Annotated in this window: 54 protein-coding genes and 2 pseudogenes (2 of these 56 running past the window's edge); 36 read left to right on the top strand and 20 right to left on the bottom strand. The window is 66.9% G+C overall.

The features are described from left to right. Both epmA and dacB read left to right on the top strand, forming a co-directional pair. Positions 1–131 carry the final stretch of an EF-P lysine aminoacylase EpmA gene (gene epmA / locus G332_RS0104145; protein WP_026340583.1) on the top strand. 838 nt of this gene lie to the left of the window's left edge, so only the last 131 of its 969 coding nucleotides appear in the window; the start codon falls outside the window, past its left edge; the stop codon is at positions 129–131. A 158-nt stretch (positions 132–289) separates the two neighbouring features. After that, the gene (dacB, locus tag G332_RS0104140; protein ID WP_369699371.1) at positions 290–1,774 is read left to right on the top strand and encodes a D-alanyl-D-alanine carboxypeptidase/D-alanyl-D-alanine-endopeptidase; all 1,485 of its coding nucleotides are present in this window, start codon (positions 290–292) and stop codon (positions 1,772–1,774) included. Between the two features lie 237 nt (positions 1,775–2,011). Here the strand turns inward: dacB and G332_RS0104135 are convergent, their stop codons facing one another. Both G332_RS0104135 and G332_RS0104130 read right to left on the bottom strand, forming a co-directional pair. Further along, positions 2,012–2,641, bottom strand: coding sequence for a hypothetical protein (locus G332_RS0104135; protein WP_019625731.1), 630 nt, complete (start codon positions 2,639–2,641; stop codon positions 2,012–2,014). Positions 2,642–2,648: 7 nt separating this feature from the next. Next, positions 2,649–3,200: a hypothetical protein gene (locus tag G332_RS0104130; RefSeq protein ID WP_019625730.1), complete on the bottom strand. Its 552-nt coding sequence runs from the start codon at positions 3,198–3,200 to the stop codon at positions 2,649–2,651. Between the two features lie 312 nt (positions 3,201–3,512). Between G332_RS0104130 and G332_RS0104125 the strand changes: the two genes are divergently transcribed. Next, the gene (locus G332_RS0104125) at positions 3,513–3,989 is read left to right on the top strand and encodes a YhcB family protein (protein WP_026340580.1); all 477 of its coding nucleotides are present in this window, start codon (positions 3,513–3,515) and stop codon (positions 3,987–3,989) included. Positions 3,990–4,172: 183 nt separating this feature from the next. Here the strand turns inward: G332_RS0104125 and G332_RS0104120 are convergent, their stop codons facing one another. The 4 genes and pseudogenes from G332_RS0104120 to G332_RS0104110 all read right to left on the bottom strand — a co-directional run bounded on the left by G332_RS0104120 (position 4,173) and on the right by G332_RS0104110 (position 9,328). Further along, complete coding sequence (locus G332_RS0104120; RefSeq protein WP_019625728.1) at positions 4,173–4,568, bottom strand: hypothetical protein; 396 nt, start codon at positions 4,566–4,568, stop codon at positions 4,173–4,175. A gap of 200 nt (positions 4,569–4,768) precedes the next feature. Continuing rightward, on the bottom strand, positions 4,769–7,546 hold the full coding sequence (locus G332_RS0104115; protein WP_019625727.1) for a valine--tRNA ligase: 2,778 nt from the start codon (positions 7,544–7,546) through the stop codon (positions 4,769–4,771). 323 nt (positions 7,547–7,869) lie between these two features. Beyond that, positions 7,870–8,075: pseudogene (locus tag G332_RS13840) on the bottom strand (hypothetical protein). A gap of 407 nt (positions 8,076–8,482) precedes the next feature. Continuing rightward, the gene (locus G332_RS0104110; RefSeq protein ID WP_019625726.1) at positions 8,483–9,328 is read right to left on the bottom strand and encodes an SDR family oxidoreductase; all 846 of its coding nucleotides are present in this window, start codon (positions 9,326–9,328) and stop codon (positions 8,483–8,485) included. A 154-nt stretch (positions 9,329–9,482) separates the two neighbouring features. On the opposite strand from G332_RS0104110, the gene G332_RS12635 reads away from it, so the two are divergent. Further along, positions 9,483–9,890, top strand: a complete 408-nt coding sequence (locus G332_RS12635; protein WP_038059497.1) for a YchJ family protein — start codon at positions 9,483–9,485, stop codon at positions 9,888–9,890. Positions 9,891–10,049: 159 nt separating this feature from the next. Here the strand turns inward: G332_RS12635 and G332_RS0104100 are convergent, their stop codons facing one another. Beyond that, entirely contained in the window at positions 10,050–10,841 is a 792-nt protein-coding gene (locus G332_RS0104100; protein WP_019625724.1) for a ferredoxin--NADP reductase, read from the bottom strand. A 325-nt stretch (positions 10,842–11,166) separates the two neighbouring features. Next, a complete protein-coding gene (queG, locus tag G332_RS0104095; protein ID WP_026340578.1) occupies positions 11,167–12,360 on the bottom strand; it encodes a tRNA epoxyqueuosine(34) reductase QueG in 1,194 nt (397 codons plus the stop codon). An 18-nt stretch (positions 12,361–12,378) separates the two neighbouring features. On the opposite strand from queG, the gene G332_RS0104090 reads away from it, so the two are divergent. The 7 genes from G332_RS0104090 to hflX all read left to right on the top strand — a co-directional run bounded on the left by G332_RS0104090 (position 12,379) and on the right by hflX (position 21,088). After that, a complete protein-coding gene (locus G332_RS0104090; protein ID WP_026340577.1) occupies positions 12,379–13,863 on the top strand; it encodes an NAD(P)H-hydrate dehydratase in 1,485 nt (494 codons plus the stop codon). After that, positions 13,860–14,357 carry a tRNA (adenosine(37)-N6)-threonylcarbamoyltransferase complex ATPase subunit type 1 TsaE gene (gene tsaE / locus G332_RS0104085; RefSeq protein ID WP_019625721.1) on the top strand — a complete coding sequence of 166 codons (498 nt, stop codon included), beginning with the start codon at positions 13,860–13,862 and terminating at the stop codon, positions 14,355–14,357. The genes G332_RS0104090 and tsaE overlap by 4 nt, the downstream gene beginning before the upstream one ends. Positions 14,358–14,693: 336 nt before the next feature. Then, positions 14,694–15,998 (top strand): N-acetylmuramoyl-L-alanine amidase, encoded by a 1,305-nt coding sequence (locus G332_RS0104080; RefSeq protein WP_051080527.1) that lies wholly within the window; start codon positions 14,694–14,696, stop codon positions 15,996–15,998. Between the two features lie 60 nt (positions 15,999–16,058). Then, entirely contained in the window at positions 16,059–17,957 is a 1,899-nt protein-coding gene (gene mutL, locus G332_RS0104075) for a DNA mismatch repair endonuclease MutL (RefSeq protein WP_019625719.1), read from the top strand. A gap of 70 nt (positions 17,958–18,027) precedes the next feature. Beyond that, complete coding sequence (miaA, locus tag G332_RS0104070; RefSeq protein ID WP_019625718.1) at positions 18,028–19,047, top strand: tRNA (adenosine(37)-N6)-dimethylallyltransferase MiaA; 1,020 nt, start codon at positions 18,028–18,030, stop codon at positions 19,045–19,047. Positions 19,048–19,465: 418 nt separating this feature from the next. Beyond that, positions 19,466–19,720, top strand: a complete 255-nt coding sequence (gene hfq, locus G332_RS0104065) for an RNA chaperone Hfq (RefSeq protein ID WP_019625717.1) — start codon at positions 19,466–19,468, stop codon at positions 19,718–19,720. 24 nt (positions 19,721–19,744) lie between these two features. Beyond that, positions 19,745–21,088: a ribosome rescue GTPase HflX gene (gene hflX / locus G332_RS0104060; protein WP_019625716.1), complete on the top strand. Its 1,344-nt coding sequence runs from the start codon at positions 19,745–19,747 to the stop codon at positions 21,086–21,088. Positions 21,089–21,433: 345 nt separating this feature from the next. Here hflX and G332_RS0104055 read toward each other — a convergent pair whose 3' ends face one another. Beyond that, the gene (locus tag G332_RS0104055) at positions 21,434–23,002 is read right to left on the bottom strand and encodes a LysM peptidoglycan-binding domain-containing protein (protein ID WP_019625715.1); all 1,569 of its coding nucleotides are present in this window, start codon (positions 23,000–23,002) and stop codon (positions 21,434–21,436) included. Here G332_RS0104055 and G332_RS0104050 point away from each other — a divergent pair. Genes G332_RS0104050 through dnaQ form a run of 3 tightly spaced genes read left to right on the top strand, consistent with a single transcriptional unit; the run spans position 23,001 to position 24,937 of the window. Continuing rightward, positions 23,001–23,762, top strand: coding sequence for a hypothetical protein (locus tag G332_RS0104050; protein ID WP_026340576.1), 762 nt, complete (start codon positions 23,001–23,003; stop codon positions 23,760–23,762). The genes G332_RS0104055 and G332_RS0104050 overlap by 2 nt on opposite strands. Next, a complete protein-coding gene (rnhA, locus tag G332_RS0104045) occupies positions 23,755–24,216 on the top strand; it encodes a ribonuclease HI (RefSeq protein ID WP_019625713.1) in 462 nt (153 codons plus the stop codon). The genes G332_RS0104050 and rnhA overlap by 8 nt, the downstream gene beginning before the upstream one ends. A 10-nt stretch (positions 24,217–24,226) precedes the next feature. Then, positions 24,227–24,937 carry a DNA polymerase III subunit epsilon gene (dnaQ, locus tag G332_RS0104040; RefSeq protein WP_019625712.1) on the top strand — a complete coding sequence of 237 codons (711 nt, stop codon included), beginning with the start codon at positions 24,227–24,229 and terminating at the stop codon, positions 24,935–24,937. 287 nt (positions 24,938–25,224) lie between these two features. Here dnaQ and smpB read toward each other — a convergent pair whose 3' ends face one another. Beyond that, complete coding sequence (smpB, locus tag G332_RS0104035; RefSeq protein ID WP_019625711.1) at positions 25,225–25,704, bottom strand: SsrA-binding protein SmpB; 480 nt, start codon at positions 25,702–25,704, stop codon at positions 25,225–25,227. 197 nt (positions 25,705–25,901) lie between these two features. Here smpB and G332_RS0104030 point away from each other — a divergent pair, with 197 nt between their 5' ends. The 3 genes from G332_RS0104030 to G332_RS0104020 are packed head-to-tail and all read left to right on the top strand — an operon-like array spanning position 25,902 to position 28,070. Further along, entirely contained in the window at positions 25,902–27,260 is a 1,359-nt protein-coding gene (locus tag G332_RS0104030; protein WP_019625710.1) for a sodium-dependent transporter, read from the top strand. Further along, positions 27,260–27,700, top strand: a complete 441-nt coding sequence (locus G332_RS0104025) for a type II toxin-antitoxin system RatA family toxin (protein ID WP_019625709.1) — start codon at positions 27,260–27,262, stop codon at positions 27,698–27,700. The genes G332_RS0104030 and G332_RS0104025 overlap by 1 nt, the downstream gene beginning before the upstream one ends. 28 nt (positions 27,701–27,728) lie before the next feature. Beyond that, on the top strand, positions 27,729–28,070 hold the full coding sequence (locus G332_RS0104020) for an RnfH family protein (protein WP_019625708.1): 342 nt from the start codon (positions 27,729–27,731) through the stop codon (positions 28,068–28,070). Positions 28,071–28,099: 29 nt separating this feature from the next. Here G332_RS0104020 and G332_RS0104015 read toward each other — a convergent pair whose 3' ends face one another. Further along, positions 28,100–28,462, bottom strand: a complete 363-nt coding sequence (locus G332_RS0104015; RefSeq protein WP_019625707.1) for an outer membrane protein assembly factor BamE — start codon at positions 28,460–28,462, stop codon at positions 28,100–28,102. A 97-nt stretch (positions 28,463–28,559) separates the two neighbouring features. Here G332_RS0104015 and fur point away from each other — a divergent pair, with 97 nt between their 5' ends. Beyond that, positions 28,560–28,985 carry a ferric iron uptake transcriptional regulator gene (fur, locus tag G332_RS0104010; protein ID WP_019625706.1) on the top strand — a complete coding sequence of 142 codons (426 nt, stop codon included), beginning with the start codon at positions 28,560–28,562 and terminating at the stop codon, positions 28,983–28,985. A gap of 298 nt (positions 28,986–29,283) precedes the next feature. On the opposite strand, the pseudogene G332_RS13855 reads toward fur, so the two are convergent. Next, a pseudogene (locus G332_RS13855) lies at positions 29,284–29,489 on the bottom strand (hypothetical protein). Positions 29,490–29,897: 408 nt separating this feature from the next. Next, positions 29,898–30,587 carry a glutathione S-transferase family protein gene (locus G332_RS0104000; RefSeq protein WP_019625704.1) on the bottom strand — a complete coding sequence of 230 codons (690 nt, stop codon included), beginning with the start codon at positions 30,585–30,587 and terminating at the stop codon, positions 29,898–29,900. A 115-nt stretch (positions 30,588–30,702) separates the two neighbouring features. Here G332_RS0104000 and G332_RS0103995 point away from each other — a divergent pair, with 115 nt between their 5' ends. The 12 genes from G332_RS0103995 (at position 30,703) to G332_RS0103940 (ending at position 41,558) form a co-directional block, all read left to right on the top strand. Next, positions 30,703–31,143: an RNA-binding S4 domain-containing protein gene (locus G332_RS0103995; RefSeq protein ID WP_019625703.1), complete on the top strand. Its 441-nt coding sequence runs from the start codon at positions 30,703–30,705 to the stop codon at positions 31,141–31,143. Further along, the gene (locus G332_RS0103990; protein WP_019625702.1) at positions 31,140–31,598 is read left to right on the top strand and encodes an NUDIX hydrolase; all 459 of its coding nucleotides are present in this window, start codon (positions 31,140–31,142) and stop codon (positions 31,596–31,598) included. The genes G332_RS0103995 and G332_RS0103990 overlap by 4 nt, the downstream gene beginning before the upstream one ends. A 64-nt stretch (positions 31,599–31,662) precedes the next feature. Further along, on the top strand, positions 31,663–33,090 hold the full coding sequence (gene pcnB / locus G332_RS0103985; protein ID WP_026340574.1) for a polynucleotide adenylyltransferase PcnB: 1,428 nt from the start codon (positions 31,663–31,665) through the stop codon (positions 33,088–33,090). Next, the gene (gene folK / locus G332_RS0103980; protein WP_019625700.1) at positions 33,087–33,629 is read left to right on the top strand and encodes a 2-amino-4-hydroxy-6-hydroxymethyldihydropteridine diphosphokinase; all 543 of its coding nucleotides are present in this window, start codon (positions 33,087–33,089) and stop codon (positions 33,627–33,629) included. The genes pcnB and folK overlap by 4 nt, the downstream gene beginning before the upstream one ends. Continuing rightward, positions 33,626–34,276: a deoxynucleoside kinase gene (locus tag G332_RS0103975; RefSeq protein ID WP_019625699.1), complete on the top strand. Its 651-nt coding sequence runs from the start codon at positions 33,626–33,628 to the stop codon at positions 34,274–34,276. Before folK ends, G332_RS0103975 begins: the two co-directional genes overlap by 4 nt. A 195-nt stretch (positions 34,277–34,471) precedes the next feature. After that, positions 34,472–35,266 carry a 3-methyl-2-oxobutanoate hydroxymethyltransferase gene (panB, locus tag G332_RS0103970; RefSeq protein WP_019625698.1) on the top strand — a complete coding sequence of 265 codons (795 nt, stop codon included), beginning with the start codon at positions 34,472–34,474 and terminating at the stop codon, positions 35,264–35,266. 63 nt (positions 35,267–35,329) lie between these two features. Then, entirely contained in the window at positions 35,330–36,208 is an 879-nt protein-coding gene (gene panC / locus G332_RS0103965; RefSeq protein WP_026340573.1) for a pantoate--beta-alanine ligase, read from the top strand. A gap of 644 nt (positions 36,209–36,852) precedes the next feature. Next, a complete protein-coding gene (panD, locus tag G332_RS0103960; RefSeq protein WP_019625696.1) occupies positions 36,853–37,233 on the top strand; it encodes an aspartate 1-decarboxylase in 381 nt (126 codons plus the stop codon). Between the two features lie 66 nt (positions 37,234–37,299). Continuing rightward, positions 37,300–38,460: an ADP-forming succinate--CoA ligase subunit beta gene (gene sucC, locus G332_RS0103955; RefSeq protein ID WP_019625695.1), complete on the top strand. Its 1,161-nt coding sequence runs from the start codon at positions 37,300–37,302 to the stop codon at positions 38,458–38,460. Next, positions 38,457–39,332 carry a succinate--CoA ligase subunit alpha gene (gene sucD, locus G332_RS0103950; RefSeq protein WP_019625694.1) on the top strand — a complete coding sequence of 292 codons (876 nt, stop codon included), beginning with the start codon at positions 38,457–38,459 and terminating at the stop codon, positions 39,330–39,332. Before sucC ends, sucD begins: the two co-directional genes overlap by 4 nt. Positions 39,333–39,341: 9 nt before the next feature. After that, entirely contained in the window at positions 39,342–41,036 is a 1,695-nt protein-coding gene (locus G332_RS0103945; RefSeq protein WP_019625693.1) for an NAD+ synthase, read from the top strand. A 183-nt stretch (positions 41,037–41,219) separates the two neighbouring features. Continuing rightward, positions 41,220–41,558, top strand: coding sequence for a P-II family nitrogen regulator (locus tag G332_RS0103940; protein ID WP_019625692.1), 339 nt, complete (start codon positions 41,220–41,222; stop codon positions 41,556–41,558). Between the two features lie 236 nt (positions 41,559–41,794). Here G332_RS0103940 and G332_RS0103935 read toward each other — a convergent pair whose 3' ends face one another. Continuing rightward, entirely contained in the window at positions 41,795–42,640 is an 846-nt protein-coding gene (locus G332_RS0103935) for an outer membrane protein assembly factor BamD (RefSeq protein WP_026340572.1), read from the bottom strand. A 77-nt stretch (positions 42,641–42,717) separates the two neighbouring features. Here G332_RS0103935 and rluD point away from each other — a divergent pair, with 77 nt between their 5' ends. The 6 genes from rluD to G332_RS0103905 all read left to right on the top strand — a co-directional run bounded on the left by rluD (position 42,718) and on the right by G332_RS0103905 (position 51,461). Then, positions 42,718–43,677: a 23S rRNA pseudouridine(1911/1915/1917) synthase RluD gene (rluD, locus tag G332_RS0103930; RefSeq protein WP_019625690.1), complete on the top strand. Its 960-nt coding sequence runs from the start codon at positions 42,718–42,720 to the stop codon at positions 43,675–43,677. Further along, a complete protein-coding gene (gene pgeF, locus G332_RS0103925) occupies positions 43,670–44,458 on the top strand; it encodes a peptidoglycan editing factor PgeF (RefSeq protein WP_026340571.1) in 789 nt (262 codons plus the stop codon). Before rluD ends, pgeF begins: the two co-directional genes overlap by 8 nt. Positions 44,459–44,979: 521 nt before the next feature. Next, on the top strand, positions 44,980–47,562 hold the full coding sequence (clpB, locus tag G332_RS0103920; protein ID WP_019625688.1) for an ATP-dependent chaperone ClpB: 2,583 nt from the start codon (positions 44,980–44,982) through the stop codon (positions 47,560–47,562). Positions 47,563–47,838: 276 nt separating this feature from the next. Further along, on the top strand, positions 47,839–49,005 hold the full coding sequence (locus G332_RS0103915) for a putative zinc-binding metallopeptidase (protein WP_019625687.1): 1,167 nt from the start codon (positions 47,839–47,841) through the stop codon (positions 49,003–49,005). Between the two features lie 221 nt (positions 49,006–49,226). Beyond that, the gene (locus G332_RS0103910; RefSeq protein WP_019625686.1) at positions 49,227–50,885 is read left to right on the top strand and encodes a BCCT family transporter; all 1,659 of its coding nucleotides are present in this window, start codon (positions 49,227–49,229) and stop codon (positions 50,883–50,885) included. A gap of 291 nt (positions 50,886–51,176) precedes the next feature. Next, positions 51,177–51,461: a hypothetical protein gene (locus G332_RS0103905; RefSeq protein WP_019625685.1), complete on the top strand. Its 285-nt coding sequence runs from the start codon at positions 51,177–51,179 to the stop codon at positions 51,459–51,461. A 37-nt stretch (positions 51,462–51,498) separates the two neighbouring features. Here G332_RS0103905 and G332_RS0103900 read toward each other — a convergent pair whose 3' ends face one another. From G332_RS0103900 to G332_RS0103875, 6 genes are all read right to left on the bottom strand, one after another. Further along, the gene (locus G332_RS0103900; RefSeq protein WP_019625684.1) at positions 51,499–52,077 is read right to left on the bottom strand and encodes a hypothetical protein; all 579 of its coding nucleotides are present in this window, start codon (positions 52,075–52,077) and stop codon (positions 51,499–51,501) included. A 255-nt stretch (positions 52,078–52,332) separates the two neighbouring features. Next, positions 52,333–53,325 (bottom strand): NAD(P)H-dependent glycerol-3-phosphate dehydrogenase, encoded by a 993-nt coding sequence (locus G332_RS0103895; protein ID WP_019625683.1) that lies wholly within the window; start codon positions 53,323–53,325, stop codon positions 52,333–52,335. 194 nt (positions 53,326–53,519) lie between these two features. Next, on the bottom strand, positions 53,520–54,044 hold the full coding sequence (secB, locus tag G332_RS0103890) for a protein-export chaperone SecB (protein ID WP_019625682.1): 525 nt from the start codon (positions 54,042–54,044) through the stop codon (positions 53,520–53,522). 98 nt (positions 54,045–54,142) lie between these two features. Next, complete coding sequence (gene grxC, locus G332_RS0103885) at positions 54,143–54,433, bottom strand: glutaredoxin 3 (RefSeq protein ID WP_019625681.1); 291 nt, start codon at positions 54,431–54,433, stop codon at positions 54,143–54,145. Then, a complete protein-coding gene (locus tag G332_RS0103880) occupies positions 54,433–54,861 on the bottom strand; it encodes a rhodanese-like domain-containing protein (protein ID WP_019625680.1) in 429 nt (142 codons plus the stop codon). Before G332_RS0103880 ends, grxC begins: the two co-directional genes overlap by 1 nt. Before the next feature lie 28 nt (positions 54,862–54,889). Then, on the bottom strand, positions 54,890–54,971 hold the final stretch of the coding sequence (locus G332_RS0103875; RefSeq protein WP_019625679.1) for a helix-turn-helix transcriptional regulator. The gene runs 254 nt beyond the window's last position; the window shows 82 of its 336 coding nt (coding positions 255–336); the start codon falls outside the window, past its right edge — the gene reads right to left on this strand; the stop codon is at positions 54,890–54,892.

The following is a 54,971-nucleotide window of genomic DNA, read 5'->3' as shown; positions in this document are numbered from 1 at the left end:
TGGAGGCGGCCCTGGATGCCGGGCTGCCCGACTGCGCGGGCGTGGCTCTCGGGGTGGATCGTCTGCTGATGCAATTGCTGGGGCGCGCGCATATCGTGGACGTGCTCGATTTTCCCTGGCCCCGAGCATGAATCCGGTCGCTGGAAGGGCCAGTCGGGTTGGGACGGTTGTCGCGATCAGGGGCAGCAGAGCAGCCCCGAATCCGACAGACTCCCGGGGCTTGTTCCGTCGCGGGCAGCGGCACACTATAAGGTTCCTCATGATGGTCTCGCGCAGGGTGGTTGGGCGTATGTCTCGGTGTTGCATTTTCTCCCGCGTCCGGGCGCGCGTGCGGCGCGGGTTCGTGGGTGTGGTGGCGGGGCTGGCCCTGGTGGCAGCGCTGGTGCCGGCGGCCGTCCAGGCGCAGTTCGAACACCTGCCGGATGTCCTGCAACGGGCGATCGAGAGTCAACGCCTGCCGCCGGACAACGTGGGTCTGTGGGTGCAGCGGATGTCGGATGGCGAGGTGCTCGCACGCCTGAATGTCGACCAGCAGTACAACCCGGCCTCCACCATGAAGCTGGCGACCTCGCTGGCGGCACTGCACGCGCTGGGGCCGGATTACACATGGACCACCGAGATCTGGGCGACGCGTCCCGTGCGTGACGGTGTCCTGCGTGGAGATCTGGTGATACGGGGGACCGGCGACCCCGGCATGGTCAGCGAGGAACACTGGCGCATGCTGGGACAGCTGCGCCAGACCGGGCTCAAGCGTATCGAGGGCAACGTGATCCTGGATGCCTCGCATTTCGAGCGGACCGCGGGCGACCCGTCCGATTTCAATGGCCAGCCGCTGCGTGCCTACAATCAGCTGCCCTATGCCCTGCATGTGAATGCCAATGCCGTGCGTTTCCGCGTGCGTCCGGAGCGCGGCGGTGACGGGGTCAATGTGACCGTGGACCCGCCGTTGCCGGGGCTGGAGGTGGTGAACCGCCTGCAGCCCGTGCATGGCAGTTGCGGGGCCTGGCAGCGCGGCATCCGTTTCCACGCCAATTCCGAGGCGGAGCGCGTGACGCTGGTGGGTGATTATCCCGTCAACTGCGGGGATTACGAGCTGCTGCGTTCGGTCCTTGACCCGGAGGCCAACCACGCCGAGCTGTTCCGCCTGCACTGGGCGCAGTGGGGTGGGGAGCTGACCGGCGAGATTCGCCCCGGTGTGTTGCCGGTACTGTACGACGAGCCCATCCTGCGACATACCTCGCGCCCGCTGTCGGATCTGATCCGGGTCTCCAATAAATGGAGTTCCAACGTGATGACGCGGCACCTGCTCCTGACCCTGGGGGCGCGGCATTCTACGCCGCCGGCGACCGTGGAAAAGGGACGCGAGGCACTGGTGGAGACACTGCGCGAGCTCGGCGTTGAAGTCGGCGGTATGGTGATCGACAACGGCTCCGGATTGAGTCGCGATGTGCGCATGAGTGCGGCGCAACTGGGGGCGATCCTGCAGGCCGGCTGGGAGCATCCGCAGCGCCCCGAGTTCCAGTCCTCGCTGGCGCTGGCCGGGCTGGACGGGACGCTGCGCAATCGCTTCCGCAACAGCAGCCAGCGTGAACTGCGCGGACGGATGCACCTGAAGACGGGGCACCTGAACGAGGTGTCTGCGGTGGCCGGTTATGTGCGGACTCGGGGCGGGGAGGATCTGGCCGTTGTGGTGCTGGTGAACGACTCCAGGGCCCACCGCGGCATGGGGCAGAACCTGCAGGATGCGGTACTCGAGTGGGCCCACGGTCTCTGACCGGCGCGCGCTTGCGTTCCCCCGAAGGACGCCTGCAACGCGCGAGCAGGCAGCCGGGAGGCTCTTGAAAGGCCGGGGCCGTCGCGTGCGGGATTTGGGGGGCGTTGCGCGCGCGTGCTGGCCGGGGTGGGCGACAGGGCTCCGGCCGGTCCGGCCAGAGGAACATCCCATTCCTTCCGGCTTTCGCATCTTCCCGTGCTGGTTTGGCGGGTTTTTCTGGTCGCGGCGTGCCTGCGCTCAGCGGGATTCGATCTGCCAGTTCGACAGGACCGGGGTGCGCGAGACCTCGACATCCAGTCGCCTCAGCCAGCGTGCGACCATGCGGTTGGAGTTGTTGCGCAAGGTATAGGCCTCCGGGTGTTCGACGAAGGCCATGCCCCACTCGGCCGACACCCGGCGATCTTCATGTCCGTCCAGCCAGATGGCCTCCAGTTCCTCGCGCAGGGCAGTTGCCCGGTCGCGATTCACGATCAGCAGGTACGAGGCCTCCAGGGGGACTCGCAGCTGTGAGCGGATGGCGTCCGGCAGGTCCGAGCCCCCCAGGATCTGTCGGCCGAGCCCGGCCCGGGTGGGCAGGATCAGACTGGTCAAGCCCGCGGAGAGGTTCGTGCGCCGCTCGACGTAGTATGTCCAGTCGCCGTAGGAGTATCGCACCCAGGTGTCGGGTATCGCGGCCGGAAGGATCAGGCTGGAGTGCCGGCCATGATCCAGAACGGCAACGGTGACCGGGTCATCTGGAACCGGCGGGGGGGTCAGGGTGACTGCGGCACAGCCTTGCAGCAGCCACAGCGCGAGTGCGATCAGGATCAGTCGGGGCGGCGTCAGCCCCGGGCAGCATCGGCGCGAGCGCGGGGCGGCGAGCTGCATGACGACCTCAGTGGCGCTCCAGCTTGCCCAGCTCCGAGAGGATCGACAGCACCAGCGATTCTCCCTGTGCGCCCATGCCCCGGCACAGCACGTCCGGATCGCGTTCGCCATCCACCAGGCGCTTGGTGATGCCGCCCAGCCGTGCCATGTCGCCCCCGGCCCGGCTCATCTGTTCGGCCATCTGGGACAGCCAGTGCAGCGATTGGGCATCGCCCCGTGCGGCGCCATGAATCATCTGCGCCAGCCCCGGTGCCGCCTGGGCCGGATCCCCGCTCTGTTCCGGGTCGGGCAGGGTGGAGGGGTCCTGCAGGCCGGACAGGATCGCGGACAGGATGACCGTGTCTTCGTCGTCCAGCCCGTGCAGCAGGGATGCATCGCGCTCGCCCTCGAGGACACGGCGGATGCGCTTGATCAGTTCACCCCAGCCGGCCTCGTGGGCCTGGTTCAGCACCGGCTCCAGCTCGCGCCGGGTCTCCGGGTTCTGAGTGGCTTGCACCACGAGATTGATCAGCCCGGCCTGGGCCTGACGGATCTGTTGTGCATGTTGTGGATCGATCATGGTGTTACGTGCTCTTTCGGTGCGTGTTGGAACGTAATGGTTTCGGACTGTGCCGAGCGTAGCATGGCCGGGGCCGGTCGAAGCAGGGCCATCGGTGCCGGCAGGGTTGCCGGCTACGTCCATTCATCAGCCGCTCGAGATCCATGGCAATCCGATGCGGCGGGGCAAGCGGTGCATTCCCGCACCGATCCCGGGCTTCGGTTCCCGGCAGAGGGCGGATGCGAACCGGAGCATCCCTCCGCCTGGCCCTGGCAGTGCGTTCGGCGTGGGCCTGCGGCACAATAGCGGCTCCATTTGCAGAGAGATATCGTGGTGGAAGAGCAGACAGCAACAGGGCTGTGGATCGCCCTCGGGATTCTGGCCATTGTGGTGGCGGCGCTGGTGGGCTTCTGGGTGGGGCGTACAACCGGCGACGAACGCAAACTCATCCGTGAGCTCGAAGAGGAACTGGACCGGCGCATGCAGGAACTGACGCGCTATCGAGGCCAGGTCAATGATCACTTTGATCGCACGGCCACGTTGTTCGCGAGCATGGCGGGAACCTACCGCGATCTCTATCACCACCTGGCGCAAAGCGCCGAGGACCTGGCCGACAAGCCGACGCGTGAGCGTCTGGAGGACCGTGCCGGACAACTGCTCTCGCACATGGCGCAGCGTGACTATGGTGCGAACCCGGGCGAGGCGGCAGGGGGTGCGAACGAGTCGGATGCCCAGGACGACGAACCGGACAGCAAGGGTTCGGAAGGCGATCAACGCAACAAGCCGGATGAGCGCCCGCGCCCCGACTGAACGCCGCTGGCCGTAACCACGCCGCCGGCTGCTTGCCACCCTGAAGGTGCGAACGGCAGGGGCCGCGGGTGGCGTTTTTGCCCCCCGTCTGCCGCCTGCCCTTGGTGGTTCATGTCCTCTCTGAAACGGGGCGGCCTTCGCGATCGTACAGGTTGATCACCCGCACGCCGGGGGGCGGCGCGGTCAGAGGGCCGACAGACGCGCCCGAATCTGATCGTCCAGGCTCTTGATCCAGTGATTATAGTCGCGGGCGATCTTACCGTCCGCGTAGTTCAGGTTGCTGCTGTTCTTGTAGCGGATGCTGTACTGTCCCGTGGCGTACGGAATCTCGACTACCGCAACGGATTCGCGCTGTTCGAGACGCGCCTCGATCAGGCCCGGTTCGATTTCTTCCATTTGCCACCCCAGCGTGATGCCTGCAGTGCGGATGGCGCGTTCCATTTGTTCGGCGCCGGGGCGTTCGCCATCGACACTCCGGACCGTGGTGTCGCTGATATCGTGCACCGGTGCCGTAGTGCTGCAGCCGGTCAGGGTGAGCAGCATGGTCAACAGGATGACCAGCAACATCTTGGTCTTCATGGTGTTTTCTCCTCTCGGGTGCCGCGCGAGTGTGTATATTGATCAGCGCTTTCGTGCATTCCCGTATCCCGGACGGCCGCGACATGCGATGCCACCGACAGGCTCCTGGTGGTGGAGCCTCTCGAGCCCTTCCTGCGGCGCTGCCTTGGACTCGGGGGTTCCTGTTGTCTCCCGGGTAGACGCTATGGCGAGCAGTCGTCCTACATCGCGCGGATGCGCTCGCGCTGGGCGGCGAGCTGTTCGCGCGAGGCCTGCATCTCGGCGACGCGGTCGCGTTCCTTCTGCACCACCTCGGCCGGGGCGCGGTCGACGAAGCTTGCGTTGGACAGGCGCTTCTCGCTTTGCTCGAGGTTCTTGTCGAGCTTGCCGATCTCCTTGTCCAGGCGTGCCAGCTCGGCATCCTTGTCGATCAGCCCGGCCAGCGGGATCAGCAACTGCATGTCGTCGACCAGGGCCATCGCCGATTCCGGGGCCTCGTCAGCGGCGTCCAGCCAGGTGACGCTCTCGGGCTTGGCGAGGAACTCCAGCAGGCCGCGGTGGCGGGTGTAGCGCTCCTGGTCGGCGTCACTCCAGTTCTTCACCAGCACCGGCAGCGGCTTGCCCGGGGCGATGTCCATCTCCGCGCGGATGCGGCGCAGCCCGGTGATGAAGTCCTTGACCCAGTCGAGCTCGGCGGTGGCGGTGGCATCACGCGGGAAGCCGTCCTGCGCCGGCCAGGGGCGCTGCACCAGGAACTCGATGTCATCACCGATCCCCGCATGCGGCTTTACACTGGTCCAGATTGCCTCGGTGATGAACGGCATCACCGGGTGCAGTAGGCGCAGCAGGGCCTCGAGCACGGTGACCAGCGTATTGCGCGTGGCGCGCTTGACCGCGTCCGGGGTGGCCGCGTCGTTCAGGACCGGCTTGGTCAGCTCCAGGTACCAGTCGCAGTAGTCGTGCCAGGTGAACTCGTACAGCGTCTGCGCGGCGAGGTCGAAGCGGTAGGCATTGAGCTGCTGCGTGGTGGTCGCGGCGGTTTCGGCCAGGCGGTCGAGGATCCAGCGATCGGCCAGGGTGCGGTGTTCGGCCGTGTCGTCAGCGGCCGAGCAGTCGTGGCCTTCGACGTTCATCAGCACGAAGCGCGAGGCATTCCACAGCTTGTTGCAGAAGTTGCGGTAGCCCTCGATGCGGCCGAGATCGAACTTGATGTCGCGCCCGGTGGTGGCCAGCGCCGCCAGGGTGAAGCGCAGGGCATCGGTGCCGAACGCGGGGAAGCCGTCGGGGAAGGCCTTGCGCGTGGTCTTCTCGATCTTCGCGGCCATCTGCGGCTGCATCAGGCCCCGGGTGCGCTTGGCCACCAGGTCGTCGGCGCTGATGCCGTCGATCAGGTCAATCGGGTCGATCACGTTGCCCTTGGACTTGGACATCTTCTGGCCTTCCGAGTCGCGGATCAGGCCGGTGACGTAGACCTCGCGGAAGGGCACGTCGCCCATGAAGTGCTCGCCCATCATGATCATGCGGGCGACCCAGAAGAAGATGATGTCGAAGCCGGTGACCAGCACGCTGGTCGGGTAGAAGTCCCGGAGCTCCGGCGTCTGCTCCGGCCAGCCGAGGGTGGAGAACGGCCACAGGGCCGAGCTGAACCAGGTGTCGAGCACGTCCTCGTCCTGTTCCAGCGCCACCTCGGCACCCAGGCCGTGCTTCTCGCGTACCTCGTCCTCGGAACGCCCGACATACACGTTGCCGTCCGGGTCGTACCAGGCCGGGATGCGGTGGCCCCACCAGATCTGGCGCGAGATGCACCAGTCCTCGATGTTGCGCATCCATTCGAAGTAGGTCTTCGACCAGTTTTCCGGCACGAAGTGGATGCGGCCGTCCTCCACCGCCTTGATCGCCGGTTCGGCCAGCGGACCGGCCTTCACGTACCACTGGTCGGTCAGGTAGGGCTCGACCACGGTGCCGGAGCGGTCGCCGCGCGGGACCATCAGCTTGTGGTCGTCGATCTTCTCCAGCAGCCCCAGCGCGTCCAGGTCGTCGACGACCTTCTGCCGCGCCTCGTAGCGGTCCAGGCCGCGATAGGCCCTGGGCACGTTGTCGTTCAGGCAGGCGTCGATGGTCAGGATGTTGACGACCGGCAGGTCATGGCGCTGCCCCATCGCGTAGTCGTTGAAGTCGTGCGCCGGGGTGATCTTCACGCAGCCCGAGCCGAACTCGGCCTCGACATAGTCGTCGGCGATGATCGGGATCTCGCGCCCGACCAGCGGCAGGCGGATCGTCTGGCCGATCAGGTGCCGGTAGCGCTCGTCCTCCGGGTGCACCGCGACGGCGGTATCGCCCAGCATGGTCTCCGGGCGCGTGGTCGCGACGGTCAGGTGGCCGGAGCCGTCGGCCAGCGGGTAGCGGAAGTGCCACAGGTGGCCGTTTTCCTCCTCCGACAGCACCTCCAGATCGGACAGCGCGGTGTGCAGCACCGGGTCCCAGTTGACCAGGCGCTTGCCGCGGTAGATCAGGCCCTCTTCATGCAGGCGCACGAAGACCTCGCGCACCGCGGCGGACAGGCCCTCGTCCATGGTGAAGCGCTCGCGCGACCAGTCCACCGAGTCGCCGAGGCGACGCATCTGCCGGGTGATGGTGCCGCCGGACTGGCCCTTCCAGTCCCAGACGGCCTCGAGGAACTTCTCGCGGCCGAGGTCGTGGCGGCCCTTGCCGTCGGCGGCGAGCTGGCGCTCGACCACCATCTGGGTGGCGATCCCGGCGTGGTCGGTGCCGCCCTGCCACAGGGTGCGGTCGCCGTGCATGCGCCGGTAGCGGATCAGGGTATCCATCAGCGTGTGCTGGAAGGCGTGCCCCATATGCAGGGTGCCGGTCACGTTCGGCGGCGGCAGCAGGATGCAGTAGCTGGCCTCGCCCGATTCCGGCGGCGCGAAGATGTTCGCGGCCTCCCAGCGTTCGTACTGGGTCTGCTCGATGCTCTTGGGGTCGAAGCTCTTGTCCATGATCGCGGGCGCGCTCGGGTCGGAATGTGGGGAAAGCCGCGCATTATAACGGCGCGACGCGCTCATCGCCCGCTGTCCGCTATCGTGTTTACGTTGGTTATGTCTGGCCGCCTGCCTGGTAGTGGCTGGCCCTGGTTCGTCGCCTGGTGTTTACGGTGCCTCCGGTCCACAACCTGCCAGGCGCTGACTCGCCAGCGCGCCGCGAGGTACTTTCTTGCTTGCCCAAGAAAGTACCCAAAGAAGGGCACCCGGATTCCGCCCGGGAACCTTGCTCCAGGGCCCTCGGGCCGGCGGCGCTGAACTCGCTGCGCCTTCGGCTCCGCTCAGACATCCAGCGCCTTCTCCCGGCCCGAGAACCCTTCCGCAAGGGGCTCCATACGGGAGGCGAAGGTCAAAACAGCAGGTATTCAAACACCACGACACCACAACGCGCACTGCCGTCGGAAAGCCCCCGGCGCCCGCTCGCGGGCGCGGCACGCGATGGCCGCAGGCCGAGCGTGCCCAAGATGTCCGAAGACCTAGCCTTCATCCATTGGCACAAGTGTCGGGACCGCCGTTGTTTTGACCTGCCTCCCCGTTGTCGTCGCGCCGAGTGGAGAGGGTTTTCGCGGGATCAGAGGCGCTGGATGTCTGAGCGGAGCCGAAGGCGTAGCGAGTTCAGCGCCGCCCGCGAAAACCCTCGGAGCGAGGGAAACCCCGGCCCGCGCAGCGGGCCGGGGTCGCGGCAGTCGGGCGTGTTTCTTGGTTACTTCTTTGCACGAGCAAAGAAGTAACTCGGGGCGCGCTGGCGAGTCAGCGCACGGCAGTATGTGGACCGGAGGCACCGTAAACACCAGGCGACGAACCAGGGCCAGCCACCACAAGGCAGGCGGCTAGGCGTAACCACCTAAACATCGGGGCCCGAGCGCGCCCAGTCTGAGAGCGTGAAGGCGTGGCTCAGGTGGTGGCGATCTGGTCGAGCAGGGCGCGATAGCCGGTGCGGTAGTCGGGATAGCGCAGGCGATACCCGCTGGCACGCAGCCGCTCGTTGCGGCAGCGCTTGCCGGAGACCGCACCCTCGGGCATCGGCGGCGTCCCGGGCGGATCGAGCTCCATCGCCTGCGCCAGCCAGGCCAGCAGCTCGTGGCGCAGGATCGGTTCGTCGTCCACGCCCAGATAAAGCGGCTCGGGGGTGTCCAGGTGGAAGAGATGGGTCAGCAGTCCCACGCAATCCTCGCGATGGATGCGGTTGGTCCAGACCGGCGCCTCGTGCTGGCCGCGCACGCCCTCGCGCACCTTGCGCAGGTGGTACTCGCGCCCCGGTCCGTAGATCCCGCCAAAGCGTACGACCACGCCGGCAAATGGACTGGCGGCCAGCAACTGCTCGGCCTCCAGCAGGCAGCGCCCGGAGAAACGGGTGGGCTCGGCCGGGCTGGTCTCGTCCACCCAGCGCCCGTCGTCAGCGCCCAGGACCGAGGTGCTGGAGACGAACACGATGCGGCGCGGGTGCTGATGGGCGCGTTCCAGCGCACCCAGTGTGTTGCGCAGGCCGTCGACATAGGCGTGGCGGTACGCGGCCTCGGTGAACTCGTCCGGGGTGGCGATGAAATAGACGGTATCCAGTGCCGGGGGCAGGTCCGGCAGGGCGTCCGCGCGGGCGAAGTCGCCGGCCAGCGGCTGGATCGGTTCCGGGATGCGCTCCGGCTGTCGGCGCAGGCCCCAGACCGCGTGGTCGTCTGCGGCGAGCGCTGTGCCGACGCCGCAACCGAGATCCCCGCAGCCCATGATCAGGATATTGGCCATGAATCCGTCCCCCAGAGTGGCTTTCGCAACCTAACGTGTCCGCTGGTGGAAGACCAGCCCCGGGAAACGCCGATCGGTCTTTCCCCAAAGCTTCGTTCGACCCGGGATGATGGCTCCGGCATGCTGGCAGGGGTTCGATGATGGGAGGTGTCACTTGGGCAAGGCCAGCGGCAGCAAGAGAGGTGGATGTGTTTGCGGATCCGGGCTGGACCGGGCGGTCTGCTGCGGGCCGTATCTGGATGGTGTGGCGGCGGCCCCGACCGCGGAGGCGCTGATGCGCTCGCGGTATGCCGCCTTCGTGGAGGGGCGCGAGGACTACCTGCTGGCGACCTGGGCCGCGGCGACGCGACCGGAATCGCTGGCGCTGGTGCCGGAACAGCGCTGGCTGGGGCTGGCGATTCGCGCGACCGAGGCCGGTGGGCCGGAAGACCAGGAGGGCCGGGTCGAGTTCGTCGCTCGCTCCCGGGTGCGCGGCCAGGGGGTGCGTCTGCACGAGCGCAGCCGCTTTCAACGCGAGGAAGGGCGCTGGGTCTACGTCGACGGGGAATTCCCGGACGCATGAGCGACGGAGTGACAGGCTGGATATCGAGACCGTGCGGGTACGGGCTGGATGCCGTCGGACGCCCGGGCTCGGCCGCGCACGGGGCCGCGGGCGCTGAAAAAAGCCGGGGCGGCCTTGTTCAGCGGATCCCTGACGGGACTGGTACCGCCTGAGGCGGGCTCAGTCGTCCGAGTCGGACATGGTGGTCACGAAGGCCTGTTCCACGGTGAAGGTCCCGACGCCCTTGTAGTTGGTCTGGGTCCAGCCGTGTTGGGTGAGCCATTCGCTCATCTCGCGGTTCATGGCCGGGTTGCCGCACAGCATCACGCGGTCCTGCTCCGGGTCGGCCGGAGGCAGGTTGAGGATGCGGCTGAGCTCGCCGGAGCGGAACATGTCGGCCCCGCGCTGGTTGTTGTCATACGGCTGCTGTGCGATCGGGCAGGCAAAGTCGTGGCTCTCGCGGGTCACCGTCGGAACGTAGCGCAGGCGGTTGCTGATGAGCGACTCGATCTCCTCGCGGTAGGCGAGTTCTTCCACGGTACGCACGCTGTGCACCAGAACCGCGTTGTCGAAGTGTTCGAACAGCTCCGGGCTGCGGATCAGGGAGATGAACGGGGCCAGTCCGGTGCCGGTGGCCAGCATGTACAGGGTGCGGCCCGGCTGCACGTAGTCGAAAGTGAGCGAGCCGGTGACCTTGGTGTTGATCCAGATCGAGTCGCCCGGTCCGGCCTGGGCCAGGCGGCTGGTCAGTGCGCCATCCGGCACGTGGATGCTCAGGAACTCCAGTTCCTCGGCCTCGGGTTCGGAGACGATCGAGTAGGCACGCGGGATCAGCTTGCCCTCGGGGCGCAGCCCCAGCGTCACGAACTGCCCGTTTTTGAATTCCAGCCCCTCCGGCCGCGTAGTGGTGAAGCTGAAGGTCTTGTCGGACCAGCGGCGCGTGGAGGTGATGCGTTCTTCCGAATACGGCATGGGTGCGTTATTTCACGATTGGGACTGGCGCTCACGCTAGCAAGTCCCCGACCCGCGCGCGAAAGCGCCGGCAAAAACCAAGGAAAACACTCAGAAATAGATTGGCAGGGCCTCGGCCCTTCCCGGGTGTCGGTTGTAGTGCACCAGGGTGTTTTGCCCTCAGGGGTTTGTCGAATTCAGGAGGGATCTGCTGCGCGCGGGCAGGAGAGTAGCCCCTTTTGCTGCTCTCGCTCGTTACATCGCCCCCGCTATGCGTCTCGAGAGACGCAAAACGGCCCCACTCCCTCCACAGGCTCGCGACGATCGCGGAAACCCGACAGTCGCCTCAGGGCGTCGTGGTGGTCCCGCCGGGGGCGTGGGTCAGGCGGTCGAGTGTATCGGCTGCGGCGGCGACTTCGTCTTGTGATGCCTGGTTGCGCAGCCGGTCGCGGGCCCAGGCGACATGTTCGCGCACCAGTGCCGAGGGGTGATCGGCACGTGCAGCCAGGGCGGCACTGGCGGCCGGCGTTGCCGGTCCGTTGCCCAGGGCGACCGCGAGATTGCGCAGCCACTGGACATGCCCGATGCGCCGGATCGCCATGCCTTCGGTGCGCGCGAGGAACTCGGCCTCGTCCCAGGCGAACAGATCCACCAGGCGCGCCGCGTCCAGCCCGTGGCGGGCAATGAAGTCCGGTTCCACGGAGACCTCGGCGAAACGGTTCCAGGGGCAGACCAGCTGGCAGTCGTCGCAACCGTAGATGCGATTGCCGATCAATGGTCGCAAGTCCTCCGGTATGGCCCCCTTGAGCTCAATGGTCAGATAGGAAATGCAGCGCCGCGCATCCAGGTCGTAGGGGCCGCGAAAGGCCTGCGTGGGGCAGACCTCCAGGCAGGCGGTGCACTGGCCGCAGTGCTCGCCTGTTGGCGCGTCCACTGGCAGTGGCAGGTCGGTGAACAGCTCGCCGAGGAAGAACCACGAGCCACTCGCACGCGCCAGCAGGTTGGTGTTCTTGCCGATCCAGCCAAGCCCGGCGCGGGCTGCCAGGGCCTTCTCCAGGATCGGCGCGCTGTCGGTGAAGGCGCGATAGCCGAACGGCCCGATTTCGCCCTCGATCCACTGTCCCAGTGCAGTCAGCCGTTTGCGCAGCAACTTGTGATAGTCCCGGCCCAGGGCATAGCGCGACACGTAGGCGGCGTCGCCGTCGGCGAGCTGGATGGCCGGACGCCGCGTGGCCGGGGGGAAATAGTCCATGCGCACGCTGATGATGCGCTGCACGCCGGGAAACAGCGTATTCGGTTTGTGGCGCAGGTCCGCGCGGGCAGCCATCCAGTGCATGTCGCCGTGGCTGCCCTGTTCCAGCCAGGTGTCCAGGTGCTGACGGTCCTGTGCCGGGACCTCGGCGGGCGCGATACCCACGCCCTGAAAGCCCAGTTCGCTTGCGCATTGCCGGATGCGGTCGGCCAGTTCGGCACATTGGCGTGGATCGAGACGCTCAGGCACGATTTCGACTTCTGCGGAGGAGGTGATGGCGTGAATCATGAACCCGACCCACAAGTGTTGACCAGCGCACTGTTCGACAATACGGGCATGCGCGCCCTGGATGCTGCCGGCATGGCGCTGCCGGGGATGGCCTCGGGCGAACTGATGGAACGTGCGGGGCGGGCCCTGCTGGATTGCCTGCGCCGGCACTGGCCGCAGGCGCAACGTATCGGAATCCTTTGCGGGCCCGGCAACAACGGTGGTGATGGCTATGTGCTGGCGCGCCTCGCGCAGGCCGCGGGTCTGGTGGTGCGGGTGCATGGCGGGCCGTCACGGGCGCGGCCCGGGTCCGACGGGCGCCGCGCCCACCGACGCTGGAAGGAAGCGGGTGGCGAGGTGCAGGCGCTGGAGGCGTTCGATCCGCAGGCGGCCGATGTCTGGGTGGACTGCCTGTTCGGGATCGGTCTGGAACGGCCGCTGGACGATGCCTATGGCGAGCTGGTGGAGCGCCTGAACGCAAGTGGATGCCCGGTTCTTGCGGCCGACGTCCCGTCGGGCGTGGACAGCGAGACCGGGCAGGTGCGCGCCCGCGCCGTGCGTGCCGAGTGCACCCTGACGCTGATCGCGGACAAGCTGGGGCTGCATACCGGTGCGGCCGTGGACTTCACCGGAACGGTGGAGATCGATCCCCTTGAGCTGCCCGCCGCGGTCGTCGCTGGTGTGGCCCCGGTCGGCCGCCGCCTGGGGCCTGATGACTGGCAGGAGGGGCTCCCGCCCCGGCGGCCGGGGGCGCACAAGGGGGACTGCGGCCATGTGCTGGTGGTGGGTGGGGCACCCGGATTTTCCGGGGCCGCGCGTCTGGCGGCTACGGCCGCGCTGCGGGCCGGGGCGGGCCGCGTGACCCTGGCTACCCACCCCGAACATGCCGCCTGGGCCAACCTGGAACGCCCTGAACTGATGGTGCAGGGGGTGTCCGGTGCCGCGCCGTTGCAGGCGTTTCTGCGCCGGGTGGATGCGGTCGTGGTCGGGCCGGGCCTGGGGCAGGACGCCTGGGGGCGGGAGCTCTGGTTGGCGGTTGCGGATGCCACCTGTCCGGCGGTGGTGGATGCCGATGCCCTGAACCTGCTCGCAGTCGCGCCGCGCCGGGGACAGGACTGGGTGCTGACCCCGCATCCCGGGGAGGCCGCCCGCCTGCAGGGGGTGGACGTGTCCCGCATCGAGGCTGATCGCCCCGCGCAGGTGCGCGCCCTGGCCGAGCGCCTGGGCGGCGTGGTGCTCCTCAAGGGCGCCGGGAGTCTGATCGCCGGCCCCGGGGAGGGGCCGGTCACGTGCGTCACCGGCGGCCATTCGGGCATGGCAACCGCCGGTAGCGGCGATGTGCTGGCCGGCATCATCGGTTCCCTGCGCGCGCAGGGTGCTGCGGCACTCCAGGCCGCCGAGATCGGTGCGGCCTGGCACTGCGCCGCGGCCAGGGTCGCGCGGGATCGAATCGGCGGCGAGCGCGGGATGCTGGCGGGGGATCTCGCTGCCGCCCTGCCGGCCGCGGCCGGGGGGGTGTCGTGAACGCCGCACTCGCCCCGTTGATCCTGGCCGACCTCGAGGCCACCGAGGCGGCCGGTGCCGCGCTGGCACGCCTGCAAGCCCCGCGCATCGTGTTCCTGGAAGGGGACCTGGGGGCCGGCAAGACGACCTGGGTGCGCGGCTTGTTGCGGGAGCTGGGGCACGGTGGGGCGGTGCGCAGCCCCACCTATACCCTGGTGGAGCCTTACACCCTGGATGGGCGTCAGGTGCTGCATTTCGACCTCTATCGGCTGGGCGATCCGGAGGAGCTGGAGTACCTGGGGGTGCGCGAGGACTTCGGTGACGGGGCCCTGTGGCTGGTGGAGTGGCCGGAGCGCGGTGCCGGCTGGCTGCCCGCGCCGGACCTGGTCGTGCGCCTGGCGCACCGCACCGAGTCCGCCGCCGGGCGCGAGCTGCGTCTGGAGGGGCCGCAGGCCGCTCCTTACCGTCAGGCCCTGAGGGCGGCGGGGCTGAATGGCGGAAACGTCGATGCCTGACCCTGTCCGCGCAGGTGTCTCCGGTCCTCGGTGCCTGCGTTACGGCCCGAATCACTCCAGCGTGTTTGCCAGGCGCGTTCATCAAGATTGGGCCGGTTGTACCACTGTGGGCCACTGGCTGCGCAACGCGCCCCGAGCGCCGGCGTGTTCCGGCATCGGTGCACACTTGGTCTGGTACGCGCAAAAGGTGAGGTATCTCGCTCATAAGGCGAGAGAATCCCTATTGCTTTTTCAGGAAAAGCGCCCACAATGTAAGCAGACCCCCTGATTACAAAGGGAATCGCCGTGGGCCAATCAACATCGCCGGATCCGCGCCGCCGCCAGCTGCTGCGCGCCATGACTGCCCTCGGGCTGGTCGGCATGCCGTTGCCGGCCCTGGCCCGAACCGGCGTGCAGCGCGTTCGCATGTCGGTGGACGGTGATACGACTCGTGTGGTCTTCGACATGGACGGTGAAGCCGACTATTCCATGTTCTCTCTGCAATCCCCCGACCGCCTGGTGGTGGATCTCGATAATGCGCGAGCGATAGAGGACCTGTCCATCAGTGACAACCCGCGCTCGGTGATCAAGGCCGTGCGCCATGCGGCGCGCAATGGCTCGGACCTGCGCGTGGTCTTCGACCTGCGCGAGCCGGTGGAGCCGCGCAGTTTCGTGCTGATGCCGGCACAGGGGGCGCCGCATCGCCTGGTGCTGGATCTGGACGCCGGGGAGACCCCCGCAGCCCCGAGCACGGCGAGGGACAACGGGGCGCGTCGCGGCCGATCGCAGGAGGACTTGCGTGATGTTGTGGTGGCGATCGACGCCGGTCATGGCGGGCATGATCCCGGCGCAATCGGCCCGTCCGGTACCCGCGAGAAGGATGTCGTCTTGCAGATATCCAGGCGTCTGGCCGAACGCGTGGACGCAGAGCGCGGCATGAAGGCCGTGATGACTCGCACGGGTGATTACTTCCTGCCGTTGCGCGAACGGATCGAGCGGGCGCGCAAGGCGGATGCGGATGTCTTCGTGTCCATTCATGCCGATGCCATCGCCAACCGCAGCGTCCAGGGGTCGTCGGTGTACATCCTGTCCGAGCGCGGTGCCTCGAGCGAGGCGGCGCGTTTCCTCGCCCAGCGCGAGAACCAGGCAGACCTGATGCTGGGCGGGGTGCCCGTCAATGGTCAGGATGACTCCCTGGCCAATGTCCTGCTGGATCTGGCACAAAGCGGCAGCCTCGAGGCCAGTAATACGCTGGCCGAGCGGATGATTGGGGAACTGCACCGGGTCGGCAAGGTACGCAGGCCTCAGGTGGAGCGCGCCAACTTTGCGGTGCTGCGTTCGCCGGATGTTCCGTCCATCCTGGTCGAGGCGGCGTTTATTTCCAATCCTTCCGAGGAGCGCAAGCTGCGCAGCGCCAGCTTCCAGAACTCGCTGGCAGATGCGCTGCTGACAGGCCTGCGTTCATACTTCTCCACCCATGCGCGTCCGGGCACCCTGATCGCGGACGGGCAGCCGGACCAGCACATCATCCGTCCGGGCGAGACCCTGTCCGGCATCGCCGATCGCTACAGCCTGTCGTTGTCGGAGCTGCGCTCACTCAATAATGTACGAGATGACCGCATCTATGCCGGCCAGGTCCTGGAGATCCCGCGCGGCTCCTAGGCATTACCGTGCCGCCACGGTTAGGCTAGTCGCTCGCTATCCCGTTTCCAGGTGCCGCCCGTGGCGATTGCAAAGCTCTCTGAACAACTGATCAACCAGATTGCCGCCGGCGAGGTGATCGAACGCCCCGCCTCGGTGGTCAAGGAACTGCTGGAGAACGCCCTTGATGCCGGTGCGACGCGGGTGGATGTGCGGCTGGAGCAGGGCGGTATCCGCCTGATCCAGATTACGGATAACGGCAGCGGGATCTACCGCGACGAGATGCCCCTGGCGCTGTCGCGTCACGCGACCAGCAAGATCTCCAGCATGGATGACCTCGAGGCCCTGCATACGCTGGGGTTTCGGGGAGAGGCCCTGCCTTCCATCGCATCGGTGTCGCGGTTGTCCTTGACCTCGATGGTAGAGGGCGAACGCAACGGCTGGCGTCTGACCGGTGACGGTTCGGACGTCTTTCGTGACGCCGCCCCGGCGGCGCATCCGGTGGGCACGACGGTCGCGGTCCGGGACCTGTTCTTTAATGTTCCGGCACGGCGCAAGTTCGTGCGAACCGAGCGGACCGAATACAACCACTGCGAGGCGGTGATCCGCACTCAGGCCGCGGCCTGTCCGGAGGTGGCCTTCAGTCTGCGCCACAACGACCGGGTCACCCTGGATCTGCCGGCGGCCGGTGACCCGTCGGAACGGGTGCGCGCCCTGCTCGGCGAGTCTTTCCTGGAACATGCGACCGGCGTGGACGAACAGCGGGCCGGGCTGACGCTGTCGGGCTGGCTGGGCGCGCCGACCCAGTCTCGCGCTCAGCCGGATCAGCAATATTTCTTCGTCAACGGCCGGGCGATCCGTGACCGCGTACTGGCGGCCGCCGTACGCAAGGCCTATCAGGACGTGCTCTATAGCGGTCGCCATCCGATGTTCGTGCTGGAGCTGGAGATGGACCCGACCCAGGTGGACGTCAATGCCCATCCCACCAAGCAGGAGGTCCGCTTTCGCGAATCGCGGATGGTGCATGACTTCATCTTTCACAGCCTGCACAAGGCGCTGGCGGCGCTGCGCCCGGGGGATGCGGGGCATACCGCGTCCGTGCCGGGAGCGGAGGCGTCGTCCCCGAACGTATCGGCTCCGCCGCCGGGGCAGGCGCGTGCGCTCTCCGGCCTGGATTTGGCCGGGGCCGGAACGGGGGCGGCGTCTGGCGCTGGAGTTGCGGCCGGGGCCGGGTTCCGGGAGCCGCCGTCTGCATCGCGAGACCCGGCCTTTGCGGCGGCGTGGTCCGAGTTCCGAGGTGCCCCGGCGGTCGCCGAGACGCGCCCCGAGCGCTATGAGACCGGCACGAGCAGGGCCCCCGATACCGTGCCCGAGCCCGCCGCGGACAGCGACGGGATACCGCCGCTGGGGTTTGCCCTGGGACAGGTGGCCGAGACCTTTATCCTGGCCGAGAATGCCCGGGGATTGATTGTGGTCGACATGCACGCGGCCCACGAGCGCATTACTTACGAGCGCCTCAAGGGCGAGTGGGAAGGGGCGCGTGTTACCTCGCAGCCATTGCTGGTGCCGGAGACCCTGGACGTCACCCCGGCCGAGGCGGAACTGGCCGAGACCCGGGCCGAGGTGCTGGGCGAACTGGGGTTCGAACTCGACCGGGCGGGCCCCGAGACACTTGCGTTGCGTGCTGCCCCCGCCCTGCTGCGCGGTCAGGATACCGCCCAGCTCGTGCGCGACGTACTGGCAGATCTGGCGGAGGTTGGTTTCAGCCACCGCGCGGAGGGGGCCATGAATGCCGTGCTGGGGACCATCGCCTGTCATGGTTCGGTGCGTTCCGGCCGCCGCCTCACCCTCCCCGAGATGAACCAGTTGTTGCGCGATATGGAGGCCACTGAACGCAGTGGCCAGTGCAACCATGGTCGGCCCACCTGGGTCGAGCTGGATCACCAGGCGCTGGATCGCCTGTTTCTGCGCGGACGGTGAGGCAGCGCCAGGCCATGGAGGCCCCTGCGCGGGTGTTCCGGAGCGTTCGGGCCACGCGGCGGGCGCGGGGATGCGCCCATTGAACGGCGGATTTGCGCCGGGCGGGTTCGGACCCGAGCGGCCGCCGGTGGTGATGCTGGCGGGGCCGACCGCGGCGGGCAAGACGGCGCTTTCGCTGGCGTTGGCGGAGGCCCTGGACGCGGAGATCGTCAGCGTCGACTCGGCGCTGGTCTATCGCGGCATGAATATTGGCACGGCCAAACCGGATGCGGGCGAACGTGCCCGTGCCCCGCATCACCTGCTGGACATCCGAGATCCGGAGGATACCTACAACGCCTCCGATTTCGCCCGGGATGCGCGTGCGGCGATTGCGGCCATCCACGCGCGTGGCCGCGTGGCCCTACTGGCGGGGGGTACACTGCTGTATTTACGGGCCCTGCTGGATGGGTTCGACCCAATCCCGCCGGTGCCGGAGGCCGTACGCGCCGAGGTGCGGGCGCGCCTCGACCATGTCGGTTCCGTGGCCCTGCATGCCGAACTGGCGCGTGTCGACGCGGAGGCGGCGGCACGGATTCACCCGAACGATCCCCAGCGCATCCTGCGCGCCCTGGAGGTCTTTATGGCCTCCGGTCGGCCGTTGTCCTCCTTTCAGAGCGGAGCGGCCGTGGCGGTGCCTGCAGACTGGGTATCGCTTGCGCTTTGGCCACAGGATCGCGATCGCCTGCGCAGCCGTATCGCCGAACGTTTCGATGTGATGCTGGAGGCCGGTTTTGTCGACGAGCTGATGGCGCTCGCCCGACGCCCCGGCCTGACCGCGGAACACCCGTCACAGCGCGCCGTTGGCTATCGCCAGGGCTGGGCATGGCTGGCCGGGGAGTATGACTTCGCGACCTTTCGCGAGCGGGCGATTGCAGCTACCCGGCAGCTCGCCAAGCGTCAGCTCACCGGGCTGCGCCGATTCCCGCTGCATGGCCGACTGACGGCCGAGGAGGCGGATATGTCGCAGGCCCTGGCGGCAATCCGTGCGGCTGCGGGTGCCTCGGCGGTTGCAGGGGGACAGGCCCCGGGAGCCTGTCGGGTTCGGGGGTGATTTGCTGCGCGTGAGCAGGAGAGTGGCTGCTTTTTCCGATCCCTCTCGAAACATCGTTCCACGATGTGCCGCGAAAGACCGATAAAAGGCCCGGGACCTCCTGCCCGACGCTCGCGACAACTGCCCGAACCCGACAGGCTTCCGGGGCGAGACGGATTGCTGCCCGCTTTCGTTTTGATACCCGGTTTTCGGGGCAGGGCGCGGTACGCAGACGTCTGTTGCGGATCCAGAATGCACGCGAAAACAACGCAACGGCGAGCGTGTGCGGGAATCCATGTTCCCGGAACGTTTCGCTGGCGGCGGCGTGGCGGGGGGTCGGGGTGGCCGGTATGCTAGTCTTTGCGAAAGTCCGGCGGGTACCGAATGGGCGGGTGCCGAATGGGTCGGGCGCCAAAAATAACGATCAAGGAATGCACCGATGGCCAAAGGGCAAATGTTGCAGGAGCCTTTTCTGAATGCGCTGCGGCGGGATCGTATCCCGGTCTCGATTTACCTGGTGAACGGGATCAAGCTGCAGGGGCAGATCGAATCCTTCGACCAGTTCGTGGTTCTGCTGCGCAGCACGGTATCGCAGATGGTCTACAAGCATGCGATCTCCACTATCGTCCCCGCCCGTCAGGTAGTTATGGGCAACGAGAAAGAACAGGCGGCCCCTGCCGGGGACGACGCCTGAACATGATCCGAGGTTCGCACCCGCTTGTTTGATCGTCCCGAGAGTGGCGGTGACGCCGCCGTTGGTAACGCAGCGGTCCTGGTGGCGCTGAATATCGGGGATAACCCCGATGTTGAGGCCCAGGTCCAGGAATTCGACGAGCTGGTGCGCTCGGCCGGCGCTGAGGTGCGGGCATTGGTGCGCGGATCGCGGGACCGTCCGCATCCCCGTTTGTTCGTTGGGGCCGGCAAGGCGGACGAGATCCGTGAGGCCGTGCGCGCGTTCGAGGCGGACGTGGTCATCTTCAACCACGCGCTGTCGCCCAGCCAGGAGCGCAACCTGGAGAAGCATTTGCAGTGCCGGGTGCTGGACCGCTCCGGCCTGATCCTCGATATCTTCGCCCAGCGTGCGCGTTCCCACGAAGGCAAGCTGCAGGTGGAGCTGGCGCAGTTGCGTCACATGTCCACGCGCCTGGTGCGCGGCTGGACTCATCTCGAACGGCAGAAGGGCGGGATCGGACTGCGCGGCCCGGGGGAGACCCAGCTGGAGACCGACCGCCGCCTGCTGGCCGGACGCATCAAGCACATCGAGCGGCGTCTGGAGAAGGTCGAGCGCACCCGCGAGCAGGGGCGTCAGGCGCGGCTGCGCAACGAGATCCCGACGGTCTCGCTGGTGGGGTATACCAATGCCGGCAAGTCCACCCTGTTCAACCGCCTGACACACTCCGACGTCTATCAGGCAGACCAGCTGTTCGCGACCCTGGATCCGACCCTGCGCCGTCTGGATCTGGCGCCGCACCAGTCGCTGATCCTGGCGGACACGGTTGGTTTCGTGCGCGATCTTCCACACGAGCTGGTTGCAGCCTTCAAGGCTACACTGACCGAGACCCGCGAGGCGGCCCTGCTGCTGCACGTGATCGACGCCGCCGATCCCGAGCGCGAGGCGCGCATCCGCCAGGTCGAGGACGTGCTGAAGGAGATTGGCGCCGAGGAGGTCCCGTGCTGGCGGGTCTACAACAAGATCGACCAGCTGGATAACCCGGCCGCGGATCCGGACCAGCGCTTCGGGCTTGCGGACGATGCCTTCTGGTTATCGGCGCGTACCGGTGAGGGTGTCGGGCGGCTGGAGCAGCGTCTGGCCGAGACCTTCACCGAGGCCATGGTGCAGGGCTGGGTGGAGCTCCCGGCCGCCGCGGGGCGGCTGCGCGCGCAGCTGTACGGGGAGAAGGCCGTGGAGGCCGAGCAGACGGCGCCGGACGGGAGCATTCAGTTACGCCTGCAGCTGCCGCAGCGGCGCTTCGAGCAGCTATTCAGTGCCGCCGGCCTGGACCCCGAGCGCGTCCACCTGCAGTCCGGCGCTCCCGACGATGCCCGGCCGGCGGGGCATTAGCCCGAAATTTTACCTGTTTCGCAACGAGAGTCCGCCGCCCCCGGGGGGCACAGGATAGGACGAACTCAGCGAATCTCATTAAGGGACGTGCGCCAATGGGGCAGGGTGCCGGCCCGGTGAGCGTCAACAAGCCCGAGGCGGGCTGACCGTCGTTTCTAACCAGGATGTTTCATCATGAAGGGTACCCGCCCTCGCGGGTGCCCCTGCGGGTCGCTTGTCCGCGCCCAGGATGTTCCTCCGTACGCCTGATGGCCCGATACGGGGCTTCATCGGAACATCCCCCTGTACGGCCGACTCCTGCCCGGGCGCAGCCGATCCGTCAGGCTCCCGGGCCGTAGTGACGGTTCAGGCGTCGCTCTGGGCGATCTGTTCGTGATCGGCGCTGGCCAGGTACACGGTCAGGGTCTCGCCCGCGCGGATGCTGTCCCCGTTGAGGCCGTTCCAGCGACGCAGGTCGGGGATGCTGACCTGATGACGTCGGGCGATGGTGGAAAGGGAGTCGCCCGGGCGCACCTGGTATTCGATGCGCTGGCCATCGCGGCCGCGGTCGGGATCGGCCCGCACGACCTTCAGGGTGTCACCGGGTCGCAGGATCGAGCCCGGTTCGAGCCCGTTGATCGAGCGCAATGCGCTGATCGACATGCCGGTACGCTGGCTGATGTGCCACAGGCTGTCCCCGGGCTGTACCTCGTAGTCCTCGGCGGTGGTCGTGTCGCCCCCGGCCACGTGGGTGGTGGCGTCGTCGTGGGTGCTGGCCGGCAGACGCAGGGTCTGGCCGACACGGATCAGGTCGCCATCGAGGTCGTTCATGTCGCGCAACACCGTGACGCGGGTCCCGGCGCGCCTGGCGATGCGCCCAAGGTTGTCGCCGCTGCGCACGGTGTACTCGCGGAATCGCATCAGCGGTTCATCACTGCGTGCCTCCAGTGCGGTCTGCAGTCTCGGCATGACCTCGCGGGGTACGAACAGGTGCTGCGCGCCCCCGGGGTGGGTGGCATGCCGGTGGTACCCGGGATTGAGCGCCTTGAGGGTCTCGGTGTCCATGTCCACCAGCTCCGCAATCAGCGAGAAGTCCGCCTGACGGCCGGGTTTGATCATCTCCAGGGCCGGTTTGTTGGCGATGGGCGTGATCGCGATGTCGTGGGCGTCCGGCTCCAGGAAGAGGTGGCGCAGGGCAAGCAGGCGCGGTACGTACCCGGTGGGCTCGGAGGGCAGGTCCAGGCTCCAGTAATCGGTGGGCTCGCCGCGCGCCGCGTTGCGGTTGATTGCGCGCTGGAGGTTGCCTTGACCATAGTTGTAGGCTGCCAGCGCCAGATACCAGTCGTCGAAGCGGCGGTGCAGTGCCTGCAGGTAGTCCAGGGCGGCGAGGGTGGACTTGTAGACGTCGCGGCGGCCGTCGTACCAATGGTCGCGTGTCAGATCGAAATAGTCGCCGGTCGCCGGCATGAACTGCCAGATCCCGGCGGCGCTGCTGCCCGAGGTTGCCTGCGCGACAAAGCCGCTCTCCACGATCGGGAGCAGCAGGAGCTCGGCGGGCATGTCGCGCGCCTCAATCTCGGACAGGATGAAATAGGCAAACGGTTCCGCGCGCCGGGTGGAGTATTCGATGATGCGCGGGTGGTCGCGGTAGTGTTCGATGTAGCGATCCACGCGTTCATGGTCCAGCGCTTCGCTGAAACCGAACCCCAGTCGGGCCCGCTCCCACAGGTCGTCGGTTTCCTCGGCGCGTTGTGCTGCATCGCGGCGCTGGCGCTGCATGGCTGCCTGCACATCTTCGGTGGTGCGCGGTTCAACGTCTGGCTGATCGGTGCCCAGCGTGCGCCCGGAGTCGTGTAGGCTACAGGCAGAGGCGAACAGGGCCGTCAGGCCGAGGATCAGGGCGGTCCGAAGCCGCGTGTGGAGGCGTGATTTCATGGGGCTAGAGGATAAACCAGAGAGGGGGGATCACCAAGACCTGTTCCTGCACTGGTTGGCGCTCTGGTATGGCCAGCCACAGGGCCAGCGGGTTCGCGAACGCCTGCTGGAACGGATTCGACGCTATGGCGATCCCGGCCCTGGTGATCTGGCGGTAGAGCTGGCCCCGGTGCCGATCCTGGAAGAGCGCGATGCCGTGCAGGCCCCGCTGGTGCGGGTCGTCCCCGCACAACCGGTGCTGCGCATGGCCCCGGAGGCCTGGCCACTGGAATCTGGCTGTGCCCGACGCATTGTGCTCGCGCATGCCTGCGTGCAAAGCGAGCATCCGGAGACAGTCATGGCCGAGGCGGCGCGCGTCCTGGAGCCCGAGGGCCGCGTGTTCCTGCTGGAAGGCAACCGCCTGCAGCGGGGTGGGCGCCAGGGCGTCCGGCCTTCGCCTCTGCCTGAAGGGCTGCGGCGAAGGCAATACCGCGAATGGTTGGAAGCCGCCGATCTCGAGGTCCTCGATCAGTGGAGCCTGAGCCTGCTGCCGCCGGGGCTGCCGGCGGTCTGGCAAAGGCGCCTTGCGCCCATGGATGCCTGGTCGCTGCGCGGACTGCCGCCGCTTGCCAGCATGATCCTGACTGTGGCGCACAAACGTGTGGATCTGCCCCTGCGTCCGGCCCGTCGCTTCCGCTTTGCGGTCCCCAATCCCGCGCTGCGGCCGGGACTGGTATCCTCGCGCTCTCCTCATTCCGGAGCCCGCCGTTTTCATGGCTGACGAGCGTGTCTATATCTACACCGACGGTGCCTGCCGCGGAAATCCCGGTCCCGGGGGCTGGGGTGCGATCCTGCGCTACCGGGGCACCGAGCGCGAGCTGTACGGGGCGGAACCCGAGACCACCAACAACCGCATGGAGCTGACGGCCGCAATCCGTGCCCTGGAGACGCTCAAGCGTCCCTGCACGGTGGAGCTGGTTACGGATTCCAAGTACGTGAAGCAGGGCGTGACCGAGTGGCTGCCGGGCTGGAAACGGCGCAACTGGCGGTCTGCCAGCGGGTCTCCGGTCAAGAACCGCGACCTCTGGGAAGCGCTGGATACTCAGGCCGCCCGCCACGACATCGAGTGGTACTGGGTTCGTGGTCATAGCGGTCACCCGGAGAACGAGCGTGCCGATGAACTGGCCAACATCGGCATTGATGCCCTGTTGGCCGGCGAACCCATCCCGAACTGAGAAAGCCACCATGCGACAGATTGTGCTGGATACCGAGACCACGGGCCTGGAGCCTGCCGAGGGCCACCGCATCATCGAGATCGGGTGCCTGGAGCTGGATAATCGCCGGCCAACCGGCCGCAAGCTGCACGAATACCTGCAGCCGGATCGGGAGATTGATGCCGGCGCGATCGAAGTGCACGGGATCACCAACGAATTCCTCGCCGACAAGCCGCGTTTTGCCGATGTGGTCGGTGAATTTATCGAGTTCGTGCGCGGAGCGGAACTGATCATCCATAACGCCCCCTTCGATGTCGGCTTCATCAACCATGAGTTGCGGCTGCTGGGGGATGCGGCACCGGCGACCGAGCTGGGCGAGGTCTGCACCGTGCTGGATTCGCTGGTGATGGCGCGGCGCATGCACCCGGGGGCACGCAATTCCCTGGATGCACTGTGCAAGCGTTACGAGGTCGACAGCTCGGGCCGCACCCTGCATGGTGCCTTGCTGGATGCCGAGTTGCTGGCGGATGTCTATCTGGCGATGACCGGGGGGCAGGTGGCGCTGACGCTGGATGCCGGGGGTGACGGGGACGCTGCGGCCGGGCCGGTTCAGGCGCGGCGTTCGGGCAAGCCGCTGCCTGTGATCGAGCCGACGGCGGAGGAGCTGGCGGCGCACGAGGCGCTCCTGCAGACCCTCGACGAGGCAGCCGGCGGCACCTGCCGCTGGCGCGCCAACGCCTGATTCCGTCGTCCGGCACTGGCGCTACTCCGGCCTTCTGATGCGTTCCCCCGGCCGCCTGCCGTGTTGTGGCTAGACCGGGTTCGTTGCTCGGTGTTTACGGTGGCCCCGGTCCGGCGCCTGCCACCACGAGGCAGGCGACGGACCGAAGGCATCGTAAACACCGGATGCTGAATATGGCCAGCCAAACCAAGGCAGGCGGCTGGAGCAGGGCACAGGAAACTGCGACTGACGGGGCAGGGACTCCCGGCGCGAGCCGGAACGGGGACGGTGGGCGGGGGGCTGCGGCGTTAGCCGTGCTTCAGAATCCGCGCCCGCTCGCGTTCCCAGTCCTTGTCCTTCTTGGCGGCGCGCTTGTCGAACTCCTTCTTGCCCTTGGCCAGCCCGATCTCGAGCTTGGCGCGGCCACGCTTCCAGTACAGGGCCATTGGCACCAGGGTATAGCCCTTGCGCTCCACGGCGCCGACGAGGCGGTTGATCTCGGAGCGATGCAGCAGCAGTTTGCGGGTGCGGCTCGGGTCCGGGTGGATATGGGTGGAGGCGGTGGGCAGGGGGGTGATGTGCGCACCGAACAGGAAGGCCTCGCCGTTGCGCAGCAGCACGTAGGATTCGCTTAGCTGCGCGCGTCCGGCGCGCATGGACTTGACCTCCCAGCCCTCGAGCGCCAGTCCGGCTTCCAGACGGTCCTCGATAAAGAAATCGTGGCGCGCCTTGCGGTTCAGGGCGATGGTGCTGGAGGGGTCTCCGCCTTGTTTCTTCTTCTTTCCCATAGGCTGCGCAGTGTACTGCAGGTGGCCGCGGGAAGCAGTGCACGACCACCCGTCGGGTGGCGAAAGTTGAGCCACGCTGGCTGCTGCCCCACAATTCCGAGCGACTTTGCGCCGCGTTCGCCTGGCCGCGCCCGAGTGGGCACGGGGCGGGCGGGCGTGCAAGTGCCCTTCGTCTGCGCTCAAAAAGGAGCCATTTGATGCCTGCCACGACCTCGATCCACGGGCAATGGACCACCCGCCTGGCGTTTATCCTTGCGGCCACCGGCTCGGCCGTCGGCCTCGGCAATATTTGGCGCTTCCCCTACATTGCCGGAGAGAACGGTGGTGGCGCCTTCGTGCTGGTGTATCTCGGCTGCATCCTGTTGATCGGTCTGCCGATCATGATGGCCGAGATCATGCTCGGGCGGCGCGGGCGGCAGAGTCCGATCAACACGATGTCGGCGCTGGCGCGCGAGGAGGGGCTGTCACGCGCCTGGGGCATGATCGGGTGGATCGGGGTACTGGCCGGTTTCCTGATCCTGTCGTTCTACAGTGTGGTCGCGGGCTGGTCGCTGTCCTACGTGTTCAAGTCGGGGAGCGGTGGCTTTCTGGGGCTGGACGCCGAGGGGTCCGAGTCGATGTTCGGTGGCATGCTGGCCGATCCCGAGGCGCTTCTGGCCTGGCATACGATCTTTATGGTGATGACGGCGATCGTGGTGGCGCGCGGGGTGCAGTCGGGCCTGGAGAAGGCCGTCACCATCCTGATGCCGCTGCTGTTCCTGATGCTGGTGGTCATGGTTGGCTATGCGATGGTTCAGGGTCAGTTCTTCGCCGGGCTCGAGTTCCTGCTGTATCCGGACTTCTCCGCCCTGTCTGCGAACGCGGTGTTGCTGGCCATGGGGCAGGCGTTCTTCACGCTCAGTCTCGGCATGGGTGCGATCATGATCTACGGCAGTTACCTGCAGAGTGATGCCTCCATCGCGCGGACCTCCACGGCGGTGGTCGGGGCGGATACGCTGGTTGCGATCATGGCGGGGCTGGCGATCTTCCCCATCGTGCTCGGGGCCGGCCTGTCGGCCGAGCAGGGTCCGGGGCTGATCTTCGTGACGCTGCCGCTGGCCTTTGCCGACATGCCGGGCGGGCTGTATTTCGGCACCATGTTCTTCGTGCTGCTGGTGTTCGCGGCCTGGACGTCGGCGATCTCGATCATCGAGCCGGCCGTGGCCTTCCTGGTCGAAAATCTGGGGCTGACGCGGGTGACGGCGACGACCCTGATCGCGATCGGTGCCTGGTTCCTGGGGATCGGTGCCCTGCTGTCGTTGAATGTCTGGTCTGACTACACCCTGTTCGATATGGGCATCCTGGACCTGTTCGACTATGTCACGGCCAACATCCTGTTGCCGCTGGGTGGCTTCCTGATTGCGATCTTCGTCGGCTGGCGCATGACGGAGCGTTCGGTCCAGTCCGAGCTGCGCATGCAGCACCCCGGTTTGTACCAGGTGTGGTACTTCCTGGTCCGTTTCGTGGCCCCGATCGCGATCCTGTTCGTGTTCCTCCGCGCGGTGGAACTGATTTGATGGCCTCGAAGATTCGACGCTACGCGGATGTGCCCTACACCCGCGAGCAGATGTTCAACCTGGTGAACGACGTCGATGCCTATCCCGAGTTCCTGCCGGGGTGTCGCAGTGCCTCCGCGCGTCCGCGTGGTGAACATGAGGTCGAGGGGACGATCGAGCTGGCCAAGGGGGCGCTGCACAAGTCGTTCACCACCCGCAACACGCTCAAGCGCCCGGAGAGTATTGACATACGTCTGGTCTCCGGTCCGTTCCGGCGGCTGCACGGGACCTGGAGCTTCTCCCAGGTCGAGGGCGGACGCACCCGCATTGCCCTGGAGCTGGAGTTCGAGTTCGCCAACCGCATCATGGCGTTTGCGATCGGACCGGTGTTCAACCAGATTGCCAACTCGCTGGTGGATGCCTTTGTCCAGCGCGCCCGCGAGGTGCACGGTGCCGGATAGTCCCACGGCGCCGGCAGCCGAGGACGGCATGATTCGGGTAGAGGTCGCCTATGCGCTCCCGGCGCGTCAGGTCATCCTGCCCCTGGTGGTGCCCGAGGGTACGACCGTGGACACCGCGTTGCGGCAGTCGGAGATCGAAAAGCAGTTCCCCGAGATCGACCTGGAGACGGTCAAGGTCGGGATCTTTGGCAAGATTACTCGACGCGACACGGTACTGCGGCCGCGTGATCGCATCGAGGTCTATCGGCCGCTGCTCGCGGACCCGAAGGAGGTGCGCCGCCAGCGTGCCGGAAAGGGCCGCAAAAAGCCGAGCAAGGGGGAGGGCGCCGGCGCGACAACCCCGGATTCTGCATCCGGCCCGAAAACCTGATCAGGCGTGCGCCGGAGAGCGGCGCGGCGTCAGTGGGCGTTCATGTCCACCGGGTGGTCTTCCTGCGCCACGGGCTGCGGGATGTTGGCCTCTACATGGCTGACTACGCCGTCGTCGAAATGGACCGTGACATGCTGGCGTTCGGTCGCGCCGAAGCCTGGCCGGCGGTGATAGATGTAGTCCCAGCGATCATCGGCGCGGAATGCGGCCTCCAGCTGTGGCGAACCCATCAGGAAGCGCACCTGCTGCGGTGTCATGCCGGGCTGGATCTGGGCGACCTGGGCTGGATCGATCACATTGCCTTGCTGCACGTCCAGACGGAACTGGTTGAAGCCGCCACAGGCGCTGAGCAGGCTTGCAGCCACGGCAATAGAAATGAGAATCTTAATCATCTGAACGGGCGGTCCTCGGCGTCTAGTGGGCCGTGAACGCGCATGGTACACCAAAGCATACCGCCGCCCTCAAGCCGGTGGTCGCAGGAAACAGGTGATGGAGACAAACAACCTCAAGAAGGCGGGGCTCAAGGTTACGCTGCCGAGGATGAAGATCCTCGAGATCCTCGAGACCTCGGAGACACGTCACCTGAGTGCCGAGGCGATTTATCGCGAATTGCTGGATTCCGGCGAGGAGATCGGTCTGGCGACGGTCTACCGCGTGCTGACCCAGTTCGAGGCCGCGGGGCTGGTGTGCCGGTTGCACCTGGAGGGCAATCAGGCCGTCTTTGAACTGGAGCGGGGCGGGCATCATGATCATATCGTCTGCAACCAGTGTGGCCGCGTGGAAGAATTCTTCGACGAGACCATCGAGCGGCGTCAGAGCGAGGTTGCCCAGCAACACGGTTTTTCCATCAAGGACCACGCCCTGGTCCTGTACGGCGACTGTCTGGACAGCGCCTGTCCGTACCGTCCTGCCTGACCACTTTCGGGGTGTTGCGCACCGAGGGCTGTTTGGCCCCGGGCGTTCAGGTGGCTCTGATTTGACCGCCTGCCTTGTTGAGGCTGGTCCTGGTTCGTCGCTTGGTGTTTACGGTGCCTTCGGTCCGCCGCCTGCCCGGCGCTGACTCGCCAGCGCGCCCCGCCCGTTTTTGATCAACAACTGGCTTTCTTGCTTGCCCAAGAAAGTACCCAAAGAAGGGCACCCGGATTTCGCCCGGGAACCTCGCTCCGGACGCGCTGGGCCGGTGGCGCTGAACTCGCTACGCCTTCGGCTTCGCTCAGACATCCAGCGCCTTCTCCCGGCCCATCACGCCCTCCGCGAGGGGCTCCATACGGGAGGCGAAGGTCAAGACAGAAGGCATTCCGACCCCGCGACACCACAACGGCCCTGCCACTTGAAAGCCCCTGGCGCCCGCGCCGCGGGCGCGGCACGCAACGGCCGCAGGCCGAGCGTGCCCAGGATGTTCGAAGACCCAGCCTTCATCCATTCGCAAGAACGTCCGGACGGCCGTTGTCTTGACCTTAACCCCCCGTTGTCGTCGCGCCGAGTGGAAAGGGTTTTCGCGGGATTCAAGGCGCTGGATGTCTGAGCGGAGCCGCAGGCGTAGCGAGTTCAGCGCCGCCCGCGAAAACCCTCGGAGCGAGGGAAACCCCGGCCCGCACAGCGGGCCGGGGTCGCGGCAGTCGGGCGTGTTTCTTGGTGACTTCTTTGCACGAGCAAAGAAGTCACTCGGGGCGCGCTGGCGAGTCAGCGCCTGGCAGGTCGCGGACCGAAGGCACCGTAAACACCGGATGCCGAACCAGGCCCAGCCACCACCAGGCAGGAAGCGGGCCGGAGGCAGTGCAGACACCCGATGCCGAACCGCGCGCGGGTGGTCGAGGAAGGCCCGGGTCAGGTGGATGCGGCGAGCTTCGCCGCGAAATGCGCGGGCGCGAAGCCCTCCCGCTGGCGCAGGTAGTCGGCCAGCTGCGCGGTGAAGTCGGTTGGCACGGAGTCGCGCACGGCCGGCATGTCACGCAGAGCTTCCCAGCGCCCGGCCAGCCGCGGGAAGCAATCCGCCTCCCATGGACTGTCCGGATCCTCCAGCAGCGTATAGCGCATCAGGATCGGGGCCAGCGCGGCGTCGATCAGCGAGAAATCCGGGGTGGCCAGGTGATCATCCCGCGTCATCTGCTGTTCCAGGCGCTCCAGGCCGCGAGCGGCGGTATGGCGTGCCAGCTCGAAGGCGTCTTCGGTGCTGGCGGTCATCCACTGGTACTGGGCGAGGGTCTGTTCCGAGAGGTACTCGATCCAGGCGCGTGTGCGGGCCTGTTCCAGCGGCTCCGCCGGCATCAGCGGGGGCGGGGTGATGGCATCGATGTACTCATTGATTACGGCCGATTCGAACAGGACGGTTTCGCGATCGACGATCAGCACGGGGACCTTGCCCAGCGGCGAGCGTTCGCGAAACCAGTCCGGTGGGTCGAGCAGGTTGATCAGGTCCAGCTCGAACGGGACCTTCTTGTATTTCAGCGTGATCACGCTACGCTGAACGAACGGACAGATAGCGAAACTGATCAGGTGCAGATGCGGCAGATTCATGGTGATGTTCGGCGTCCGCGGGTGGGGCGATTGCCGTCCCGAGTGGCCCCGGCCCGCCGGCTCCTCGCTTGGAAAGAACGCGCATTGTCTCCGCTCCGGTCGACCCGGGGAACCCTTGGGCAGGGGTAACGGGCCGGACGCGCCGGGCAGCGCCGGGCTGCGAATCGACAAGTGGCTGTGGGCTGCGCGTTTCTTCAAGACCCGTGCGCTGGCGACCGAGGCGGTCAGTGGCGGCAAGGTCCATGTGAATGGCGAGCGCTGCAAGCCGGCGCGGCGGCTGCATCCCGGTGATCGCCTGAGCATCCATCGTGGCCCCCAGGTCTGGGAGGTGGACGTGGTCGCGCTCCATGATCAGCGCCGACCGGCGAGCGAGGCCCGGACCCTGTATGCCGAGACCCCCGAAAGCGAGGCCCGGCGCGTAGCCGAAGGCGAGCGCCGCCGGGCCGAACGCGCTGCTGCCGACAGTGCCCCGGGGCGGCGGCCGGACAAGCGTGATCGGCGCAAGATTCGCCGTTTTATCCGGCAGGATGCCAGTGACAGGAGCGACCCCGAATGAGTCTACCCGCAGGTGCCGGCGGCGCCCCGGTCACGCCCAGGCTTGCGGTCGACCTGGTGATCCATCACCCGGCGCAGCCGGGTCGTGTGCTGGTGATCGAGCGCCGTAATCCCCCGCATGGCTGGGCCTTGCCGGGTGGTTTTGTCGATGTGGGCGAGACCACCGAGCATGCGGCGGTACGCGAGGCGCGTGAGGAAACCGGCCTGGAGGTCACGCTGGAGACCCTGCTTGGTGTGTATTCCGACCCCGGTCGTGATCCACGCGGACACACCGTCAGTGCGGTCTACATCGCCCGTGGTCAGGGCCAGGCGCGGGCGGCCGACGATGCCGCTGACTGCGCCTGGCTGGCGCCGGATGATCCGGGCCAGGTCCTGGTCTTCGATCATCGGCGCATCCTGGATGATTATCTGCGCTACCGTCTGACCGGCGATACCGCCGCCCTGCATCGCGTTTAAAAAGCGGGATGAACCGGGCCAAGCTGTTACCATACGGGCCTTTCGACCACCGATACGGCTTCGAGTGACACAGGCAGACCCCGCAACCCGATCCCGTCGCGACGGCGACTTGCCGGAACCGCGCGTCTACGAGCGTGCGGAACACGGCATCTCGCGCGCCCTGATCGACGATAACGCCCTGAAGGTGCTCTACCGCCTGCGGGAGGCCGGTTACCGTGCCTGCCTGGTGGGGGGCGGCGTGCGCGATCTGCTGCTGGGGCGCGAACCCAAGGATTTCGATGTCGCCACTGATGCGACGCCGGAACAGGTGCGGGGCCTGTTCCGCAACTGCCGTCTGATCGGGCGTCGCTTCCGTCTGGCACATGTCCTGTTCGGTCGCGAGATGATCGAGGTCGCTACCTTCCGCGCGCCGCATGACGACGCCGAGGGTGACGAGCAGGTGGCCTTGTCCGACGAGGGCCGCATCTTGCGCGACAACCGCTACGGCACGATCGAGCAGGATGCGGTGCGGCGCGACTTCAGCGTGAACGCACTGTATTACGACATCGAGGATTTCTCGGTGCTGGATTACACCGGCGGCGTCGAGGACCTGCGCGCGGGGGTGTTGCGCTTGATCGGGGATGATGTCGAGACGCGCCTGCGCGAGGACCCGGTGCGCATGCTGCGCGCGGTGCGCTTCTCCGCCAAGCTGGGGCTGCGTATTGCCCCCGAGGTCGAGGCGGGCATCCGGGATGTGGCCACGCTGATGCAGACCGTGGCGCCGGCGCGTCTGTTCGACGAGGTGATCAAGCTGTTCCACAGCGGTGCGGCGGTCACCTGTCTGGACGAGCTGGAACGCTTCGGGCTGTTCGCGCCCATGTTCCCGGAGGCGGCCGCGTGCTTCGCCGACCCGGAGACGGGGGCCGATCGTCGCCAGTTCCTGGTCGAATCGCTGCTGAATACCGACAAGCGCATCAACGAGGGGCTGGGTGTCAATCCGGCCTTTCTCTACGCGGCGATCCTGTGGGCCCCGGTTCAGGTGGAGGCGGCGGCGCGCATCGAGGCCGGGGAGCAGGAGATCCCGGCCTGGCAACAGGCGATGGCCGAGGTGCTGGATCGTCAGGTGAAGACGGTCTCGATCCCCAAACGGTTCAGCCTGGTCGTGCGCGAGATCTGGGAGCTGCAGGCCCGGCTGGAGCGTTCCCGGGGCGGGCGCGCACTGCGTCTGCTGACGCATCCGCGGTTTCGCGCCGGCTATGACTTCCTGTGTCTGCGCGCCCGCGCCGGGGATGCCGATCCGGAGTTGTGCCGCTGGTGGACCGAGCTTCAGGAGCAGGACGAGGCCGGGCAGAAGGCCCTGGCGGGCACGGCTTCAGGGAAAGGCCCCAAGGGCCGCGCGCGTCGTGGCGGTCGTCGGCGCCGGCGTGGCCGCAAGGGTGATTCCGGGGGCGGCGGCCAGGACGGTGGCAGCGGCAATTCCCCTTCCGGGGGCGATCAGGGGGGTAGCGAATGACCACCACCAGTAGTGGCGTTCAGGCCTATATTGGTATTGGTGCGAACCTGGGCGATCCCGAGGCCCAGGTTCGCGAATCGTTTGTGCGTCTGGCCCGCGATCTGCCACAGACGCGCCTGACCGGTCGGTCACGCCTGTTTCGCAACCCGCCGATGGGCCCCCAGGACCAGCCCGACTATGTAAACGCGGTGGCCCGTCTGCAGACACGCCTGGCGCCTCTGGAATTGCTGGAGGGGTTGCAGGCGATCGAATGCGCCTGCGGCCGCGAGCGTGACGGCACCCGCTGGGGGCCGCGGCTTCTGGACCTGGATCTGCTGCTGTTCGGCGACCGGCAGCTGGAACTGCCCGGGCTGCAGGTGCCGCACACCGGTATCGCCGAACGGGACTTCGTGGTGCTTCCTCTGCTGGAACTGGCGCCGGGGCTGCGAATCCCGGGCCTGGGTGCGCTGGAACCGCTCGCGCAGCGCTTCGACGGCGCAGGGCTGATACCGATCAAGGAGCCGGGGGAAGACAAGGCGATCGCGGAGGGCCGCGGATGAGCCTCGGTGATTTCGACTTTATCGCGGTGGAGGGTCCCATCGGTGTCGGAAAGTCGAGCCTGGCGCAGCGGCTGGCCGAACACCTCGGGGCCGAGGGTATCTTCGAGGCCCCCGACGAGAACCCGTTTCTTGACCGTTTTTATCAGGACCCGGGCAAGCATGCCCTGGCGACCCAGCTGCATTTTCTGGTGCAGCGTGTGCGCCAGCTGACGCCGATGGCGCAGAAGGGCCTGTTCGAGCAGCGACACGTATCCGATTACCTGATGGACAAGGACCCGCTGTTTGCCGAGCTGAATCTCCACCCGGACGAACTGGAGATCTATCGCGAGATGTTCCGCCACCTGCGTGGCGGGCTGCCGCAGCCGGATCTGGTGATCTATCTGCAGGCGCCGGTGGATGTGTTGCAGGAACGCATCCGGCAGCGGGCCCGACCGTATGAACGTCACATCCATGGCGGTTACCTGGAACGGCTGAACGCCGCCTACGCGGAGTTCTTCTATCATTTCGAGGGGCCGGCACTCGTGATCGTGAACGCCACCGAGATCGACTGGGTACACAACCCGGCCGATTTCGACCAGTTGATGCAGTTTCTGGAGTCGGTTCAGGGTGGACGGCACTACTTCAATCCGTTGCCGATCTCGCTCTAGGGGCCTGTCAGTTTTGGGCAATCGTCGCGAGCGTGTTGGGGGCGTGAGGCCCTCTTTTGGGTCTCTTGATGCGTGTAGCGGGGACGATGTAACGAGAACGAGCGGAAACGGGGACCGTTCCCCTGTACGCGCAGCAGATCTGTCCCAAACCCGACAGGCTCCCAGGCGAGCCGGACTGCCCGGGGAGGCATGAGGATGCGGCCGATTACCGTGAATACCCTGGCAAGACGCAAGGAGGCCGGCGAGCCTATTACCTGCCTGACGGCCTATGATGCGGCCTTTGCTGGTCTTCTGGACCGCTGCGGGGTGGATGTGATCCTGGTGGGCGATTCCCTGGGCATGGTGGTCCAGGGTCATGCGACTACCCTGCCGGTTACGCTGGAGGACATGGTCTACCACGTTGCCGGTGTGGCCCGCGGCAGCACGCAGGCCCTGATCATGGCGGACATCCCGTTCCTGGGCGACGTGGATCCGGCCACCGCGCTGGCCCAGGCCGGGGCGCTGCTGCGCGCGGGGGCGCACATGGTCAAGATCGAGTGTGGTGCGATCGAGGTGCCGGTCGTCGAGCGGCTGGTTGCCGCCGGGATCCCCGTCTGCGCCCACCTGGGGCTGACACCGCAGGCCGTGCATCGCTTTGGCGGACACCGGGTCCAGGGACGCGACCCGAGGGCGGCGGCGGAGATGGAATCGCTGGCCGCACGTCTGGAGGATGTCGGCGCGCAGGCCCTGCTGCTGGAAGGCATCCCGGAGAGTCTGGCCGATGCCATTGTGCGCAGTGCCGGGGTGCCCGTGATCGGTATCGGTGCCAGCCCCCGCTGCGATGGCCAGGTGCTGGTGCTGTCCGATGTGCTCGGCCTGACGCCGGAGCCGCCGCGTTTCGCACGGGACTTCCTCGCCGATGGCGGTTCCCTGGAGGGTGCGGTAAAGGCGTACTGCGAGGCCGTACGCACGCGAGCGTTTCCGCAGTCCGGTGTGCATACCTTCCGTTAGGAGACACGGATCCATGCTGCCCCTTTATCCGTGTCTCCCCCGGGACCAGGACGGACCTGACGCATGAGAATACTGCGTGATCGGCGACAGTTGGTCGCCATGCATCAAGAGTGGTCGCGTAAGGGGCGCGGCACCGTGGCGCTGGTGCCCACCATGGGCAATCTCCACGAGGGTCATTTGACCCTGATTCGCCATGCGCGGGCGCGCGCCCAGCAGGTGGTGGTGTCGATCTTCGTGAACCCGCTGCAGTTTGATCGCGTCGAGGACCTGGAACGCTATCCGCGCACTCTGGAGGCGGATGCCCGGCTGGCGGCCGATGCCGGTGTCGATGCGCTGTTCTGCCCCAGTAGCGAGGACATGTACCCCGATGACGGGGTGTCCCCGGTGCGAGTGGTGGTGCCGGTGCTGTCGGAGATCCTGGAAGGCGCCTACCGTCCGGGGCATTTTGATGGCGTGGCAACCGTGGTGACCAAGCTGTTTAACCTGGTGCGGCCCGACCTGGCCCTGTTCGGCGAGAAGGACTACCAGCAGTTCAAACTGATCGAACGCATGGTGCAGGGTCTGGACATCCCGACCCGGGTGGAGGCGGTCCCCATCGTGCGCGAGCCGGACGGGCTGGCCTTCAGCTCGCGCAACAGCCAGTTGCCCGAATCGGCGCGCTCCGTGGCGCCCGCACTCAAGCGGGTGCTGGACGAGGTCGCCAGCGTTTGCCGCACCGCGACCGTATTCGAGGCCGATCGTGTCCCCGAAGTGGAGGGGCGCGCCTGCGAGCGCCTGCGCGCGGCCGGGTTCGATCCGGAATACCTGTCGATCCGGCGCGTCGATGACCTGCTGGAGCCGGAAGCGGGGGTGCCGCTGGCGGAACAGGACCTGGTGGTCCTGGCCGCGGCCTGGCTGGAGGACGTGCGTCTGATTGACAATGTCCGCACCCGCACCGACTGAGCCCATCGTTTTGTCACCACGAAGCCCGCGCCAGGGAGACGCTGATTGAATCCCACGTCCGCGTGGGCGCCCCCAGTTTCTGGAGACAAGCGTTCCGAGACAAGGCGCCTCAAACAGCGGGTAGAGGTTCTACCCGCCCGTTTCTGATGGATGCGGGGCGCAACGCAGGATCGGGCCATATTCATTCAGAATCGGGGGGGGCACCAACCCCACAAGCTATTGAAAGCAGCGGCTCGGTCGCCCGTTTTTGAGCAACAACGGGCGTGGGAGCGGCGTTGCGGTTCCCTTGCGCGAATGACTGCACGGCCGTCACCGCGCATTGAACGCACACAAAAGCGACTCGAGCGCGGACGTGCGTTTCAATCAGCGTCTCCCTGGCACGAAGCGGTTCAAGGCCGATTGACAGGAAGGCGGGGAGAGCGTGACCCAACCGGGCTTGCCACGGCGCCGGGGCCAGAATGCGCGTGACCGATTGCGCTGCGCCGCACACTGCTCGGCTCGCAGTCCTTGCGTCTGCCTGTGAATGCGTTTTCCTGCGCGGGCTTTGCGGTGCAAAACACGGCCCCGAACAGGTGAGTTTGCCGTGGTCGCCGGGATCGCGGATAATTCGGCGCCCCCAGAGGTTATCGCCGGGAAAATCGCCGATGCACGTCACCATGCTCAAGGGCAAGCTGCACAAGGCCCAGGTCACTCATTGCGAGCTGGAGTACGAGGGTTCTTGCGCCATTGATACGCGGCTGCTGGAAGCCGCCGGCATCCTGCCGTTCGAGCAGATCCAGATCTACAACGTGGACAACGGCGAGCGCTTCACTACCTACGCGATCGAGGGCGAGCCGGGCTCCGGCATCATCTCGGTGAATGGCGCGGCCGCGCACAAGGCGGCGGTGGGGCATCGCGTGATCATCTGTGCCTATGCGCAGATGGAGGCAACCGCGGCCCGCGAATACACCCCGAATCTCGTGTATCTCGACGCCCGCAACGCGATCGTGCGCACGGGCCACGATATTCCAGTGCAGGCCGCCTGAGGACCTGCTGCCCGCGTCCGTCCCGCAAGTTGTCGGGAAAAGGGCACACGGCTATCCTCCACGCCCATGAATCTTCACGAATTTCAGGCCAAGGCGCGCTTTCGCGACGCCGGCATCCCCGTTCCCGACGGACAGGTGATCACCCACGCCGACGAGCTCCCCGCGGCCTGGCAGGCGCTGGGCGGCGAGCGCGTGCTGGTCAAGGCTCAGGTGCATTCCGGCGGGCGCGGCAAGGCCGGCGGCGTGGTGATGGCGGATTCCCCCGAGGCGGCACGCGAGGCGGCGGAGAAGCTGCTGGGTTCGCGCCTGGTCACCGGCCAGAGCGGCCCCGAGGGCCTGCCGGTGGATCAGCTCCTGCTGGAACCGGCTGCCGATATCGCCCGCGAGTTCTATTTCGCCCTGCTGGTGGATCGTGCCCGCGAGCGCCTGGCGCTGGTGGTCTCCGCCGAAGGGGGCATGGACATCGAGACCCTCGCCGCCGAGCGTCCCGAGGCGGTGATCACCCTGCCGATCCACCCGGTCACGGGCGTGATGCCGTTTCACGGGCGCCGGGTCGCCTTTGCCCTCGGACTGTCGGGCGAGCCGGCGAAGGCGATGGCCCAGCTGGTAACCAATGCCCATGCCCTGTTCCAGCAGCTGGATGCGCAGCTGCTGGAGATCAACCCGCTGGTGCTGACCGCTGACGATCAGCTCCTGGCCATCGACGCCAAGCTGACCGTGGACGACTCCGCCGCCTACCGCCAGAAGGCGCTGATGGCCGAACGCGACGTGCGCCAGCGCGACCCGGCCGAAGAAGAGGCGCACGAGCACGACCTCAACTACATCCGCCTGGATGGTTCCATCGGCTGCATGGTGAACGGTGCGGGCCTGGCCATGGCCACCATGGATCTGATCAAGCACCACGGCGGCGAGCCGGCCAACTTCCTGGATGTGGGCGGCGGCACGACGGTGGAGCGGGTCACGGCCGCGTTCAAACTGATCCTGTCGGACCCTTCGGTAAGTGCGGTACTGGTGAATATCTTTGGCGGCATCGTGCGCTGCGACCTGATCGCCGAGGGCATCATTGCCGCGATCCGCGAGGTGCAGGTCCAGGTGCCGGTGGTGGTGCGGCTGGAAGGTACCAATGCGGAGCAGGGCCGCGAGGCGCTGGCGCGTTCCGGTCTGGACGTGATCCCGGCCGCGGATCTCGACCGAGCGGCGCGTGCCGTGGTGGAGGCCGTGGCATGAGCATCCTTGTCGACCGCGATACAAAGGTGATCTGCCAGGGCTTTACCGGCAAGCAGGGCAGCTTCCACTCCGAGCAGGCGATCGCGTACGGCACACAGCTGGTCGGGGGTGTGACGCCCGGGAAGGGCGGGCAGACGCATCTGGACCGTCCGGTGTTCGATAGCGTCGCCGATGCGGTGGCGCAGACCGGCGCGACCGTCAGCATGATTTATGTCCCGGCCCCATTCGCGGCGGATGCGATCTGCGAGGCGGCGGATGCCGGCATCGAGTTGGCCGTATGCATCACCGAGGGTATCCCGGTACAGGACATGATCCGGGTGAAGCAGGTCCTCGCCGGCAGCCCGACCCGTCTGATTGGTCCGAACTGCCCCGGCATCATCACCCCGGATGCCTGCAAGGTCGGCATCATGCCCGGCTACATCCACCAGCGCGGGCGCATCGGCATCGTTTCGCGCTCCGGCACCCTGACCTACGAGGCGGTCAAGCAGACCTCGGATCGGGGGCTGGGTCAGAGTACCTGTATCGGCATCGGCGGCGATCCGATCCAGGGACTCGATTTTGTCGACTGCCTGCGGCTGTTCCGCGACGATCCGGAGACCGACGGCGTGCTGCTGGTCGGCGAGATCGGTGGCGATGCCGAGGAACGCGCCGCGCGCTATATCGAGAGCGAATTCGACAAGCCCGTGGCGGCCTACATCGCGGGCGCCACCGCGCCGCCCGGACGTCGCATGGGGCATGCCGGGGCGATCATCGCCGGTGGCCAGGGCACGGCCGAACAGAAGATGGCGGCCCTGCGCGCGGCCGGGGCGAGCGTGGCCGAGAGCCCGGCCGAGCTCGGCCAGGCCATGCAGTCCGCGCTCGATCGCGTCTGACCCTCGGCGATGGCGTCTGCCGATGACCTGCCGCTGGCCCTGGCCCAGATCAACCCGATCGTGGGCGGGCTGGACACCAACCGCCACCTGATCGAGGACGCCATCGCACAGGCCCGCGCCGCTGGTGCGCGCGCAGTGGTCTTCCCTGAACTTGCCCTGACCGGTTACCCCCCGGAGGACCTGCTGTTGCGCCCGGCCTTCCTGCGCGCGGTGGAACAGACTCTGGCGGCGATCACGTGCGCGGTGCAGGGCATCGACGTGATCCTTGGCGCGCCCGTAAGCACCGAGCAAGGCCTGGTGAATGCCGCGCTGTGGCTGCGCGACGGCCGCGAGATCGCGCGCTATGCCAAGCAGGTCCTGCCCAATTATTCGGTATTCGACGAACAGCGCTATTTTGTTGCCGGCGAGCAGGCCTGTGTGGTCGAGCTCGCGGGCTGGCGGATCGGCCTGACCGTCTGCGAGGACATCTGGCAGGCGGCGCCGGCCGCTTCCGCAAAGGCGGCCGGCGCCGAACTGATCCTGAACCTGAATGCCTCGCCCTATCATCGCGGCAAGGCCGAGGAGCGCCTGCAGGTGGTGGGCGCGCGCGTGGCCGAGACCGACTGCCCGGTGGTCTACGTGAACCAGGTGGGCGGGCAGGACGAACTGGTGTTCGACGGCCGCTCCTTCGTACACGACGCTGCGCACGGCGCGCGCGCGGTGCTGCCGGCCTGGGCGACCGGGTATGCGCTGGTGCAGGCCGGGCGCGGACCGTCGGGGGTCGAGTTGCAGCCGCGGCCCGAGACCATGCATCTGTCCGCCTGCGGGATCCGCCCGACCCTGGCCGATCCCGGCCCGGAGCCGGACGAGGCGGATGCCCGCGACCTCTACCAGGCCCTGATGATCGGCATTCGCGACTATGTCGCCAAGACGGGGTTTCCCGGCGTCCTGCTGGGCCTGTCCGGAGGGATCGATTCGGGGCTGACGGCCGCGCTGGCCGTGGATGCGCTGGGTCCGGCCGCTGTGACGGCGGTCATGATGCCGTATCGCTACACCGCGTCCATGAGTATCGAGGACGCCGAGGCGCAGGCCCGGCTGCTGGGGATCGAATACCACGAGATCGCGATTGAGCCGATGGTGCAGGACTTCCTCGAGGGGCTGTCACCGGCGTTTGCTGCGATGCCTGCCCACGCGGGAGATGTGACTGAGCAGAACCTGCAGTCGCGGGCCCGTGGGGTACTGCTGATGGCGCTGTCGAACCGCAGCGGCAAGCTGCTGCTGGCCACCGGCAACAAGTCGGAGATGGCCGTAGGCTACTCCACATTGTACGGCGACATGAACGGCGGCTTCGCTCCGCTCAAGGACGTCTCCAAGCAGTGGGTGTACCGCCTGGCGCGCTGGCGCAACACGCGCGGCGCGGCGATCCCCGAGCGGGTGATCGAACGCCCGCCCAGCGCCGAACTGGCACCTGACCAGAAGGATGCCGATTCGTTGCCACCCTACGAGGTGCTGGACGCGGTGCTGGAGGCCTTTGTCGAGCAGGAGCGCTCGGTGGACGCGATTGTGGCCGATGGCTTTGACCGGGTCACCGTGGAGCGCATCGCGCGGCTGGTGTTCCGGGCCGAGTACAAGCGCCGTCAGGCCCCGCCGGGCGTCCGTGTCAGCCGCCGGGCCTTCGGCCGCGACCGGCGCTACCCGATCACCTCCGGCTACCACCCCGACTGATCCACACCGGCGCGCGCTGGCTTTGACCGGGCCCTTCTCCGTGCCTTCGTGCGCTTTGGGGTGAATCCGGAGCCGCTTCGAACGTTGCGAGGGGGCGGGAATCGCGGCGCAGGGCCGGGGGTTTGATACACTTTCGGCGAACCGCTCAGCGCCCGCGTGGCGGGCACAACCAAAGGGATTCGCATGAAGAAGATCGAGGCGATCATCAAGCCGTTCAAGCTGGAGGATGTTCGCGAGGCCCTGACCGAGATGGGCATTGCCGGCATGACCGCGACCGAGGTTCAGGGCTTCGGACGGCAGAAGGGCCATACCGAACTGTACCGGGGGGCGGAATACGTGGTCGACTTCCTGCCCAAGGTCAAACTGGAGCTGGTCGTGGATGATGACCGCGTGGATACCTGTATTGACGCGATCGTGAAGGCCTCGCGCACCGGCAAGATCGGAGACGGCAAGATCTTTGTCTCCGACATGTCGCGGGTGGTTCGTATTCGCACCGGGGAGGAGGGCAGCGAGGCCCTTTGAAGAACCGTTCCGCGTGCGCTTGATGGGTCCTTAAAGCGCACGAAGAAGGTCAAGGGCGGTTCACAGGAAGCTGGGCAGACGGGAAGGATGAGCGGGTGTCGCGGATGTTCGGGGCTGTAACGGCACCAGCCAACCCCGGCTCCCCACACCCGGGGCATCATCCTTCTCCTCTTCGAGTCTTCCTGTAGACGCTTTCCGCTGTACCGAAGCGGACCGAACGAGCGCCCGGGGGTGGCTCAGTTGGTGAGGAACGGGATGCGGTCCAGCACGGGCCACAAGCCGCCGCGTTCGTGACCGTCGATCGCGACCAGTTCACCGGCGCGAGCGGCCACGGCGGCATCCGGGTAGTTCAGCTCCAGTACCGTCATCGTGTTCTCGGCGTGGTCGTCCAGACCCAGTTCGCTGTAGGCGCGGTAGAGCACGGAGAGGGCCCGGGGCATGACCTCGGAGCCGGGATAAACGGCCACTATGTTGCGGGCGCGCTGGGCCGTCGCTACCCAGGCAGTGCGTTCCATGTAGAACTCGGCCACGCGCAGTTCGTAGGCGGCCAGTGCGTTGCGGATAAAGATCATGCGCTGGTAGGCGTCCGCAGCGTAACGGCTGTCCGGAAATTCCCGGATCAGGCGGTCGAAATCCTGGAAGGCGCGATCAAAGGGTTCCGGGTCCATCTCGGCGGGGTCGCGCGGGAACAGGTTGGACAGAATCCCCTGCTGGCGGTTGAAGTTGATCAACCCGCGCAGGTAGTACGCATAATCCAGGTTCGGGTGACGCGGATTCAGCTGCACGAAGCGATCGACTGCAGCCAGGGCCGGTTCCGGCTCGCCGGCCTTGTAATAGGCGTAGGGGATCTCGATCTGGGCCTGCTGGGCGTAGCGTCCGAAGGGATAACGGGCCTCGAGTTTTTCGTAGTAGTCGACGGCCAGGTCGTAGTTGCGCTCATTGAGGGCGTTCTTGGCCTCGCCGTAGAGCTGGCTGGCTGACCAGCCCAGCGTGGGATCTTCGCGCCCTCCGGCACAGCCGGCGACCACGAGAGCCACGAGCAGAACGACGAGCAGGCGCGGCAGTTGCGGGACAAACATCACGGCGAGGCCTCACAGATGAATCAAAGTCCACGGATTCTACAACATCACGCCCCGGTGGCGGCGAGCAGGGCGAGGCGATGAGCACGACCCGCGAGGCCTTTCTGCCGGAGGAGGCGGCCGGGCAGCGCCTGGATGCGGCGCTGGCGCGCCTGTTTCCGGAGTACTCCCGCAGTCAGTTGACGCAGTGGCTGAAGGAAGGCGCTCTGCGGGTTGACGGGGCGCATCCGCGTCCGCGCACGCCGGTTCAGGGCGGGGAACGGGTGGAACTGAGCCCCCCGGATGCGCCGGTACTGGCGGCAGAACCCGAACCCATCGCGCTGGACATCGTATATGCGGATGCCGCGATACTGGTGATCAACAAGCCCGCCGGGCTGGTGGTGCATCCGGCGGCCGGGCATCGCGACGGTACCCTGGTCAACGGATTGCTGCACCATGCCCCGGAACTGGCGCAACTGCCGCGGGCGGGGGTGGTGCACCGTCTGGACAAGGACACCACCGGCCTGATGGTGGTCGCGCGCACCCCGGAGGCCCAGACGGCCCTGGTGCGGCAGTTGCAGGCGCGCACGGTGCACCGCGAATACCGCGCGCTGGTGCAGGGCCGGGTCATCAGCGGATCCACCATCGACGAACCGATCGGGCGTCATCCGGTCGACCGCAAGCGCCAGGCGGTCACCGCCGGCGGCAAGCCCGCCGTAACCCATTACCGCGTGGCCGAGCGCTTCCCGGCCCACACGCTCCTGAATGTGCGCCTGGAGACCGGACGCACTCACCAGATCCGGGTCCACATGGCGTATGTCCGGCATCCGATTGTGGGCGATCTGACCTACGGGGGGCGGCCGCGCCCGGTCCGGGGCATGAGCGAGGCAATTCGTGCGACCCTGGCGGCCTGCAAGCGCCAGGCCCTGCACGCGGCGCGGCTGGAGTTCGAACACCCCGTCACCGGCGCACCCTGCAGCTTCGAGGCCCCGTTGCCGGCGGATTTCGCGGCTTTGCTGACCGCCCTGCGCGACGATGCCGGGGGGCATCCGGATGGCTGAGCCCCTGTCCCTGCTCGTGCCGCCCCCGGCGGCATTGCCGGCGCCGGTACGCGCGCTGCAGACCACACGTCGGGGCGGTGTCAGCCCCGCCCCCTGGGACACGCTGAACCTGGCCCTGCACACGGGTGATGAGCGCGCACGTGTCGCTGCAAACCGGCAACGCCTGGAGCAAGAGTTGGGGCTTGCGCAGGCGGTCGACTGGCCGCGTCAGGTCCACGGCACGCAGGTGGTCCGGGCCGAGGATCTGCAGGCGGCGCAGGCGCAGGGCATGACCCTCGAGGCCGATGCCGTGGTCACCGACCGCCCCGGCGTGGTCTGTGCGGTGCAGACCGCCGACTGCCTGCCCGTGGTAATGGCCACTGCCGATGGCCGGGCCGTGGGTGTGGCTCATGCCGGCTGGCGCGGTCTGGTCGGTGGCGTGCTTGAGGCGACCCTGGAGGCCCTGCACGCAGGGCGTCCGGATGCTCCGGTGCAGGCCTGGATGGGCGCGTCCATCGGGCCGGGGGCCTTCGAGGTCGGACCCGAAGTCCGCGCGGCCTTCCTGGAGCAGGACCCGGGGGCCGGGGCCGCCTTTGTTGCGGCTGGGGCAGGCCGTCTGCTGGCGGACCTGTACCAGCTGGCCCGCAGACGGCTCGAGCGCGCGGGCGTGCGCCGCGTGGCCGGCGGTGGCCGCTGCACCTTCCGCGAGGCGGAACACTTCTTTTCCTACCGTCGCGACGGTGAGACCGGGCGCATGGGCACGCTGGTGTGGATCGAGCCACTCCAGGGAGACGCTGATTGAATCGCACGTCCGCGTGGGTGCCCCCAGTTTCTGGAGACAAGCGTTCCGAGACAAGACGCATCGTACAGCGGGTAGTGGTTCTACCCGCCCGTTTCTGATGGATTCGGGGCGCAACGCAGGATCGGGCCATATTCATTCAGAATCGGGGGGCACCAACCCCACAAGCTATTGAAAGCAGGCGCTCGGCCGCCCGTTTTTTGATCAACAACGGGCGCGGGAACGGCGTTGCGGTTCTCCTGTAGCAGAGTGACTGCACGGCCGTCACCGCGCATTAAACGCACGCAAAAGCGACTCGAGCGCGGACGTGCGATTCAATCAGCGTCTCCCTGGTGGGCCATGCGGATTGGGGACGGATCTGCTGCCCCATGCTCACGACGATCGCCCCAACCCGACAGGCCCCTGGCCCTGGCCGCTCCCCCTCAACGGCGGTCGTTTGTCGCGATCCTCCTTGAAGCCGCCCGGGTTGCCCCCATGATTCGTGTCAGTTCACCAAGATTTGACCGAGGGGTTTCCCAATGCGAATGGATCGCCTGACTACCAAATTCCAGGCCGCAATCGCCGATGCGCAGTCACTTGCCGTTGGCCGCGACCACCAGTTCATCGAGCCGTCCCACCTGCTGCTGGCCCTGCTGGATCAGGATGGCGGTACCGTGCGTCACGTGCTCGACCGCGCGGGTGTTAACGTGCGCCAGCTGCGCTCGGCCCTGGGCGAGGCCCTGGACCGCATGCCGCGTGTCGAGGGCGCAGCCGGGGAGGTCCACGTCTCCAATGACCTGGGGCGTTTGCTGAATGTCTGCGACAAGCTGGCCCAGCAGAACAAGGACCAGTACATCTCCAGCGAGTTGTTCCTGCTTGCCGCCGTCGACGAGAAGGGCGGCGTGGGCGAGATGTTGCGCAATGCCGGCGCCAACAAGGACGCGCTGGACAAGGCCATTCATGACATCCGCGGTGGCAGCCAGGTGGACAACCCGGACGCCGAGGAGAGCCGCCAGGCGCTGGAGAAGTACACCACGGACCTCACCGAGCGCGCCGAGCAGGGCAAGCTGGACCCGGTGATCGGGCGGGATGAGGAGATCCGTCGCTCGATCCAGGTGTTGCAGCGCCGCACCAAGAACAACCCGGTGCTGATCGGTGAACCGGGGGTCGGGAAGACGGCGATCGTCGAGGGTCTCGCCCAGCGCATCGTCAACGGCGAGGTCCCCGAGGGACTGAAGGACAAGCGCGTGCTGGCGCTGGACCTGGGCGCGCTGCTGGCCGGCGCCAAGTACCGCGGCGACTTCGAGGAACGGTTGAAGTCCGTGCTCAAGGAGCTGTCGCAGGAAGAGGGTCGCGTCATCCTGTTCATCGACGAGATCCATACGCTGGTGGGCGCCGGCAAGGCCGAGGGCGCGATGGACGCCGGCAACATGCTCAAGCCGGCGCTGGCGCGCGGCGAGCTGCACTGCATCGGTGCGACCACCCTTAACGAATACCGCGAGAACATTGAGAAAGACGCCGCGCTGGAGCGGCGCTTCCAGAAGGTGCTGGTGGACGAGCCGACCCAGGAGGACACCATCGCGATCCTGCGCGGGCTGAAGGAGCGCTACGAGGTGCACCACGGGATCGAGATCACCGATCCGGCCATTGTCGCGGCCGCGCAGCTCTCGCAGCGCTACATTACGGACCGCCAGTTGCCGGACAAGGCGATCGACCTGATCGACGAGGCGGCCAGCCGGATCAAGATGGAGATCGACTCCAAGCCGGAGTCCATGGACCGTCTGGAACGCCGCCTGATCCAGCTGAAGATCGAACGCGAGGCCCTGAAGAAGGAATCCGACGAGGCCTCGAAGAAGCGACTCGACACCCTGGAAGACGAGATCGAGCGTCTGGGGCGCGAGTACTCCGACCTGGAAGAGGTCTGGAAATCCGAGAAGGCCTCGGTCTCCGGTGCCGCGCAACTGAAGGAAGAGCTGGAACGCGCCCGCCTGGAGCTGGAGACGGCCCGCCGTGCCGGGGATCTCTCGCGCATGTCCGAGTTGCAGTACGGGCGTATTCCGGACCTGGAGAAGTCCCTGGCCATGGCTCACGAGATGGAGACCCAGGAGACCCGGCTGCTGCGCACCAACGTGACGGACGAAGAGGTCGCCGAGGTCGTCTCGCGCTGGACCGGTATCCCGGTCGCCAAGATGCTGGAGGGCGAGAAAGACAAGCTGCTGCGGATGGAACAGGCGATCGGCGACCGCGTGGTTGGCCAGACCGAGGCGGTCAATGCGGTGGCCAACGCCATCCGCCGCTCCCGCGCGGGTCTGTCCGACCCGAACCGCCCGAACGGCTCGTTCCTGTTCCTCGGGCCGACCGGCGTGGGCAAGACCGAGCTGACCAAGGCGCTGGCCGGGTTCCTGTTCGACACGCAGGAGGCCATGGTGCGCATCGACATGTCCGAGTTCATGGAGAAGCACTCCGTGGCGCGGCTGATCGGGGCGCCCCCGGGCTATGTTGGTTACGAGGAAGGTGGCTACCTGACCGAGGCCGTGCGCCGCAAGCCGTACTCGGTGATCCTGCTCGACGAGGTCGAGAAGGCGCACCCGGATGTGTTCAACGTGCTGCTGCAGGTGCTGGATGACGGTCGCCTGACCGACGGCCACGGCCGCACCGTGGACTTCCGCAACACGGTGATCGTGATGACCTCCAATCTGGGCTCGCAGCAGATCCAGGAGATGGCTGGCGAGGAGAACTACGCCGTGATGAAGAGCGCGGTAATGGAGATCGTCGGGCACCACTTCCGCCCCGAGTTCATCAACCGCGTGGACGACGTGGTGGTGTTCCATCCGCTGGCGCGCGAACAGATCCGCGCGATCGCGGATATCCAGCTCCAGTACCTGCGCAGGCGACTGGAAGAGCGCGACCTGGGCCTGACCATCACCGACGCCGCGCTGGACCACCTGGGGGCCGCGGGCTTCGACCCGGTCTACGGGGCGCGTCCGCTCAAGCGGGCGATCCAGACCCAGCTGGAGAACCCGCTGGCGCAGGCGCTGCTGGCCGGCGAGTTCGGTCCCGGCGACACCATCGCGGTGGACATCCAGGGTGACCAGCTCCACTTCGGGAAGACCGCCGCCGCTGCCTGACGCAGCATCGCAGCTTGACCCTGTACAAGGCCCGCCTGCGCGGGCCTTTTTTGACCACGGTGACTTTCCCGCGAGGCGGGCTTGCACAACGCGGTATGCTGAAGAATCCAGCACCGCGGGCGGGTCACGCAGCGGGTGCCGACGCTCGCACTCCGTCTCGAATCGGGTGTCTTGCACCGTGGCGGGGCATCCGTTCGCGACGTCCGTGGACGATCGGCGTAGGCTGGGGACGGAAACGGGTTCCGGGCGCATGTCGCGCATACAGCGGGGGGTGCCATGCAGGTATTCGAATGCGAGGTTTGCCACCAGGCGGTGCATTTCGACAACACGATCTGTACCAGCTGCGGGCACCGGCTGGGGTTTCGCCCGGATGCCCTGAGGGTCTCGGCACTGGTGATGGCGGGGGACGCGAAGGATGCCGGCGGGCGTCCGATCCCCGGCGGTTTGTGGCGGGTCGCGGACGACCCGTCCGGGCGTTTGTACCGCCAGTGTCGGCACTATGCCGTGGATGCGGTGTGCAACTGGCTGGTCCCGCATGATGACCCGGATCCCTTCTGCCGCGCCTGCCGTCTGAACAGGACCATTCCGGATCTCAGTGTCCCCGGCAATGCGCGTCTGTGGGAGCGCCTGGAGGTCGAGAAGCGGCGGCTGGTCTACGGCCTGCTGCGGCTGGGGCTGCCGGTGGTGCCCAGGAAGAGCGAGCCTGCAGGCCTGGCGTTCGACTTTCTCGCAGACCCGAACCCCGACTTCCGCGAGGGCGGGCGGGTGGTGACGGGCCATGCCAACGGGCTGATCACGCTCAATATTGCCGAGGCCGACCCCGCGGTGCGTGAGCGCATGCGCGAGGCGATGGCGGAACCGTATCGGACCATCCTGGGCCATTTTCGGCACGAGTCCGCGCACTATTACTGGGACCGCCTGATCCGCGATACCCACTGGCACACGGCGTTTCGCGAGCATTTCGGCGACGAGCGCGAGGATTATGATACGGCCCTGCGGCGCCATTACGCCGCAGGGCCGCCGGCCGACTGGCAGGATGCATTCGTCTCTGCCTATGCCAGCTCTCACCCCTGGGAGGACTGGGCGGAGACCTGGGCGCACTATATGCACATCGTGGATACCCTGGATACGGCGGCGGCCTACGGTATGGACATTGTGCCTCGGGCCGGGCTATCGGCGCGGCTGCGGGCCGACGGCGGGCAGCCGGCCTTCGATGCCTATGCTACGGAAGCGTTCGATCTGCTGATTGACCACTGGCTGCCACTGGCGGGTGCCCTGAACAGCCTCAATCGCAGCATGGGTCACCCGCATGTCTATCCGTTCGTCCTGACTGCGGCGGCCATCGAGAAGCTGGCCTTCGTGCATCGGGTCATTCAGGGTTTCCGCACTGCCGCGCACGTTGCTGGCACGTGGGCCCGCTCGCCGCAGGTGTCGGGTCTCTGAGCGCCAGGCGTCGCGCGCAACCGGGTACCGCGTGCGGGCGCATGATCAGGAGCCTGTCGGGGTGAGACGATTGTCACCAGCGTGGGGCCGGAAAGTGAGGCCTCCGGTTCGGTCTCTCGAGGTGCATGGTGGGTACCATGTAACGAGAGAGAGCGGAGAGGGGGCGGCTCTTCCGCGCGCAGCCGCTTTGTCCAGAGTCTGACAGGCTTCCAGGATCAAGGATGTATAACGTTGCCACCCGTGGCCCGTTCAAGGGGCTGAATCCGCGTATTGCGCCGCTGGCCCTGTTGCTGGTGGTGATCATCGCCCTGCTGGGGGTTTATCGCACCGATGAACTGGGCGCGGCCGTAGGCGATGCGCGCAGCTTCGTTACGCCATTTCTGGAGTGGTACTACGTGGTCATCATGGCCTTCTTCCTGGCCATGGTGGTCTGGCTTGGGGTCGGGCGCTACAAAAATGTCCGCCTGGGCCGGGACGACGAAGTGCCGGAGTTCACCACACTGTCCTGGTTGTCGATGCTGTTTGCCGCGGGCATGGGTGTGGGGCTTCTGTTCTGGGCCGTGGCGGAACCACTGTCGCATTACGGCGGCAACCCTTTCCTGGGGAGCAACGACGAACAGGCCGCAGCCGCTGACATGTCCATGGTGCTGACCTATTTCCACTGGGGGCTGAATGCCTGGGGGGTGTTCGCGCTGCTGGCCCTGATCCTGGCCTATTTCGGATTTCGCAAGGGCCAGCCGCTGGCTTTGCGTTCTGCGCTGCACCCCCTGATCGGAAAGTACAGCCATACCTGGCCGGGGGATCTGGTCGATCTGCTGGCAATCATCGCCACCGTGTTCGGTATTGCGACCACGTTGGGGCTGGGGATCCAGCAGCTGGAGACCGGGCTGGCCCAGACCATCGGGCTCACCCTGGAGGGCGACCGCGGACTGCTGATGCTGACAGCCCTGTTGACGGTGGTGGCCATCGTCTCGGTGGTGGCCGGCATGCAGTCCGGTGTGCAGCGCGTCAGTCAGGCCAATCTCTGGTTTAGCGTGGCCCTGCTGGGATTGCTGCTGGTCTGGGGCCCGACCCAGTACCTGCTGGCCCTGGTGGTGCAGTCCAGCGGCAGTTATTTGCAGAACCTGCTGGGGCTGTCGCTCTACACCCATGCCCATCACATGGATGAGTGGCATTCCGACTGGACGGTCTTTTACTGGGGCTGGTGGCTGGCCTGGGCACCCTTCGTCGGCCTGTTCATTGCGCGTATCTCGCGGGGGCGCACGCTGCGCGAATTCGTGATGGGGGTCCTGCTGGTGCCGACCCTGATCACTTTCTTCTGGCTTGGCATGCTGGGCGGGACGGCCTTGCACGCCGAGGTGGAGGGGATCGGGAACATCGCCGAGCGCGTCTCTGAGGACCTGACCATGGCGACCTTCGCCACCATGGAGACCCTGGAGCCGTGGTGGATCGGGCAGGTCGGGGCGATTCTAATCACGATCCTGATTGCCACCTACCTGCTGACCTCTGCGAACGCCGGCATCGTGGTGATTAATACGCTGCTGGCCCATGGGTCCACCGAACACCGCTCGATACACCTGATCCTCTGGGGCGCGGTGATCGGGGTGGTCACCGGGGTGTTGCTGGTGGCCGGGGGGCTGGAGGTGTTGCAGAACGCGGTCATCCTGGCCGCACTGCCGTTTTCGCTGGTCATGCTGATGATGGTCGTAGGTCTGATTCGGGGCCTGGAGACGGAGCGCTACGCCCCGCGGCCCGGAGAACACAGGATCCTGCCCAGCGAGCCATGGACCGTGCCGCCGGATCGTGTCCATGAGGACTATGATGTGGACGACGATGCCCCCGAGGCGCAAGACGAAGACGATTCGCGTCGGCGCCTTTGAGCTGCGCCCTGAATTGAACCACGAAGCCCACGCAGGAAAGAGCATCGACAGAAAGGGTTGAAGATCGCAAGAGCGATGGGGTGGGGGCTTTTCAGTGATGACGCGACTCGCAGGCGTTTCTTCGCTTCTCCCGGTCTTCCTTGAACGCCCGGGACCTTCTTCGTGTGCTGCGGGGTGAACAGAAAAGGCGCGAGCGGCAGGGAAAGGCCCGCGCTTCCTGCGGCCGCTTTCGGACGGTCGGGGCTTGTCGTAGCCTGTTCGCGACGTTTTTACGAACCGCGAGAGGCACCCATGAGCGATACCCTGCAGTTGTCCGGCGAACTGATCCAGAAGGTCCAGGATCTGCTGACCGAAGTGGACCCGAAGGCGCAGCAACCCATCGTGGCCGTGCAGTACCTGAGCGCGATTACCGGGTTCATGGTTGCGCAGATGCCGGAGTCGGTGAACGAGCGCAAGGAGTACCTGAAGCAGTTGTCGCAGTTCACCGAATCGGTATTCGTGGATGTGGAGAGCCGCAAGCAGGCCGCTCCGCCGCCGCAGGCGGCCAGCGGCGTATGGCGCCCCGGCGACAGCTGATCGGCGCGGGGCTCGAACCCGTATCCCGGGCCCGCGGTCAGTCCTCGCGGGTGTCGGGCTTCCGGTCGCCACGCATCTGCCGCAGCATGGCCTCCTGTTCATTGAAACTGGGCATGCGGCGGCGGCCGCCCACGTCGCGATCGCGGTCGTCGGCTCCGGCAGGGCCGGGATGTCCGGCCTTTTCGGTCTCCTTGATGCGCTGGTATTCCTGCAGTTCGCGGCGGGCGTCCTCGTCGCTGGTATAGCGGCCGCGATAGTCCTGCGGCGGTTTGTGGCCACGGCGCAGGAACACCTGCTTGCGCAGTTCCTTGTTGTAGTCGGTCACACGGCGGTCAATCCACCACAGATCCACGCCCGCCCACAGCAGGGTGATGCCGAGGGGCGCCAGCCACCAGGCGGCGGGGGCGAGCAGGGCCAGGCCCAGCGTGGTGGCCGTGAGCAGCAGGAAGCCGGCGCCACCCCGGGGCTCGCGCAGGTAGAAGCGGTGCAGTCCCAGCGGGAACAGGATCCAGGCCGCGTAGGCCGCGGGGCGTGTCCGCATCTCTTGCGCCAGCCGGGCATTGATGGCCTGCAGGCCACCGCCTTCGAGGTCGAGTTCCTTCCAGGCCTTGCTCATCGCTGCCTCCATTGCATTCGCGTGAGGTTCCACGGTAGCCGCATCCGGGATACGGGGCGATTGTGCGGGTGACGCGTGCGGGGATTTTGTCGCGCGTTCGCCCCGGTAGTCGGTCGGGTCTGGGCGATCGTCGCGAGCGTGAGGCCCTTTTCCCGATCTTCGAGGCGCATCGTGGGGACGCTGTAACAAGAGACAGGGGGAAAGAGCGGCTCTCCTGCCCACGGGCAAGCAGAGCTGCCCGAACCCGACCGGCTCCTAACTTTCCTCGCGCGTGGGGTCGCGCTCCAGCAGGCGGCGCACGGTGTCGTGGACCGGGCGGCCCTGGTAGAGCACGGCGTGTACCTCGGCGCAGATCGGCATGTCCACTTCCAGTGCCCGCGCCCGTGTGACGGCGACCCGGGCCGTCTCCACGCCCTCCACGGACTGGCCGACCCGTGCCCGGGCCGTTGCCAGGTCCAGTCCTTCGCCCAGCATCCGGCCGAGGCGGCGATTGCGCGACTGGTCGTCGGTGCAGGTGAGGATCATGTCCCCCAGTCCGGAGAGGCCGGTCAGGGTGCTGGGGCGGGCGCCGACGGCGGCCCCGAAGCGCTGGATCTCGGCCAGGCCCCGAGTCATTAATGCGGCGCGGGCATTGGTCCCGAAACCGGCGCCATCCGCGATGCCCGTGGCGACGGCCAGTACGTTCTTCAGGGCCCCGCCCAGTTCGACTCCGATCACGTCGGGGTTGCGATAAAGTCGCAGCGATCGCCCGTGCAGGGCCTGCACCAGGCAGTCCATGTGGGCCTCGTCCGTGGATGCGACGGACAGCGCGGTAGGCTGTTCCTGCGCGACCTCGGCGGCGAAGGAGGGCCCGGAGACGAGGGCTGGCGGTCGTTCGGGGCCCAGCTCATCCTCCGCGATTTCGTGCAGCCAGGCGCCGGTTGCGGTCTCCAGCCCCTTGGTTGCCCAGGCCACGATCTGTTGCCGTTTCAGGCGCGGCGCCAGCCAGCGCAGGGTCTCGCGGAATGCACCGGATGGGACCGCGAGCAGGACCAGATCGCGGTCATCGACGCTGGCCGGATCGGCGCTGGCGCGAAGGCTGTCGGGGAAGCGGTGGCCGGGCAGGTAACGGGCATTCTCGCGCGTGTCCTGCAGCTGCGCGGCGGTTGCGGCGTCGCGAACCCACAGGACCACGTCGTCATGCAGACGCGCGGCATGCAGTGCCAGTGCCGTGCCCCAACAGCCGCCTCCGAGGACCGCGATGCGCATCTCAGGGAAACACGGCTGCGTGTACACGCTCGCGGCTTTGTCGCTTTGGCGTGCGTTGAATGTGCGGTGACTGCCGAGCCGTCATTTCGCACAGGGGGGCTGCAATGCCATCCTCGCGCGCCGGGTCTCGGGAGACCTGGGGATGATGCAACGCGAGCGTGCTCATGCAGCCGTGTTGACCCGGGCGCCCGGCGTCAGGCCTGCTGGGTCGGTTCTTGCGCTTCGCCGCCGGCCTTTTGCTGCTGTTCCTGCAGGTGCCGGGCGTACAACGATTCAAAGTTGACCGGTTGCAGCAACAGCTGCGGGAAACCGCCCTTGAGGACCAGGTCGGCAACCGTTTCACGCGCGAAGGGGAACAGCACGTTGGGGCAGTAGGCACCCAGCAGATGGTTGCGCTGGTCTTCGGGGAAGTTGCGCACGATGAACACGCCGGCCTGCTTGATCTCCACCAGATACGCGGTCTTGCCGTTGGACTCGGTCGTTACGGTCAGCCCCAGTTCCACCTCGAAGGCATCTGCGGCGTCGTCGATCGGTCGGGCATTGGTGTTCAACTGGATGTTGGTGTCGCCTTTCCACTCGCGCATGAACACCTCGGGGGAGTCCGGCGCCTCGAAGGACAGGTCCTTGATGAAAACCTTCTGGATGGAGAAGTCCGGACGCGTCTTTTGTTCGTCCTGAGCTGCGCCATTGCCGCTAGTCGGGGTGTTCTCTTCAGCCATGATGGGTCTCGCAGTGTCCTGGATTCGGGATGTGGGTTGTCGAACGAAGTGTCTGGGCGCGGATGTCGGCCGGTCCGGCTGAGACCGTGCCCGCCGGCCTACCCGGAGGCGTCGTCGGTTCCGGGTGCCAGCCCGGCCTTCGCGGCCAGCGGCTCCAGTTCCCCGCGGCTGTCGAGTGCCTGCAGGTCGTCGAAGCCGCCGATATGGGTGTCGCCAAGGAATATCTGGGGGACCGAGGTCCGGCCGCTGGCGCGCTGTTCCATCTCTGCGCGCAGACCCGGTTCGCGGTCGACCGCGTATTCCGTAAACGGGTAGCCGCGCTGGTTGAGCAGGCGTCGGGCGAGCAGGCAGAACGGACAGTGGCCGCTGGAGTAGACTTCGAACTGCATTATTTCTTCTTCACCGGCATGTTGGCGGACTGCCATGCCTGGATGCCGCCCTGCAGGTTGACCACGTCCTGAAACCCGGCTGCAGTGAGCTGTTGTGCGGCGCTTGCAGAACGGTTGCCGCTGCGGCAGTAGACCACCACGGGCGTTTCCTTGTGTTTCTCGATATCACCCATGCGCTTTTGCAGGCTGCCCAGCGGGATGTGCTTGGCGCCGCCGATGCGGCCGGCCGCGACCTCGCTATCCTCGCGCACGTCCAGCACCAGGGTGTCGTCCTGGTTGATCACTCGCACCGCCTCGGCGGGGGACAGCGAACGGTATTTGCGGTTCAGGCGCCGGAATTCGGCGAACAGGATCATGCCGACGACGGCGAGCAGGGCGCCGGTCAGGATGGGGTGATTGGCAAGGAATTCGGGCAGACGTTCAAGCATTCGGGAAACCAGATCGGTGGAGTGATTGTCAGGAGCTGCAGAAAACGTCCTGCATCATACCGATCAGACGGAGGGTCCGGGAGTCCCCGACGCGATAAAAGACCCGGTTG

The organism is Thioalkalivibrio sp. ALJT, from assembly GCF_000381825.1.
GTDB lineage: Bacteria > Pseudomonadota > Gammaproteobacteria > Ectothiorhodospirales > Ectothiorhodospiraceae > Thioalkalivibrio.
Note: the sequence above shows the minus strand (reverse complement) of the source record. Positions and strands in the feature narration are given on the sequence as shown.

What these genes read in the sequence shown, in the direction of transcription:
- queG (WP_026340578.1), bottom strand. Translation starts at nt 12,360, where the DNA reads ATGATTCACGCCATCACCTCCTCCGCAGAAGTCGAAATCGTGCCTGAG.
- G332_RS0103900 (WP_019625684.1), bottom strand. Translation starts at nt 52,077, where the DNA reads ATGAGCAAGGCCTGGAAGGAACTCGACCTCGAAGGCGGTGGCCTGCAG.
- G332_RS0103940 (WP_019625692.1), top strand. Translation starts at nt 41,220, where the DNA reads ATGAAGAAGATCGAGGCGATCATCAAGCCGTTCAAGCTGGAGGATGTT.
- G332_RS0103910 (WP_019625686.1), top strand. Translation starts at nt 49,227, where the DNA reads ATGTATAACGTTGCCACCCGTGGCCCGTTCAAGGGGCTGAATCCGCGT.
- G332_RS0104080 (WP_051080527.1), top strand. Translation starts at nt 14,694, where the DNA reads ATGACTGCCCTCGGGCTGGTCGGCATGCCGTTGCCGGCCCTGGCCCGA.
- G332_RS0104020 (WP_019625708.1), top strand. Translation starts at nt 27,729, where the DNA reads ATGATTCGGGTAGAGGTCGCCTATGCGCTCCCGGCGCGTCAGGTCATC.
- G332_RS0103990 (WP_019625702.1), top strand. Translation starts at nt 31,140, where the DNA reads ATGAGTCTACCCGCAGGTGCCGGCGGCGCCCCGGTCACGCCCAGGCTT.
- G332_RS0103915 (WP_019625687.1), top strand. Translation starts at nt 47,839, where the DNA reads ATGCAGGTATTCGAATGCGAGGTTTGCCACCAGGCGGTGCATTTCGAC.
- G332_RS0104050 (WP_026340576.1), top strand. Translation starts at nt 23,001, where the DNA reads ATGGGGCTAGAGGATAAACCAGAGAGGGGGGATCACCAAGACCTGTTC.
- G332_RS0104100 (WP_019625724.1), bottom strand. Translation starts at nt 10,841, where the DNA reads ATGCCGTATTCGGAAGAACGCATCACCTCCACGCGCCGCTGGTCCGAC.
- G332_RS0103895 (WP_019625683.1), bottom strand. Translation starts at nt 53,325, where the DNA reads ATGCGCATCGCGGTCCTCGGAGGCGGCTGTTGGGGCACGGCACTGGCA.
- dacB (WP_369699371.1), top strand. Translation starts at nt 290, where the DNA reads ATGTCTCGGTGTTGCATTTTCTCCCGCGTCCGGGCGCGCGTGCGGCGC.
- smpB (WP_019625711.1), bottom strand. Translation starts at nt 25,704, where the DNA reads ATGGGAAAGAAGAAGAAACAAGGCGGAGACCCCTCCAGCACCATCGCC.
- clpB (WP_019625688.1), top strand. Translation starts at nt 44,980, where the DNA reads ATGGATCGCCTGACTACCAAATTCCAGGCCGCAATCGCCGATGCGCAG.
- pgeF (WP_026340571.1), top strand. Translation starts at nt 43,670, where the DNA reads ATGGCTGAGCCCCTGTCCCTGCTCGTGCCGCCCCCGGCGGCATTGCCG.
- sucD (WP_019625694.1), top strand. Translation starts at nt 38,457, where the DNA reads ATGAGCATCCTTGTCGACCGCGATACAAAGGTGATCTGCCAGGGCTTT.
- rluD (WP_019625690.1), top strand. Translation starts at nt 42,718, where the DNA reads ATGAGCACGACCCGCGAGGCCTTTCTGCCGGAGGAGGCGGCCGGGCAG.
- G332_RS0104135 (WP_019625731.1), bottom strand. Translation starts at nt 2,641, where the DNA reads ATGCAGCTCGCCGCCCCGCGCTCGCGCCGATGCTGCCCGGGGCTGACG.
- fur (WP_019625706.1), top strand. Translation starts at nt 28,560, where the DNA reads ATGGAGACAAACAACCTCAAGAAGGCGGGGCTCAAGGTTACGCTGCCG.
- G332_RS0103975 (WP_019625699.1), top strand. Translation starts at nt 33,626, where the DNA reads ATGAGCCTCGGTGATTTCGACTTTATCGCGGTGGAGGGTCCCATCGGT.
- G332_RS0104110 (WP_019625726.1), bottom strand. Translation starts at nt 9,328, where the DNA reads ATGGCCAATATCCTGATCATGGGCTGCGGGGATCTCGGTTGCGGCGTC.
- G332_RS0103945 (WP_019625693.1), top strand. Translation starts at nt 39,342, where the DNA reads ATGGCGTCTGCCGATGACCTGCCGCTGGCCCTGGCCCAGATCAACCCG.
- G332_RS0103905 (WP_019625685.1), top strand. Translation starts at nt 51,177, where the DNA reads ATGAGCGATACCCTGCAGTTGTCCGGCGAACTGATCCAGAAGGTCCAG.
- panB (WP_019625698.1), top strand. Translation starts at nt 34,472, where the DNA reads ATGCGGCCGATTACCGTGAATACCCTGGCAAGACGCAAGGAGGCCGGC.
- hfq (WP_019625717.1), top strand. Translation starts at nt 19,466, where the DNA reads ATGGCCAAAGGGCAAATGTTGCAGGAGCCTTTTCTGAATGCGCTGCGG.
- G332_RS0104030 (WP_019625710.1), top strand. Translation starts at nt 25,902, where the DNA reads ATGCCTGCCACGACCTCGATCCACGGGCAATGGACCACCCGCCTGGCG.
- panC (WP_026340573.1), top strand. Translation starts at nt 35,330, where the DNA reads ATGAGAATACTGCGTGATCGGCGACAGTTGGTCGCCATGCATCAAGAG.
- G332_RS0104015 (WP_019625707.1), bottom strand. Translation starts at nt 28,462, where the DNA reads ATGATTAAGATTCTCATTTCTATTGCCGTGGCTGCAAGCCTGCTCAGC.
- G332_RS0103880 (WP_019625680.1), bottom strand. Translation starts at nt 54,861, where the DNA reads ATGCTTGAACGTCTGCCCGAATTCCTTGCCAATCACCCCATCCTGACC.
- secB (WP_019625682.1), bottom strand. Translation starts at nt 54,044, where the DNA reads ATGGCTGAAGAGAACACCCCGACTAGCGGCAATGGCGCAGCTCAGGAC.
- G332_RS0104025 (WP_019625709.1), top strand. Translation starts at nt 27,260, where the DNA reads ATGGCCTCGAAGATTCGACGCTACGCGGATGTGCCCTACACCCGCGAG.
- G332_RS0104055 (WP_019625715.1), bottom strand. Translation starts at nt 23,002, where the DNA reads ATGAAATCACGCCTCCACACGCGGCTTCGGACCGCCCTGATCCTCGGC.
- G332_RS0104115 (WP_019625727.1), bottom strand. Translation starts at nt 7,546, where the DNA reads ATGGACAAGAGCTTCGACCCCAAGAGCATCGAGCAGACCCAGTACGAA.
- miaA (WP_019625718.1), top strand. Translation starts at nt 18,028, where the DNA reads ATGCGCCCATTGAACGGCGGATTTGCGCCGGGCGGGTTCGGACCCGAG.
- panD (WP_019625696.1), top strand. Translation starts at nt 36,853, where the DNA reads ATGCACGTCACCATGCTCAAGGGCAAGCTGCACAAGGCCCAGGTCACT.
- rnhA (WP_019625713.1), top strand. Translation starts at nt 23,755, where the DNA reads ATGGCTGACGAGCGTGTCTATATCTACACCGACGGTGCCTGCCGCGGA.
- sucC (WP_019625695.1), top strand. Translation starts at nt 37,300, where the DNA reads ATGAATCTTCACGAATTTCAGGCCAAGGCGCGCTTTCGCGACGCCGGC.
- dnaQ (WP_019625712.1), top strand. Translation starts at nt 24,227, where the DNA reads ATGCGACAGATTGTGCTGGATACCGAGACCACGGGCCTGGAGCCTGCC.
- G332_RS0104120 (WP_019625728.1), bottom strand. Translation starts at nt 4,568, where the DNA reads ATGAAGACCAAGATGTTGCTGGTCATCCTGTTGACCATGCTGCTCACC.
- G332_RS0104000 (WP_019625704.1), bottom strand. Translation starts at nt 30,587, where the DNA reads ATGAATCTGCCGCATCTGCACCTGATCAGTTTCGCTATCTGTCCGTTC.
- folK (WP_019625700.1), top strand. Translation starts at nt 33,087, where the DNA reads ATGACCACCACCAGTAGTGGCGTTCAGGCCTATATTGGTATTGGTGCG.
- G332_RS0104130 (WP_019625730.1), bottom strand. Translation starts at nt 3,200, where the DNA reads ATGATCGATCCACAACATGCACAACAGATCCGTCAGGCCCAGGCCGGG.
- grxC (WP_019625681.1), bottom strand. Translation starts at nt 54,433, where the DNA reads ATGCAGTTCGAAGTCTACTCCAGCGGCCACTGTCCGTTCTGCCTGCTC.